Source organism: Streptomyces cyaneofuscatus, from assembly GCF_042718795.1.
In the GTDB taxonomy this organism is placed as follows: Bacteria; Actinomycetota; Actinomycetes; order Streptomycetales; family Streptomycetaceae; genus Streptomyces; species Streptomyces cyaneofuscatus_A.
Genome location: NZ_JBHXOX010000021.1, coordinates 1 through 54724 on the forward strand (window position 1 = coordinate 1; position 54724 = coordinate 54724).

The 54724-nt window shown below is 71.9% G+C and carries 59 protein-coding genes and 1 pseudogene (1 of these 60 cut by a window edge); 44 read left to right on the plus strand and 16 right to left on the minus strand.

What is annotated here, in order from left to right; genetic code table 11:
- Positions 1-211: 211 nt before the first annotated feature.
- The 8 genes from map (at position 212) to truA (ending at position 5553) form a co-directional block, all read left to right on the plus strand.
- Positions 212-1048: a type I methionyl aminopeptidase gene (gene map, locus ACFWRT_RS23485; RefSeq protein ID WP_380950095.1), complete on the plus strand. Its 837-nt coding sequence runs from the start codon at positions 212-214 to the stop codon at positions 1046-1048.
- A gap of 173 nt (positions 1049-1221) precedes the next feature.
- Positions 1222-1443, plus strand: a complete 222-nt coding sequence (gene infA, locus ACFWRT_RS23490; RefSeq protein WP_003956442.1) for a translation initiation factor IF-1 — start codon at positions 1222-1224, stop codon at positions 1441-1443.
- Positions 1444-1503: 60 nt separating this feature from the next.
- Positions 1504-1617: a 50S ribosomal protein L36 gene (rpmJ, locus tag ACFWRT_RS23495; protein WP_003956441.1), complete on the plus strand. Its 114-nt coding sequence runs from the start codon at positions 1504-1506 to the stop codon at positions 1615-1617.
- Between the two features lie 195 nt (positions 1618-1812).
- Positions 1813-2193 (plus strand): 30S ribosomal protein S13, encoded by a 381-nt coding sequence (rpsM, locus tag ACFWRT_RS23500; protein WP_018510587.1) that lies wholly within the window; start codon positions 1813-1815, stop codon positions 2191-2193.
- A 104-nt stretch (positions 2194-2297) separates the two neighbouring features.
- Entirely contained in the window at positions 2298-2702 is a 405-nt protein-coding gene (gene rpsK / locus ACFWRT_RS23505) for a 30S ribosomal protein S11 (protein WP_003956432.1), read from the plus strand.
- A 138-nt stretch (positions 2703-2840) separates the two neighbouring features.
- Positions 2841-3863, plus strand: coding sequence for a DNA-directed RNA polymerase subunit alpha (locus ACFWRT_RS23510; RefSeq protein WP_003966937.1), 1023 nt, complete (start codon positions 2841-2843; stop codon positions 3861-3863).
- A 220-nt stretch (positions 3864-4083) separates the two neighbouring features.
- Complete coding sequence (gene rplQ / locus ACFWRT_RS23515; protein WP_380950096.1) at positions 4084-4605, plus strand: 50S ribosomal protein L17; 522 nt, start codon at positions 4084-4086, stop codon at positions 4603-4605.
- Positions 4606-4695: 90 nt separating this feature from the next.
- A complete protein-coding gene (gene truA / locus ACFWRT_RS23520) occupies positions 4696-5553 on the plus strand; it encodes a tRNA pseudouridine(38-40) synthase TruA (RefSeq protein WP_380950097.1) in 858 nt (285 codons plus the stop codon).
- 12 nt (positions 5554-5565) lie between these two features.
- On the opposite strand, the gene ACFWRT_RS23525 is transcribed toward truA, so the two are convergent.
- Positions 5566-5904: a hypothetical protein gene (locus tag ACFWRT_RS23525; protein WP_380950098.1), complete on the minus strand. Its 339-nt coding sequence runs from the start codon at positions 5902-5904 to the stop codon at positions 5566-5568.
- Between the two features lie 55 nt (positions 5905-5959).
- Positions 5960-6823, minus strand: a complete 864-nt coding sequence (locus ACFWRT_RS23530) for a hypothetical protein (RefSeq protein WP_380950099.1) — start codon at positions 6821-6823, stop codon at positions 5960-5962.
- 66 nt (positions 6824-6889) lie between these two features.
- Between ACFWRT_RS23530 and ACFWRT_RS23535 the strand changes: the two genes are divergently transcribed.
- The 4 genes from ACFWRT_RS23535 (at position 6890) to glmM (ending at position 11598) form a co-directional block, all read left to right on the plus strand.
- Positions 6890-8509 (plus strand): ABC-F family ATP-binding cassette domain-containing protein, encoded by a 1620-nt coding sequence (locus ACFWRT_RS23535; RefSeq protein ID WP_380950100.1) that lies wholly within the window; start codon positions 6890-6892, stop codon positions 8507-8509.
- A gap of 465 nt (positions 8510-8974) precedes the next feature.
- Entirely contained in the window at positions 8975-9418 is a 444-nt protein-coding gene (rplM, locus tag ACFWRT_RS23540) for a 50S ribosomal protein L13 (protein ID WP_018510581.1), read from the plus strand.
- A 44-nt stretch (positions 9419-9462) separates the two neighbouring features.
- Complete coding sequence (rpsI, locus tag ACFWRT_RS23545) at positions 9463-9999, plus strand: 30S ribosomal protein S9 (RefSeq protein WP_096625078.1); 537 nt, start codon at positions 9463-9465, stop codon at positions 9997-9999.
- Between the two features lie 240 nt (positions 10000-10239).
- Entirely contained in the window at positions 10240-11598 is a 1359-nt protein-coding gene (gene glmM / locus ACFWRT_RS23550; RefSeq protein WP_380950101.1) for a phosphoglucosamine mutase, read from the plus strand.
- A gap of 198 nt (positions 11599-11796) precedes the next feature.
- Here the strand turns inward: glmM and ACFWRT_RS23555 are convergent, their stop codons facing one another.
- The 3 genes and pseudogenes from ACFWRT_RS23555 to ACFWRT_RS23565 all read right to left on the minus strand — a co-directional run.
- Positions 11797-12762 (minus strand): DUF389 domain-containing protein, encoded by a 966-nt coding sequence (locus ACFWRT_RS23555; protein WP_380950102.1) that lies wholly within the window; start codon positions 12760-12762, stop codon positions 11797-11799.
- A 23-nt stretch (positions 12763-12785) separates the two neighbouring features.
- A complete protein-coding gene (coaA, locus tag ACFWRT_RS23560) occupies positions 12786-13781 on the minus strand; it encodes a type I pantothenate kinase (protein WP_161267069.1) in 996 nt (331 codons plus the stop codon).
- A gap of 137 nt (positions 13782-13918) precedes the next feature.
- Positions 13919-14377 (minus strand): annotated as a pseudogene (locus ACFWRT_RS23565) (RNA polymerase sigma factor); the annotation flags it as partial.
- 129 nt (positions 14378-14506) lie between these two features.
- Between ACFWRT_RS23565 and ACFWRT_RS23570 the strand changes: the two are divergent.
- The 5 genes from ACFWRT_RS23570 to ACFWRT_RS23590 all read left to right on the plus strand — a co-directional run bounded on the left by ACFWRT_RS23570 (position 14507) and on the right by ACFWRT_RS23590 (position 18674).
- Positions 14507-15028 (plus strand): SigE family RNA polymerase sigma factor, encoded by a 522-nt coding sequence (locus tag ACFWRT_RS23570; protein WP_380950103.1) that lies wholly within the window; start codon positions 14507-14509, stop codon positions 15026-15028.
- On the plus strand, positions 15021-15698 hold the full coding sequence (locus ACFWRT_RS23575; protein ID WP_380950104.1) for a hypothetical protein: 678 nt from the start codon (positions 15021-15023) through the stop codon (positions 15696-15698). Before ACFWRT_RS23570 ends, ACFWRT_RS23575 begins: the two co-directional genes overlap by 8 nt.
- Positions 15699-15745: 47 nt before the next feature.
- A complete protein-coding gene (locus ACFWRT_RS23580) occupies positions 15746-15955 on the plus strand; it encodes a hypothetical protein (RefSeq protein ID WP_380950105.1) in 210 nt (69 codons plus the stop codon).
- A 1079-nt stretch (positions 15956-17034) separates the two neighbouring features.
- On the plus strand, positions 17035-17385 hold the full coding sequence (locus tag ACFWRT_RS23585; RefSeq protein WP_380950106.1) for a YciI family protein: 351 nt from the start codon (positions 17035-17037) through the stop codon (positions 17383-17385).
- 5 nt (positions 17386-17390) lie between these two features.
- Entirely contained in the window at positions 17391-18674 is a 1284-nt protein-coding gene (locus ACFWRT_RS23590; protein ID WP_380950107.1) for an RNA polymerase sigma factor, read from the plus strand.
- Positions 18675-18767: 93 nt separating this feature from the next.
- Here ACFWRT_RS23590 and ACFWRT_RS23595 read toward each other — a convergent pair whose 3' ends face one another.
- Positions 18768-20033 carry an erythromycin esterase family protein gene (locus ACFWRT_RS23595; protein WP_380950108.1) on the minus strand — a complete coding sequence of 422 codons (1266 nt, stop codon included), beginning with the start codon at positions 20031-20033 and terminating at the stop codon, positions 18768-18770.
- A gap of 93 nt (positions 20034-20126) precedes the next feature.
- A complete protein-coding gene (locus tag ACFWRT_RS23600) occupies positions 20127-20573 on the minus strand; it encodes a hypothetical protein (protein ID WP_380950109.1) in 447 nt (148 codons plus the stop codon).
- 351 nt (positions 20574-20924) lie between these two features.
- Between ACFWRT_RS23600 and ACFWRT_RS23605 the strand changes: the two genes are divergently transcribed.
- The 12 genes from ACFWRT_RS23605 (at position 20925) to ACFWRT_RS23660 (ending at position 33420) form a co-directional block, all read left to right on the plus strand.
- On the plus strand, positions 20925-21794 hold the full coding sequence (locus tag ACFWRT_RS23605; RefSeq protein ID WP_380950110.1) for a helix-turn-helix domain-containing protein: 870 nt from the start codon (positions 20925-20927) through the stop codon (positions 21792-21794).
- A complete protein-coding gene (locus tag ACFWRT_RS23610; RefSeq protein WP_380950111.1) occupies positions 21769-22575 on the plus strand; it encodes an SAM-dependent methyltransferase in 807 nt (268 codons plus the stop codon). The genes ACFWRT_RS23605 and ACFWRT_RS23610 overlap by 26 nt, the downstream gene beginning before the upstream one ends.
- A gap of 75 nt (positions 22576-22650) precedes the next feature.
- Positions 22651-24168, plus strand: a complete 1518-nt coding sequence (locus tag ACFWRT_RS23615; protein WP_380950112.1) for a helix-turn-helix domain-containing protein — start codon at positions 22651-22653, stop codon at positions 24166-24168.
- Positions 24169-24290: 122 nt separating this feature from the next.
- Positions 24291-25679 (plus strand): M14 family metallopeptidase, encoded by a 1389-nt coding sequence (locus ACFWRT_RS23620; protein WP_380950113.1) that lies wholly within the window; start codon positions 24291-24293, stop codon positions 25677-25679.
- A gap of 109 nt (positions 25680-25788) precedes the next feature.
- Positions 25789-27636 carry a glutamine--fructose-6-phosphate transaminase (isomerizing) gene (gene glmS / locus ACFWRT_RS23625; protein ID WP_380950114.1) on the plus strand — a complete coding sequence of 616 codons (1848 nt, stop codon included), beginning with the start codon at positions 25789-25791 and terminating at the stop codon, positions 27634-27636.
- A gap of 45 nt (positions 27637-27681) precedes the next feature.
- Complete coding sequence (locus tag ACFWRT_RS23630) at positions 27682-28050, plus strand: holo-ACP synthase (protein ID WP_380950115.1); 369 nt, start codon at positions 27682-27684, stop codon at positions 28048-28050.
- A 100-nt stretch (positions 28051-28150) separates the two neighbouring features.
- Positions 28151-29605 (plus strand): NAD(P)H-hydrate dehydratase, encoded by a 1455-nt coding sequence (locus ACFWRT_RS23635; RefSeq protein ID WP_380950116.1) that lies wholly within the window; start codon positions 28151-28153, stop codon positions 29603-29605.
- 52 nt (positions 29606-29657) lie between these two features.
- Entirely contained in the window at positions 29658-30038 is a 381-nt protein-coding gene (locus ACFWRT_RS23640) for a DUF488 domain-containing protein (RefSeq protein ID WP_380950117.1), read from the plus strand.
- A gap of 60 nt (positions 30039-30098) precedes the next feature.
- Positions 30099-31319: an alanine racemase gene (gene alr / locus ACFWRT_RS23645; RefSeq protein ID WP_380950118.1), complete on the plus strand. Its 1221-nt coding sequence runs from the start codon at positions 30099-30101 to the stop codon at positions 31317-31319.
- Positions 31316-32566, plus strand: a complete 1251-nt coding sequence (locus ACFWRT_RS23650) for an alpha/beta fold hydrolase (RefSeq protein WP_380950119.1) — start codon at positions 31316-31318, stop codon at positions 32564-32566. The genes alr and ACFWRT_RS23650 overlap by 4 nt, the downstream gene beginning before the upstream one ends.
- Positions 32532-33092: a tRNA (adenosine(37)-N6)-threonylcarbamoyltransferase complex ATPase subunit type 1 TsaE gene (gene tsaE, locus ACFWRT_RS23655; protein ID WP_380950120.1), complete on the plus strand. Its 561-nt coding sequence runs from the start codon at positions 32532-32534 to the stop codon at positions 33090-33092. The genes ACFWRT_RS23650 and tsaE overlap by 35 nt, the downstream gene beginning before the upstream one ends.
- Before the next feature lie 142 nt (positions 33093-33234).
- Positions 33235-33420: a hypothetical protein gene (locus tag ACFWRT_RS23660; protein WP_380950121.1), complete on the plus strand. Its 186-nt coding sequence runs from the start codon at positions 33235-33237 to the stop codon at positions 33418-33420.
- A gap of 75 nt (positions 33421-33495) precedes the next feature.
- Here ACFWRT_RS23660 and ACFWRT_RS23665 read toward each other — a convergent pair whose 3' ends face one another.
- Positions 33496-34044, minus strand: a complete 549-nt coding sequence (locus tag ACFWRT_RS23665; protein ID WP_380950122.1) for a hypothetical protein — start codon at positions 34042-34044, stop codon at positions 33496-33498.
- Positions 34045-34241: 197 nt separating this feature from the next.
- Between ACFWRT_RS23665 and tsaB the strand changes: the two genes are divergently transcribed.
- From tsaB to ACFWRT_RS23685, 4 genes are read left to right on the plus strand one after another with little or no spacing between them, the layout of a single operon-like run.
- On the plus strand, positions 34242-34892 hold the full coding sequence (tsaB, locus tag ACFWRT_RS23670) for a tRNA (adenosine(37)-N6)-threonylcarbamoyltransferase complex dimerization subunit type 1 TsaB (protein WP_380950219.1): 651 nt from the start codon (positions 34242-34244) through the stop codon (positions 34890-34892).
- Positions 34893-34921: 29 nt separating this feature from the next.
- The gene (rimI, locus tag ACFWRT_RS23675) at positions 34922-35410 is read left to right on the plus strand and encodes a ribosomal protein S18-alanine N-acetyltransferase (RefSeq protein ID WP_380950220.1); all 489 of its coding nucleotides are present in this window, start codon (positions 34922-34924) and stop codon (positions 35408-35410) included.
- Complete coding sequence (gene tsaD / locus ACFWRT_RS23680) at positions 35410-36519, plus strand: tRNA (adenosine(37)-N6)-threonylcarbamoyltransferase complex transferase subunit TsaD (RefSeq protein ID WP_380950123.1); 1110 nt, start codon at positions 35410-35412, stop codon at positions 36517-36519. The genes rimI and tsaD overlap by 1 nt, the downstream gene beginning before the upstream one ends.
- Entirely contained in the window at positions 36516-36785 is a 270-nt protein-coding gene (locus ACFWRT_RS23685) for a hypothetical protein (protein WP_380950124.1), read from the plus strand. Before tsaD ends, ACFWRT_RS23685 begins: the two co-directional genes overlap by 4 nt.
- 21 nt (positions 36786-36806) lie before the next feature.
- Here the strand turns inward: ACFWRT_RS23685 and ACFWRT_RS23690 are convergent, their stop codons facing one another.
- Complete coding sequence (locus ACFWRT_RS23690; protein WP_380950125.1) at positions 36807-37508, minus strand: TetR/AcrR family transcriptional regulator; 702 nt, start codon at positions 37506-37508, stop codon at positions 36807-36809.
- Positions 37509-37611: 103 nt separating this feature from the next.
- On the opposite strand from ACFWRT_RS23690, the gene ACFWRT_RS23695 reads away from it, so the two are divergent.
- The 3 genes from ACFWRT_RS23695 (at position 37612) to ACFWRT_RS23705 (ending at position 40380) form a co-directional block, all read left to right on the plus strand.
- Complete coding sequence (locus ACFWRT_RS23695) at positions 37612-39129, plus strand: MFS transporter (RefSeq protein ID WP_380950126.1); 1518 nt, start codon at positions 37612-37614, stop codon at positions 39127-39129.
- Between the two features lie 100 nt (positions 39130-39229).
- Positions 39230-39694 (plus strand): VOC family protein, encoded by a 465-nt coding sequence (locus tag ACFWRT_RS23700; RefSeq protein ID WP_380950127.1) that lies wholly within the window; start codon positions 39230-39232, stop codon positions 39692-39694.
- Between the two features lie 38 nt (positions 39695-39732).
- The gene (locus ACFWRT_RS23705; protein ID WP_380950128.1) at positions 39733-40380 is read left to right on the plus strand and encodes a hypothetical protein; all 648 of its coding nucleotides are present in this window, start codon (positions 39733-39735) and stop codon (positions 40378-40380) included.
- A 52-nt stretch (positions 40381-40432) separates the two neighbouring features.
- Here ACFWRT_RS23705 and ACFWRT_RS23710 read toward each other — a convergent pair whose 3' ends face one another.
- Positions 40433-41668, minus strand: a complete 1236-nt coding sequence (locus ACFWRT_RS23710) for a THUMP-like domain-containing protein (protein WP_380950129.1) — start codon at positions 41666-41668, stop codon at positions 40433-40435.
- 223 nt (positions 41669-41891) lie between these two features.
- Between ACFWRT_RS23710 and ACFWRT_RS23715 the strand changes: the two genes are divergently transcribed.
- Entirely contained in the window at positions 41892-42818 is a 927-nt protein-coding gene (locus ACFWRT_RS23715) for a polysaccharide deacetylase family protein (protein WP_380950130.1), read from the plus strand.
- Positions 42819-42858: 40 nt separating this feature from the next.
- Here ACFWRT_RS23715 and ACFWRT_RS23720 read toward each other — a convergent pair whose 3' ends face one another.
- The gene (locus tag ACFWRT_RS23720; RefSeq protein ID WP_380950131.1) at positions 42859-43344 is read right to left on the minus strand and encodes a DUF6234 family protein; all 486 of its coding nucleotides are present in this window, start codon (positions 43342-43344) and stop codon (positions 42859-42861) included.
- Between the two features lie 302 nt (positions 43345-43646).
- Between ACFWRT_RS23720 and groES the strand changes: the two genes are divergently transcribed.
- Together groES and groL are read left to right on the plus strand one after the other, a co-directional pair.
- Positions 43647-43955, plus strand: a complete 309-nt coding sequence (groES, locus tag ACFWRT_RS23725) for a co-chaperone GroES (RefSeq protein WP_003966899.1) — start codon at positions 43647-43649, stop codon at positions 43953-43955.
- Between the two features lie 99 nt (positions 43956-44054).
- Positions 44055-45680 (plus strand): chaperonin GroEL, encoded by a 1626-nt coding sequence (groL, locus tag ACFWRT_RS23730; RefSeq protein ID WP_380950132.1) that lies wholly within the window; start codon positions 44055-44057, stop codon positions 45678-45680.
- A 96-nt stretch (positions 45681-45776) separates the two neighbouring features.
- Here groL and ACFWRT_RS23735 read toward each other — a convergent pair whose 3' ends face one another.
- Positions 45777-46550, minus strand: a complete 774-nt coding sequence (locus tag ACFWRT_RS23735) for an SDR family NAD(P)-dependent oxidoreductase (RefSeq protein ID WP_380950133.1) — start codon at positions 46548-46550, stop codon at positions 45777-45779.
- Positions 46551-46560: 10 nt separating this feature from the next.
- Positions 46561-47253 (minus strand): MOSC domain-containing protein, encoded by a 693-nt coding sequence (locus ACFWRT_RS23740; protein ID WP_380950134.1) that lies wholly within the window; start codon positions 47251-47253, stop codon positions 46561-46563.
- Between the two features lie 81 nt (positions 47254-47334).
- Here ACFWRT_RS23740 and ACFWRT_RS23745 point away from each other — a divergent pair, with 81 nt between their 5' ends.
- Positions 47335-48225 carry a LysR family transcriptional regulator gene (locus ACFWRT_RS23745; RefSeq protein ID WP_380950135.1) on the plus strand — a complete coding sequence of 297 codons (891 nt, stop codon included), beginning with the start codon at positions 47335-47337 and terminating at the stop codon, positions 48223-48225.
- A 73-nt stretch (positions 48226-48298) separates the two neighbouring features.
- Here the strand turns inward: ACFWRT_RS23745 and ACFWRT_RS23750 are convergent, their stop codons facing one another.
- Positions 48299-48640, minus strand: coding sequence for a WhiB family transcriptional regulator (locus ACFWRT_RS23750; protein WP_026238029.1), 342 nt, complete (start codon positions 48638-48640; stop codon positions 48299-48301).
- 452 nt (positions 48641-49092) lie between these two features.
- Here ACFWRT_RS23750 and ACFWRT_RS23755 point away from each other — a divergent pair, with 452 nt between their 5' ends.
- From ACFWRT_RS23755 to ACFWRT_RS23770, 4 genes are all read left to right on the plus strand, one after another.
- Entirely contained in the window at positions 49093-49704 is a 612-nt protein-coding gene (locus tag ACFWRT_RS23755; protein WP_003948568.1) for a response regulator transcription factor, read from the plus strand.
- Between the two features lie 287 nt (positions 49705-49991).
- Positions 49992-50567, plus strand: a complete 576-nt coding sequence (locus tag ACFWRT_RS23760; protein WP_030561783.1) for a sigma-70 family RNA polymerase sigma factor — start codon at positions 49992-49994, stop codon at positions 50565-50567.
- A gap of 129 nt (positions 50568-50696) precedes the next feature.
- A complete protein-coding gene (gene guaB / locus ACFWRT_RS23765) occupies positions 50697-52199 on the plus strand; it encodes an IMP dehydrogenase (protein ID WP_380950136.1) in 1503 nt (500 codons plus the stop codon).
- A gap of 138 nt (positions 52200-52337) precedes the next feature.
- Complete coding sequence (locus ACFWRT_RS23770) at positions 52338-53462, plus strand: GuaB3 family IMP dehydrogenase-related protein (RefSeq protein ID WP_018490868.1); 1125 nt, start codon at positions 52338-52340, stop codon at positions 53460-53462.
- An 83-nt stretch (positions 53463-53545) separates the two neighbouring features.
- On the opposite strand, the gene ACFWRT_RS23775 is transcribed toward ACFWRT_RS23770, so the two are convergent.
- Together ACFWRT_RS23775 and ACFWRT_RS23780 are read right to left on the minus strand one after the other, a co-directional pair.
- Positions 53546-54217: an LbetaH domain-containing protein gene (locus ACFWRT_RS23775; protein WP_380950137.1), complete on the minus strand. Its 672-nt coding sequence runs from the start codon at positions 54215-54217 to the stop codon at positions 53546-53548.
- 231 nt (positions 54218-54448) lie between these two features.
- Positions 54449-54724: the 3' portion of a nucleotide sugar dehydrogenase gene (locus ACFWRT_RS23780; protein ID WP_380950138.1), read on the minus strand. The gene runs 987 nt beyond the window's last position; only the last 276 of its 1263 coding nucleotides appear in the window; the start codon falls outside the window, past its right edge; the stop codon is at positions 54449-54451.

A 54724-nucleotide genomic window follows, 5' to 3' on the forward strand; every position in this document is an offset into this window, starting at 1 on the left:
TCTAAACCATAAAGCCTCTTCTCTTTTTTTTTACTTGTTGTGGGGGTTTTTTTTTTTTTAAATACGCCACCCGCCTTCCCCGGGGGGGCCCGCGGGCCCCCCCCCCCCCGGCCCCCGCGGCCGACTGTTTGCGCCCGTATCGTTGAAGGGACCGCAGCGGGCCCGTCACCCGTCACCCGCAGATCCCGTCGATGCAGAGAGGCGCCGAGCAATGGTGCAGATCAAGACCCCCGAGCAGATCGCGAAGATGCGCGAGGCGGGGCTGGTGGTCGCTGCCATTCACGCGGCCACCCGTGAGGCGGCCGTGCCCGGCGCCACCACGCAGGACCTGGACCAGGTCGCCCGCAAGGTGATCGCCGACCACGGGGCGAAGTCGAACTTCCTCGGGTACGGCGGGTTCCCCGCGACCATCTGCACCTCGGTCAACGAGGTCGTCGTCCACGGCATCCCGGACGAGAAGACGGTCCTCAAGGACGGCGACATCATCTCGATCGACGCCGGCGCCATCGTGGACGGCTGGCACGGCGACGCCGCGTACACCGCCTTCGTCGGCACCGGTCACGCTCCGGAGCTGGTCGAGCTCTCCCGGGTGACGGAGGAGTCGATGTGGTCCGGGATCGCCGCGATGAAGGTGAACAACCGCCTCGTCGACATCTCCAAGGCGATCGAGACCTACATCCGCCGGCAGCCCCGCCCGGCCACCGGCAAGTACGGGATCATCGAGGACTTCGGCGGCCACGGCATCGGCACCGAGATGCACATGGACCCGCACCTGCTGAACTACGTCTCCCGCAAGCGCGGCAAGGGCATCAAGCTGGTCCCGGGCGTCTGCCTGGCGATCGAGCCCATGGTCTCCCTCGGCACGGCCCGTACGGAGACCCTCGGCGACGACTGGACGGTCATCACGACGGACGGCACCTGGTCCTCGCACTGGGAGCACTCCATCGCCCTGACGGAGCGGGGACCGCTGGTCCTGACCGCCCCGGACTGCGGCAGGGCGAAGCTCGCGGAGTACGGAGTCGAGGCCGCGCCCGACCCGCTGGGGTGACGTATCCGCTCCGGCAGGTCTAAGGATCACCGGCAGTGGGCAAACTTGACGGATTCGTCTTTTGGAGTCCGCTGACGTAGACTGACTCGTCGGCTCCGGTGCATCCGTATGTCTGCAGGTAGGACAGGGGATCGCAAGGAGCCGATCAAGGTAGCCGATTCGAAAGGCGAAGCGTGGCCAAGAAGCAAGGTGCCATCGAGATTGAGGGCACCGTGATCGAGTCCCTCCCGAACGCAATGTTCAAGGTGGAGCTCCAGAACGGTCACAAGGTCCTGGCGCACATCAGCGGCAAGATGCGGATGCACTACATCCGTATCCTCCCGGATGACCGGGTCGTGGTGGAGCTCTCTCCGTACGACCTGACGCGTGGCCGGATCGTCTACCGCTACAAGTAGATCTTGCCCGCACCCCGTTTCGGCGCGGTGATGGCACTGACCCGGAGAACCTGACATCCCATGAAGGTCAAGCCGAGCGTCAAGAAGATCTGCGACAAGTGCAAGGTGATCCGCCGTCACGGTCGGGTCATGGTCATCTGCGACAACCTGCGCCACAAGCAGCGCCAGGGCTGACGCACGACCCCCTGCATCTCGCAGTTCTTCGCGCGACGCACGTAAGCACGTACATACGCAGAGCCCGTCCAAGCCACGGCTGACGACACCTCCGGCGGGGGCCGGAGACCCGGACGTACCACCTCTCCCCGTGAGGGGTCGGCGGTCGGGAGTGGCACTGCGGAAGACCCCCGACATGACAACTGGAGCCATTGAATGGCACGCGTTTCAGGTGTTGACATCCCGCGCGAAAAGCGCGTGGAGGTTGCCCTCACCTACGTCTTCGGTATCGGGCGCACCCGGTCCAAGGAGATCCTCGCCTCCACCGGCGTGAACCCGAACACCCGCGTTCGTGACCTGGCCGAAGAGGACCTGGTCAAGATCCGCGAGTACGTGGACGCCAACCTCCGCACCGAGGGTGACCTCCGCCGTGAGGTCCAGGGTGACATCCGCCGCAAGATCGAGATCGGCTGCTACCAGGGCATTCGTCACCGCCGTGGTCTGCCGGTGCACGGTCAGCGCACCAGCACGAACGCGCGTACCCGCAAGGGCCCGCGTCGCGCCATCGCCGGTAAGAAGAAGCCGGGCAAGAAGTAGTCCTCAGCGGACGCACTGTGCCGACCGGATCTCCGGACCGGCGCAGCAACCAGCGGTCTTCGCTGTAGGACCGATCACCTCCCCTCTCCATCTGGAGTCAAGACATGCCCCCCAAGGGTCGTCAGGGCGCAGCCAAGAAGGTGCGTCGCAAGGAAAAGAAGAACGTCGCTCACGGCCACGCGCACATCAAGAGCACGTTCAACAACACCATCGTCTCGATCACGGACCCCTCGGGCAACGTGATCTCCTGGGCCTCCGCCGGCCACGTCGGCTTCAAGGGCTCGCGCAAGTCCACCCCCTTCGCCGCGCAGATGGCCGCCGAGTCGGCCGCCCGCCGCGCGCAGGAGCACGGCATGCGCAAGGTCGACGTCTTCGTCAAGGGTCCCGGCTCCGGCCGTGAGACCGCGATCCGTTCGCTCCAGGCCACCGGCCTGGAGGTCGGTTCGATCCAGGACGTCACCCCGACGCCGCACAACGGCTGCCGTCCGCCGAAGCGTCGCCGCGTCTGACCCGTCACGGCCGGTGACGGCCGTGCGTCAGTAGCGTTCAGGTCCGGGCGGTACGCCTCATACGGGGCGTACCGCCCGTACCCTTGTTGCATCTGTCGGGCATCAAATAGTGGGTGCCCACGACTGAAGGATCACCGCATGCTTATCGCTCAGCGTCCGTCGCTGACCGAAGAGGTCGTCGACGAATTCCGCTCCCGGTTCGTGATCGAGCCGCTGGAGCCGGGCTTCGGCTACACCCTCGGCAACTCCCTGCGCCGTACCCTCCTCTCCTCGATCCCCGGTGCCGCTGTCACCAGCATCCGGATCGACGGGGTCCTGCACGAGTTCACCACCGTGCCGGGCGTCAAGGAGGACGTCACCGACCTCATCCTCAACATCAAGCAGCTCGTCGTCTCCTCGGAGCACGACGAGCCCGTCGTGATGTACCTGCGCAAGCAGGGCCCGGGTCTGGTCACCGCCGCCGACATCGCGCCCCCGGCCGGTGTCGAGGTGCACAACCCCGACCTCGTTCTCGCCACGCTCAACGGCAAGGGCAAGCTGGAGATGGAGCTGACCGTCGAGCGCGGTCGCGGCTACGTCTCCGCCGTCCAGAACAAGCAGGTCGGCCAGGAGATCGGCCGCATCCCGGTCGACTCCATCTACTCGCCGGTGCTCAAGGTCACGTACAAGGTCGAGGCGACCCGTGTCGAGCAGCGCACCGACTTCGACAAGCTGATCGTCGACGTCGAGACCAAGCAGGCCATGCGTCCGCGTGACGCCATGGCGTCGGCCGGTAAGACCCTGGTCGAGCTGTTCGGTCTGGCGCGCGAGCTCAACATCGACGCCGAGGGCATCGACATGGGCCCGTCCCCGACGGACGCCGCTCTCGCCGCCGATCTGGCTCTGCCGATCGAGGAGCTGGAACTCACGGTCCGTTCGTACAACTGCCTCAAGCGCGAGGGCATCCACTCCGTGGGTGAGCTCGTGGCCCGTTCCGAGGCGGACCTGCTCGACATCCGCAACTTCGGTGCGAAGTCGATCGACGAGGTCAAGGCGAAGCTGGCCGGTATGGGCCTCGCGCTGAAGGACTCGCCTCCCGGCTTCGACCCGACCGCCGCCGCCGACGCCTTCGGCGCCGACGACGACGCGGACGCCGGTTTCGTGGAGACCGAGCAGTACTGAGTCACCTCCCGGCTGGGGGTGCCCGGATTCGAGGGTGCCCCGGGCCGGGGCTGAGGCTTTGTCCTCAATCGCCGGACGGGTTTGATTCTGGCTGATGTCCGGCGCGAACGCCGGACGGGCTTGATGCCGTTCGGCAGCTATGACTTCCGTGAGGCGTCCGCTTCACGGGAACTGACACCGGTACCTGATACGGCCGGTGCAGCACACAAGGAGAATCACCATGCCGCGTCCCGCAAAGGGTGCCCGTCTGGGCGGCAGCGCCGCGCACGAGCGTCTGCTCCTCGCCAACCTGGCGAAGTCGCTGTTCGAGCACGGCCGCATCACGACGACCGAGGCCAAGGCCCGCCGCCTGCGCCCCGTCGCCGAGCGCCTCGTCACCAAGGCGAAGAAGGGCGACATCCACAACCGTCGCCTGGTGCTGCAGACGATCACGGACAAGAGCATCGTCCACACGCTCTTCACCGAGATCGCCCCCCGGTACGAGAACCGCCCCGGTGGTTACACGCGTATCACCAAGATCGGCAACCGTCGTGGCGACAACGCCCCGATGGCGGTCATCGAGCTGGTCGAGGCGCTGACCGTGGCCCAGCAGGCCACCGGTGAGGCCGAGGCCGCGACGAAGCGCGCGGTCAAGGAAGACGCCGCCAAGAAGGACGAGGCCAAGGCCGAGTCCTCCGAGGAGACCGTCGAGGACGCCAAGCCGGTCGAGAAGGCCGACGACGCGGAGTCCAAGGACGCCTGAGCGTTCTGACGAGCACGGGACGGGCTCGCATCACCCTTCGGGGCGGTGCGGGCCCGTTCTGCTGAGCAGGGGCAGGGAGAGGATGACGCGGTGAGTGACGAGGCGGAGCCCGGTTTCGTACGGGTGCGGCTGGACCTGGCCTACGACGGCAAGGACTTCTCCGGCTGGGCGAAGCAGACCAGCCGGCGCACGGTGCAGGGGGAGATCGAGGACGCGCTGCGGACCGTGACCCGGTCCGCCGTGACGTACGACCTGACGGTGGCGGGCCGTACGGACGCCGGGGTGCACGCGCGGGGGCAGGTGGCGCATGTGGACCTGCCGGAGGCGGTGTGGGCGGAGCACGAGGAGAAGCTGCTGCGGCGGCTGGCGGGGCGGCTGCCGCTGGACGTACGGATCTGGCGCGCGACCCCGGCCCCGGCCGGGTTCAACGCCCGCTTCTCCGCGCTCTGGAGGCGTTACGCCTACCGGGTGGGTGACCGGCCCGGCGGGGTGGACCCGCTGACGCGCGGTCATGTGCTGTGGCATGACCGGCCGTTGGACGTTGACGCGATGAACGAGGCGGCCGCGCTGATGGTGGGGGAGCACGACTTCGCCGCGTACTGCAAGAAGCGTGAGGGCGCGACGACCATCCGGACTCTGCAGAAGCTGAGTTGGGTACGGGACGAGGAGTCCGGCGTCCTTACCGCGACCGTGCAGGCCGACGCGTTCTGCCACAACATGGTGCGGGCGCTGATCGGGGCGGCGCTGTTCGTCGGCGACGGGCGGCGCCCGGCCGCCTGGCCCGCCGAGGTGCTGGCGGCGAAGGTGCGCGACCCCGGGGTGCACGTGGTGCGGCCGCACGGGCTGACGCTGGAGGAAGTGGCCTACCCGGCGGACGAGTTGCTCGCCGCCCGGGCCGAAGAGGCCCGGAACGTCAGGACGTTGCCGGGGGCCGCGGGGTGCTGCTGAGGCCGGGGGCCTTCAGTGGCTGCGGCTCCACTCGGCCGCGAAGTGGCGTGCGAAGGTGACGACGGTCCACACCATGAGGACGTTGACCAGTGCCCCGGCCCCGTGGAAGAGGGGGTTGAGGAGGCTGAAGCCGCTCTCCTCGGTGCCCCCGGTGTCGCCGGTCAGGAGGGCCAGCGGGTAGAGCACGAAGAGCAGCAGGATGATGCCGCCCGGCCAGTCGGCCAGGATCATCGCCGTCTCCACGGACTCCGGCCGCCCGGCGATCTCGTAGGCCAGGGCTGCGGCCGTGACCAGGCCGATGTAGCCGACGGCGATGAGGCGGGGGCCGGTGCGGAGGCCGAGGAGGTTCATGGCCCTTATTGAACATGTTCAGTTCTGCGTGGTGCGCACCGCCCGGGATCGGTCCCTACTGCGCCGGTTCCGCCACCGCCTGTGACGCCTGGACCCGGCCGCGCTGGTGGATCTGGCGGAAGACGAAGTTCGTCAGGTCGTCGCCGACCGCGAAGACGTCTTTGTCCTGGAGGGTGACGCGGGTGCCGTCGGTGAAGCCGCCGACGGTGAAGTAGGCGTACCGCCCATAGGAGTTGGTCGTGCGGCGGCAGACCGTACCGCCGCGGCAGAAGGTGGGCACGCCCGCGCCGCTGAGGGAGGCGAGGCCGCCGGAGGCCTCGTCGACCGTCTTCTTCGCGCGGGCCTCGGTGGCGAAGACCGCGATGCCGACGGTGACGGCCACCCCGTCCTTGCTGTACGTCGCGCGGATGAGCTGCTCGCAGCCGTTCTTGGTGAGGACCGCGCCGAGGGCGCCCTGGGTGCCGGTCGCGCAGGCGGTGGTGCGGTTGACGGCGCCCTTGAGGTGGACGCGGTCACCCATGGCGAGCTTCTTGCCGGGGAAGAAGCCGTCGACGGTGATCGGGGCCTTGTCCTTGGCGGCGCTGGATATGTACTCCTTCGGGTCCGGCGGGGGCGGCGGTGCCACCGAGGAGAAGGACGGCTCGGGCGCCGAGGTGTCCTCGGGAAGGTCGGCCGGGGCGGGCAGTCCGCTCGCGCTGCCGGTCGGATCGCTCGTGCCGCCGGTGGTGACCACGGCGGTCGCCACGATCGCCCCGACCAGGCCGGTGGCCAGTATCCCGCCGCCGATCATCAGCCACCGCTTGCGCCGGGTCCGCGCGGCGGACTCCTCGGCGAGCGCGGCCCAGTCCGGAGTTCCGCCGTCCCCCGGAGTCCCGTTGTCCCCTGGCCCCCAGGAGGGCCCCCCTTGCCATGAACTCATGCGCGAATCCTAGGCGGTACGTAATCCGGTTGGGCCATCGGTTCGCGGTCCGTGACAATGCTCTGTATGGGACATCTGGAAGCGGGCCACCTGGAGTACTACCTACCCGACGGGCGGGTGCTGCTCGGCGATGCCTCGTTCCGGGTGGCCGACGGAGCCGTCGTCGCCCTCGTCGGGGCCAACGGGGCGGGCAAGACGACCTTGCTGCGGCTCCTGGCCGGTGAGCTCCAGCCGCACGGCGGCACGGTCTCGGTGAGCGGCGGGCTCGGGGTGATGCCGCAGTTCGTGGGGTCGGTGCGGGACGAGCGGACCGTACGGGACCTGCTGGTGTCGGTGTCGCAGCCCCGCATCCGGGAAGCGGCGAAGGCCGTCGACGTGGCCGAGGAACGCATTCTCACCGTCGACGACGAGGCCGCGCAGATGGCGTACGCGCAGGCGCTCAGCGACTGGGCCGAGGCCCGCGGGTACGAGGCCGAGACGGTCTGGGACATGTGCACGATGGCCGCGCTGGGTGTCCCGTACGAGAAGGCGCAGTGGCGTGAGGTGCGCACGCTCAGTGGCGGCGAGCAGAAACGGCTGGTCCTGGAGGCGCTGCTGCGCGGGCCGGACGAGGTGCTGCTGCTCGACGAGCCGGACAACTATCTGGACGTGCCGGGCAAGCGGTGGCTGGAGGAGAAGCTGAAGGAGACCCGTAAGACGGTCCTCTTCGTCTCCCACGACCGGGAGCTGCTGTCCCGGGCCGCCGAGAAGATCGTCAGCGTCGAGCCGAGCGCGGCGGGCAGCGATGTGTGGGTGCACGGTGGCGGCTTCGCCACGTACCACGACGCCCGCAAGGAGCGGTTCGCGCGGTTCGAGGAGCTGCTGCGGCGCTGGCAGGAGGAACACGCCCGGCTGAAGGCGCTCGTCCTGCGGATGCGGCAGCAGGCGGCGAACAGCCCCGACATGGCCAACCGCTACCACGCGATGCAGACCCGCTTCAAGAAGTTCGAGGAGGCGGGACCGCCGCCGGAGCCGCCGCGTGAGCAGGACATCCGGATGCGGCTGCGCGGCGGGCGGACCGGGGTGCGGGCGGTGACCTGCAAGGGTCTGGAGCTGACCGGGCTGATGAAGCCGTTCGACCTGGAGATCTACTACGGGGAGCGGGTGGCCGTCCTCGGCTCCAACGGGTCGGGCAAGTCGCACTTCCTGCGGCTGCTGGCGGGGGAGCCGGTGGCGCACACGGGGGAGTGGAAGCTGGGGGCGCGGGTCGTGCCCGGGCACTTCGCGCAGACGCATGCGCACCCGGAGCTGCTGGGGAAGACCCTGGTGGAGATCCTCTGGTCCGAGCACGCGAAGGACCGGGGCGGAGCGATGGGGGTGCTGCGGCGGTACGAGCTGGAGCGGCAGGGGGACCAGGCGTTCGAGCGGCTGTCCGGTGGGCAGCAGGCGCGGTTCCAGATCCTGCTGCTGGAGCTGGCGGGGACGACCGCGCTGCTGCTGGACGAGCCGACGGACAACCTGGACCTGGAGTCGGCGGAGGCGCTGCAGGACGGGCTTGAGGTGTACGACGGCACGGTGATGGCGGTGACGCACGACCGGTGGTTCGCGAAGTCGTTCGACCGGTATCTGGTGTTCGGGTCGGACGGTGTGGTGCGGGAGACGGCGGAGCCGGTGTGGGATGAGCGGAGGGTGCAGCGCGTGCGGTGACCTTGGCGGTCGGCGGCGGGGGTGGGGGCGGCGGGGTGCGGGTGCGGTGCGGGGGGTCGTGCGGCGCCGTTGCGGGGGCGCTGCCCCCGGGCCCCCGCGCCTCAAACGCCGGCGGGGCTGGAAAGGTCGCCTCAAGCGCCGGCGGGGCTGGAAAAGATCGCCTCAAGCGCCGGCGGGGCTGGAGGGGTGCGGCTGGGCTGGAAAGGTGGCCTCAAGCGCCGGCGGGGCTTGGCAGGGGGTGGCGGGGCTGGGCTTTGAGGGGCGTTTTGACCCGTCCGGGGGTGGGCCGGTAGTCTCGGCGTTTGTTATGCGTAGCGGCTCTGTCGTTGCGTAGGTTCTCTGGAGCAGTTACCAGTGGCTCGCATACGGGCGGTGTCCCGGCAGTGTGAGCCCCAGCTGCATGATCGCTTCAGGGGTGCCATGTGTTGTCTGGACCTCATCCACTGAAGAAGCGAAGGCTACGAAGTGCGTACGTACAGCCCCAAGCCCGGAGATGTGACGCGCCAGTGGCACATCATCGACGCTCAGGACATCGTCCTGGGCCGTCTGGCCACCACGGCTGCGAACCTCCTCCGAGGTAAGCACAAGGCGATCTACGCCCCCCACATGGACATGGGCGACTTCGTCATCATCATCAACGCCGACAAGGTTCACCTGTCGGGCAACAAGAAGACCCAGAAGATGGCGTACCGCCACTCGGGCTTCCCGGGCGGTCTCCGTTCGGTCCGCTACGACGAGCTTCTCGCGAAGAACCCCGAGAAGGCCGTCGAGAAGGCCATCCGCGGCATGATCCCCAAGAACACCCTGGGCCGTCAGATGATCTCGAAGCTGAAGGTCTACGCGGGCGACCAGCACCCGCACGCTGCTCAGCAGCCGGTCCCGTTCGAGATCACCCAGGTCGCGCAGTAGTTCCGGCCACCCCCTAAGACATACAGAAAGATCTGAGGAGCATCGTGGCCGAGACCACTGTTGAGACGACCACTGACGACACGGTGGGCACCGAGGGCGAGGAGACCTTCGCCGAGGTGACCACCTTCGAGTCCGAGGTCCCCGTCGAGGGTGAGTACACCTCCGAGTCGCTCGCGGGCCGCTTCGGCGACCCGCAGCCCGCGGCCGGCCTGGGCCGTCGCAAGAACGCCATCGCCCGCGTCCGGATCGTTCCGGGCACCGGCAAGTGGAAGATCAACGGTCGCACCCTTGAGGACTACTTCCCCAACAAGGTGCACCAGCAGGAAGTCAACGAGCCCTTCAAGGTGCTCGAGCTCGACGGCCGCTACGACGTCATCGCCCGCATCTCGGGTGGCGGCGTTTCCGGCCAGGCCGGCGCCCTGCGCCTCGGTGTGGCCCGCGCGCTGAACGAGGCGGACGTGGACAACAACCGCGCCACGCTGAAGAAGGCCGGCTTCCTCTCGCGTGACGACCGTGCGGTCGAGCGCAAGAAGGCCGGTCTCAAGAAGGCCCGTAAGGCCCCGCAGTACAGCAAGCGCTAAATCGCCTGCTCGTCTGCATTACACGAACGCCCCGGCGGCACACTCCGTGCTGCTGGGGCGTTCGTTTATCGAGCCCCGCAGGCGTATAACGGCATGAGACGTTCATCGGCCCGCACGCGCGTATCTCTCCCGCACGGGCCGTGTCATGCCGCCTGCCCGGCCGTTTTGCTGTTCTTGTGTGGTTGTTTAGTTTCGCTTTGCTTTGGTTTTCGCGGTTTCTGAGCACTTCGGAGGACACCAGTGGGACGACTCTTCGGTACGGACGGAGTGCGCGGTGTCGCCAACGCGGATCTGACGGCCGAGCTCGCGCTCGGGCTCTCGGTCGCGGCGGCGCACGTACTAGCCGAGGCGGGCAGCTTCGAGGGCCATCGCCCGACCGCCGTGGTCGGCCGCGACCCCCGGGCCTCCGGAGAGTTCCTGGAAGCAGCCGTCGTGGCCGGTCTGGCCAGCGCGGGCGTGGACGTCCTGCGCGTCGGCGTGCTGCCGACGCCGGCCGTCGCGTACCTCACCGGCTCGCTCGGCGCCGACATCGGCGTGATGCTCTCCGCCAGTCACAACGCCATGCCGGACAACGGCGTCAAGTTCTTCGCGCGCGGCGGCCACAAGCTCGCCGACGAGCTGGAGGACCGGATCGAGACGGTCTACGAACAGCACCGCACCGGTGAGCCGTGGACCCGCCCGACCGGCGCGGGCGTCGGCCGGGTCACCGACTACACCGAGGGCTTCGACCGGTACGTCGCCCACCTCATCGGCGTCCTCCCCAACCGGCTCGACGGGCTGAAGGTCGTCCTGGACGAGGCGCACGGCGCCGCCTCCCGGGTCTCGCCCGAGGCGTTCGCGCGGGCCGGGGCCCAGGTCGTCACCATCGGCGCCGCGCCGGACGGCCTCAACATCAACGACGGCTGCGGCTCCACCCACCTGGAGCTGCTGCGCGCCGCCGTCGTCGAGCACGGCGCCGATCTCGGCATCGCCCACGACGGCGACGCCGACCGCTGCCTCGCCGTGGACGCGGCGGGCGACGAGGTCGACGGCGACCAGATCCTCGCCGTCCTGGCCCTCGCCATGCGGGAGGCCGGGCAACTGCGCAAGGACACCGTCGTCGGCACCGTCATGTCGAACCTCGGCTTCAAGATCGCCATGGAGCGCGAGGGCATCCAGCTCGTCCAGACGGCGGTCGGCGACCGTTACGTCCTGGAGTCGATGAAGGCCGAGGGCTTCGCGCTCGGCGGCGAGCAGTCCGGCCACGTCATCGTCCTGGACCACGCCACGACCGGCGACGGCACGCTGACCGGCCTGATGCTGGCGGCCCGCATCGCCGCCACCGGCCGGAGCCTCGCCGAGCTGGCCGGGGTCATGGAGCGGATGCCGCAGGTGCTCATCAACGTCCCCGACGTTGACAAGTCCCGGGTCGCCACCTCCTCCGAGCTGGCCACGGCGGTGACCGACGCGGAGCGCGAGCTGGGCTCCACCGGCCGCGTCCTGCTGCGCCAGTCGGGTACGGAGCCGCTGGTGCGGGTCATGGTCGAGGCCGCCGACATCGAGCAGGCGCGCGCGGTCGCGGGCCGGCTGGCCGATGTGGTGAAGTCCGCGCTGGGCTGAGCCGCCGCCTCATCGACGTACGGAAGCCCCGTGGGCGTACTACGTGCTGCGGAAGCTTCAATGACGTACCGAAGCCCGTGGACGTACTACGTGCTGCGGAAGCTTCAATGACGTACCGAAGCCCGTGGACGTACTACGTGCTGCGGAAGCTTCAACGACGTACCGAAGCCCGTGGACGTACTACGTCCTGCGAAAGCTTCAATGACGTACCGAAGCCCCCGGTGTGCTCGCCGGGGGCTTCCGGGTGCGGCGGGACCGCCACAGCGCCTTCTCCAGCAGCAGCGTCAGCGTGCCCGCGAGGACGATCCCGCCGAGGTTGGCGAGCAGTTGCTGCCCCGAGCCGATGGTCTGCTGGTAGTCGGAGTAGCTGAACGCGACGGCCGCGTTGGCGGCGGCCGGGACCGTCGTCACGGAGATCGCCACGCCGATCAGCGCTCCGGACTTCGCCGAGGTGAGGGAGAGCGTCCCGGCGATGCCCGCCAGGAACGCCACGACGAACGACATCCAGTCCGGCTGCCAGATGAACCCGGTGATCGGCCGTTCCGCCTCGATCATCGACTTCTCGAACAGGCCGAGCGCGTCCAGCAGCCAGGCGAACCCCGCCGTCATGATCATCGCCAGCGCGAAGCCGCCGATCAGCGCCCACAGCGAGCGTGCCACCAGCCGCGGCGCGCGCTGCACGATCGCTGTGGAGATCCCGGCCAGTGGGCCGAACTCCGGACCGACCGCCATCGCGCCCACGATCAGCACCGCGTTGTCCAGCATCACCCCGCAGGCGGCGAGCATCGTGGCCAGCGCGAGGAAGGAGACGTAGGTGATGGAGAACGTCGACTCCTCATGCGTCGCCTCCGTCAGCTCCTCCCACAGCACCGCGTCCGCGCCGTCACCGGGGGCTTCCTCCTCGGCCCGATCCGCGTGGTCGGACAGGGTCAGCTCCATGTTCTCCATGGTGATCGACCCGGACTTCTCCAGACCGAGCCCCCGCAGATCACGGATCAGCTCGTCCCCCGCCTCCCGCGCGACGTCGCACATCACCACGTCCCCGGCCGGGGAGCGGGCCGCGCCGGGCAGGACCACGAGGTGGGCGGTGCCGACGGTGGACTCCAGGAGGGCGACGACCTCGTCGGTGGTGTCGGCGGGCACGATGAGACGCAGATGCAGCACGTGGCACGCCTTCCCCGAAAGTGTCAGAGTTTGCGCAGGGACAGCTTCTGGACCTTGTGGTCCGGGCCCTTGCGGAGGACCAGAGTGGCACGGCCGCGCGTCGGAGCCACGTTCTCCATCAGATTCGGCTTGTTGATGGTCCGCCACATGGTGCGCGCGTAGTCCAGCGCCTCCTCCTCGGAGACCTGGGTGTACTTGCGGAAGTACGAGGACGGGTCCTGGAACGCCGTGTCGCGCAGCTTCCGGAAGCGGCTCAGGTACCAGGTCTCGATGTCGTCGGCGCGCGCGTCCACGTACACGCTGAAGTCGAAGTAGTCGGCGAGCCCGACGCGCGTACGCCCGTCCCGGCCCGGCAGCGCGGGCTGGAGGACGTTGAGCCCCTCCACGATGAGGATGTCCGGGCGGCGGACGGTGAGGCGCTCGCCGGGGACGATGTCGTAGATCAGGTGCGAGTAGACGGGTGCGGTCACCTCGTCCTTGCCCGCTTTGATGTCCGCGACGAACCGGGTCAGCGCCCGCCGGTCGTAGGACTCCGGGAACCCTTTGCGCGAGGTCAGCCCGCGCGCCCGCAGCTCCTTCATCGGCAGCAGGAACCCGTCCGTGGTCACCAGCTCCACGCGCGGGTGCTCGGGCCAGCGGGCGAGCAGCGCCTGGAGGATACGGGCGCTGGTGGACTTGCCGACGGCGACACTGCCCGCGACCCCTATGACGAACGGGGTGCCGCGCTGGGCCCCGTGCCCGTTCCCGGCGTCCCCGAGGAAGGTGTTCAGTGCGCCGCGCAGCCCGGACGTGGCCTGGACGTACAGGTTGAGGAGCCGGGAGAGCGGCAGGTAGACGTCCCGCACCTCGTCCAGGTCGATGACGTCCCCGAGCCCCCGCAGCCGCTCCACCTCGTCGGCGGTCAGCGGCAGCGGGGTCTTGTCCCGCAGGGCGCTCCACTCGTCGCGCGAGAGGTCGACGTAGGGGGTCGGCGCATGCTCGGTGCGGCGCTGCGGGCTCCGTGCGGGCGAAGTGATCACCCTTCATTGTTGCGGGAGTTTTAACGGAGTGGGGGGTGGGCTCGGTCACGTGGGTGTCCGCCGGTGTGCTGTAGGCGAGTGTGCGGTAGGCCGGTGCACTGTGGGCCGGTGTGCTCTGTGCCGGGACGGCCGTACGGTCAGGGCTTGAGGATCTCGCGCCGGCTCTCGCTCCGGTCGTACTTCCGGGTCACGGCGATGACCTCGCGGCCGGCGGCGTCCCGGATCAGGTGGCCGGTCACCTTGACGCCCCCGACCGTGGCCATCGCCCGGTCGATCCGGGCCGGTGCGTCCGGCGGGATGCGCAGCGCGTCGGCCACCTCCTGGTAGCCGAGGTCGGCCCAGGCGACGAGCAGCAGGACGTGCCGGTCCCCGGGCGAGAGCGAGGCCGGCGCCCCCGCCGGCGGCGCCTGTACGGCGATCCGGTCGTCGGTCCGGTCGCTCCAGGACGCGGCGACGGGGTCGTGGCCGGTACGGGACAGGGCCTTCAGCGCCCGTACCTCGGTACGCCGGTGCTTGCCGATCAGGTTGGCGGCGATGCCGTACAGCCAGGGCCGGGCCGGCCGGCGGTCGGTGTCGTACCGGCCCCGGGTCCGGAAAAGTTCGCGGGACTTCCGGGCCTGTTTGTAACATCGCGGGCCGCCCGGGCGTGCCTATGACAGGAAGCGGCGGACGGAACGACGGCGGTTCCCGCACGACCACCGAAAACGACCACAGTCAGGATCAGGATGTCGAAGGAAGCTGAGTTCGACGCCTTCTACACGGCGACGGCGAAACGCCTGGTCGCCACCGTCTACGCGATGACCGGCGACCTGGCGGAGGCCGAGGACGCGGTCCAGGAGGCGTACGCACGGGCCTGGCAGCGCTGGGACCGGCTGACCCGCGAGGGCGACCCGCTCCCGTGGGTGCGGACCGTCGCGTCCCGGCTCGCGGTCAGCGCCTGGCGCCGCACCCGCAACCGGCTGCGCGCCCAGTTGCGCCACGGCCCCGCTTCGGACGACCCGGGCCCGTCGGGGGTCCTCGGCGACCGGGCCGCGCTGGTGGCGGCCCTGCGCGGGCTGAGCCAGGACCAGCGGCGGGCGGTGGTGCTGCACCACCTGCTCGATCTGCCGGTGGAGGAGGTGGCCCGCGAGACGGGCTCCACGAACGGAGCGGTACGGACCCGGCTCAGCCGGGCCCGCAGGCAACTGGGCGAGCGGCTCGCCCCCATGGACGCGTACGACGACGAGGGGATGGCCCGGCATGGCTGACATCGAGGAACTGCTGACCGACACCCCCGTGCGGCTCGCCCCGGCCGCGGCGGTCCGCGCCCGCGGCGACCGTCGCCGGACCCGTAGGCGGGCGGCCGTGGCCGTGGTGGCGGTCGTGGCCGCCGGCGCGATGGGCTTCGGCGCGTGGGCGGGCCTGGTGCTGCCGGAGGGGTCGGGCGGCGGCGGTACGGAGGTGGCCTCGGCGGGCTCGAACCCGTTCATGTCCGACGGGGTGGTGCGGACCCCGGACCCGGCGGAGCTGCTGGCGAACGAGGTCCTGCACTGGAGAGCCGTCCACCCGGAGTCGGACGACGAGGCCGAGGCCGACCCCTTGCCGGAGGTGGGTCCGGGCAACACGTGCGGGGCGTGGTCCGGCGACGCGGACAAGCCCGAGCAGCAGTTCACCAGCGTCTACACGGGCAAGGACGGCGCCCGCGCCCGGTACCGCGTCTCCCAGTACGCGACCCGGGCCGCGGCCGCCGTCGCCATGAAGGAACTGGACACGACACTCGTCAACTGCGGGGTGGAAAAGGCCGTGGGGGAGCCGGACGGCGAGTACACCGGGGTGGCCGAGGACACGGGGGACCGGCTCGACGTCACCGTGAGGTCCTGGGGGGCGTGGGTCGCGGTGCAGGAGATCCAGCTACCGCCGGTGGAGTCGAACGACTGACCTGTCGGGCCCGGGCATGGGGCGGCGGCCACCCGACGGGGAGTCGGGTGGCCGCCGTTCTCATGGGGCTCGCCGCGTGGTGCGGTTGGGGCTCGCCGCGTGGTGCGGTCGTCGCTCAGGAGGCGGTGTTCAGCGTCAGGCCGGAGCTCGCCGGCCTGGCCGAGCTGGAATTCTCCCCTATCGCCCCGGAGGAAGCCGCTGACCTGGATGACTGTGTGTACCTGCTGGGTGTCCGCCCGGAGTTCGTGACTCGGTGAATTCCGCTCGCCGATCGGCCCCCGCCCTGCGGGGGCCCGTCGTCACCAGAGGTCCACCACCGGAAAAGGTGCCGGGCCTGGCCCTTGGGGGATGGGGATTCAGCACGTGGTCATGGAGCGTCCGGCGGTCGGGTTCCCCGCTGATTCGGTGCAGTGGCTGCCGGTCGACGCCGCTGACGACACCGTTCATGAGGCGGTCGTCGCGCTCGGTCCCGACTGTCGCCTCGGGAGCGCGAAGCGTCCCGTCTTCCTGACAGCATGGCTTCCCTGCCTGAAGGGAAGCTTTCTGTCGTTTCTCGGTCTGAGCCCTGCCGGCCACCAGTGGCCGGCAGGGCTCGCCGGTGACGGCTTCGCCGCGGCGCGCCGGGCCGATCTGGCCGCCGCGCCGGTCGCCGGGCCACCGCACGGTCAGAACCCGGCTCTTCCGCCGGCTGCCCCACCTGTGCGCCGAGCTGGCGGGGCATCTGGACAACGTGAGCGGACAACTTCGCCGGCCTGGCGACGGGAAGCCGCACCTGGACCGACCCCCTGACCGGAGCCACCGGAGAGGGCGGTTTCTACGACGGCACGTTCTTCCACCGCCGTGTGCCGGACTTCCCCGACGCGGACACCTTCGTCCAGCCGTTGGTGGGCACCGGGAACGTCCTCGCCAACGGCGACAACCGGCCGAGGCCGACCACGTCATCAGGGACACCCTGCGGTTCACCGGTCGCGGCGGGCCATTAAGCGGTTCCGGGCGATCCAGGACACCGTCGCGAGGGACGCCCCGTTGATCCCGGTCCGGCACCGGCAGCGCCAGGTGGTCACGCGCTCAGCGGTCCTGGGCGGCCACCGCCTGGCCGAGGGCGCCGTCTGGCGCCTGTGGGAACTCTCCGCCTGCTCCGAGGTGCGCGGACGGGTCCGAGGTTCCACCGGATCGCGACCGCGGGCGGCTCCTCCGCTCCTCCTCCGAGGTCCGGGAGAAAGTTCCGGAAGAAAGTTTCGGGCGGCGTGTCGATCGGGTGCCGTCCCGTTCGTCGTCATCGTGTAAGGCGACCCGCACCCGGCGGGCGCGCCGCACAGGTGACAGGAGTCGGACCATGAAGTACATGCTGCTGATCCACAGCGGGGCCGTCGACGAGCAGGGCGGGGCGCCGCAGTGCACCGTCGAGGACTGGATGGCCTACGACAAGGACGTGCGCGACGCGGGGATCCACGTCTCCGGGGAGTCGCTGGCCGATCTGGTGACCGCGACCGCCGTGCGGGTCTCGCCGGCGGGGGAGCGGACCGTGACGGACGGGCCGTTCGCGGAGACGCGGGAGCTGCTGGGCGGGTTCCTCGTCATCGACGTGCCGGACCTCGACGCCGCCCTCGACTGGGCCGCGCGCTGTCCCGGCGCGCGGGACGGCGGCTCGGTCGTCGTCCGGCCGGTCGCGGACTTCGGGGGCTGAGAGCGGTGGCGGGTGAGGGCGCGTCGCCCGGGGAGCCGGAGGAGGCCGGGGAGCCGGAGGAGGCCCGGGTCGCCGTCGAGGCGGTGTTCCGGGAGGAGCGGGGGCTGCTGCTCGCCTCCCTCGTACGGCGGTTCGGGGATCTCGACCTGGCCGAGGAGGTGACGTCCGAGGCGATCGAGGCGGCCCTGCGCCACTGGCCGGCCGAGGGCGTTCCCGCCCGGCCCGGGGCGTGGCTGCTGACGACCGCGCGGCGCAAGGCGGTGGACCGGTTGCGGCGGGACCAGGCGTACGCGGCGCGGCTCGCCGTCCTCCAGGCCGACGCGGAACGGGACGAGGCCGTCGCCGCGCCGACGGGGACCGGTGAACTGCCCGACGAGCGGCTCCAGTTGTTCTTCACCTGTACCCACCCCGCCCTCGCCGCCGAGGACCGTACCGCCCTCACCCTGCGCTGCCTCGCCGGGCTCACCACCCCCGAGGTGGCGCGGGCCTTCCTCGTGCCGACGGCGACCATGGGCCAGCGGATCGTGCGGGCGAAGAAGAAGATCCGCGAGGCCCGGATCCCGTTCCGGGTGCCTGGCCCCGACGAACTGCCCGAGCGGCTGCCCGGGGTGCTCCAGGTCGTCTACTCGGTCTTCACGGAGGGGTACGCGGCCAGCTCCGGCCCCCGTCTCCAGCGGCTCGACCTGGCCGAGGAGGCGGTCCGGCTGGCCCGGATACTGCACCGTCTGCTCCCCGGTGAGCGGGAGGCGGCCGGGCTCCTCGCGCTGCTGCTCCTCGTCCACGCCCGGCGCGCGGCCCGGACCGGCCCGGAGGGCGAGCCGGTGCTCCTGGAGGACCAGGACCGGCGGCTCTGGGACCGGGCGATGGTCGAGGAGGGCCGGGCGCTGGTGGTGCGGGCGCTGACCGGGGGGCCGGCCGGGCCGTACGGGGTGCAGGCCGCCATCGCCGCCCTGCACGACGAGGCGGCGGACGTGGAGTCCACGGACTGGGCGCAGATCGTGGCCCTGTACGACGTGCTGCTCACCCTGAACCCGTCCCCCGTGGTCGCGGTGAACCGCGCCGTGGCGGTCGCGATGCGCGACGGGCCGGGGGCGGGGCTGGCGCTGCTCGACACGTTGGGCGGTGAGCCCCGGCTGCGGGCGTACGGGCCGTACGCGGTGGCGCGGGGTGATCTGCTGAGCCGCCTGGGGCGGGGTGGGGAGGCGGCCGTGGCGTACCGGGAGGCGCTGGAGCTGGCGGGCACCGAGCCGGAGAGGGCGGCGCTGCGGCGGAAGCTGGGGGAGGGGTGATCCTTCGCCCGCCCCCGGGAGGGCTCCCCGGAGCCCTCGGAGCCCCCGGAGCCCCGGCGCCCCGGAGTCCCGGAGCCCTCCCTCAGGGTTGCTTCACCCGCGGAGCGGGTGGGCCGGTGTCACCTGCCGCCGGTGGACGAGGATGTCGAACCACTCGGCCAGGGAACCGCCCTTCATGTGGTGAGCGGTGTCGTTGTCCGGGTCGTGGCGTGGTCCGATGGCCCGGGACGTGGCGCTCTGCGCGAGCCAGTCGGCGACGGGCCGCGGAGCGTCGGTCCGGAGGTTCAGCAGGTAGTCACCGGCCGCCCGGTCCTCCAGGACCGACTCCACCAGGGGCGGTGCGGGGCTGGGCACCTGGTGGGGCGGGGCTCCGGTGTACGTGGCCAGTTCACCGCGGCCGAAGGTGAGTCCCATCGACAGGTACCGGTCCCCGAGCCGGTCCTGGAGGTGGCTGCCGGCGTTCGGCGGGGCGCTCGCCGGCCTCGGCGGGAAGCTGATGACCCGGCCGGGTGCCCTGGCGGAGTGGGAGCTGGAGGTCCAGAACAGCACCTTGTGGCCGGTGTGCCCGTGCCACCACACGACGTTCTCGGCGAAGAGCCGCTCGTAGCAGGCCATGTTGTGCGGGTCGTTCGGATCGTCGTCGTGGTCGTGGAGTTCGTAGTACTGGACGATCACGCGGGCGTTGTGGAGCGCCCAGGCGTGGCCGTCGGAGGCCGGCAGCCCCGCCACCAGGGCGTGCGCCGCTCGCGCCCGGTCGCGCCAGGACCGCCTGTCCGGCTGGGCGCGGAAACGCCGCGTGTGCTCGGCCACCTCGCCTTGCGGCCGGAGGCCGGCGTAACGGGACTCCAGCTCGTCCAGCAGGTGGGGCGCGGCCCGGCGCACGTGGTCGGCCACCGCGTCGTACGCCGATGGTCCTGTCTTGTGGGGGCTGACCCCGACGAGACGGACGGGGTCGCGTTGGTGCTCCTCGTTGAAGGCGCGCATCCACCGGACGAGGGCCAGCACCTCGGCGGTGCGGTAGAAGGGCTCCGCGGTCTCCAGCAGCGCCACGGGATCTCCGGCCCCGGTGCGTACGTATGTGTCGAGCCGGACGCCGAGCGTCCAGTCCTGGTCGAAGGCGACCGCGCGGAATCCGGCCTCACCGACCAGCAGCCTGGCGATGCGCATCTGGAGGGTGAAGAGTTCATGCGCTCCCCGTGTTCCGGCCCCGTATCCCACCACGGCCGTCCGCTCACCGAGCATGTCCAGGAGCGGCCTCAGGTCTTCCAGCGGGGCCGAGGCGTCCATGGTGGTCAGAGGGTGCGCCGTGCTCCTGATCCATTCCTGGACCGCCGTGTGGTGTTCCGGTGAGATCGTCATGGGGTCACTCTCCGGCCTCAAGCCCGGTTGAGGTCAAGCCTTTCCGCCCTGCTCGTCCCCCGGCCTCGTCGCCTCTCCCCGTGGACCGGCAGGTCACGCGCCGGGAGCGCCGGGAGCCCCGGGAACGCCGGAATCGTCGGGACCGTAGGACAGCTCCAGGGAGACCGGCTCGGTCTGCTGGTCGGAGGCGGTGACGTGGGTGGTGTGGCGGGTCAGGCGCAGGCCCATCGCGGCGAGTTCGCCGGGTTCGTGGAGGGCGCAGAGCAGGGCCGCCGCCGCCGGGAGGGTGAGGGGGGTGGTGGGGCTCAGGCCGAGGACGGCGGCGGTGTCGGGGGCGGTGAGCGCGGCCTCCTGGGCGTGGTCGAGGACTTTGCCGGGGTCGTCGACGACGAGTTCCTCGACCTGGATGAGGCGGGTGCGGACGCGGAGGTCCAGGGGGCGCCGGGGGAGCTGCCGCGGAGGGGCGAGGGCGGGAGCGGGTGCGGGGGCGGGGGTGACGGAGGGGCGAGCGTCCGGATGGGTCAGGTTCGGGCGGTTCATGAGGCGGGCTCCAGGGTGCGGGCGTACGGGACCGTCGAGTTCGGGCCGAGGACGGAGGCGAACGGGCGGGGAGGGCGCCGGTCGTTCACGTGCGGTCCCGTGGAAAGGTGGTGATGGTGCGACGGAAGAGGAGGTGGCTGATCCGGACGCGCGGGCGATCGAGGATCGAAGTGGCCAAAAGGGCTCCGCGAGGGGTGCGAGAGGCGGTGACAACGCTCCGCCGCGTCGTGGTCGGTGGGGGCAGACATACTCACCATGGGAGCGGCGCGCGATCGTCGCAAGGTGCGCTGTGTGCACTGTGCGCAGGCTGCGTGAACTGTCGGATGTCGGGCCGGAGCGGAAGGATGAGCCGTGGCACGTGAAAGGTCGGGCCGGACAGCGCAGCACCTGGTCCTGGTGGCGCGGCTGCGGCACCTGCGGGAAGGGGCGGGCCTGTCCGTACCCCAGGCCGCCAAGCTGCTCGGCTGGCACCCGTCGACGCTGCGGAGGCTGGAGCAGGCGCAGACCTCCCTGGACGTGGGGCAGGTGTCCGCCCTGCTCGACCGGTACGGGGCGGGCGCGTCCGAGACCGACGACATCATGGGCCGGCTGAACGCGGCCAACATGCCCGGCTGGTGGCACCCGTTGCGCGATGCGATGGACCCCTGGCTCATGGACCTGATGAGCGTGGAGTCGGCCGCGAGTGTCGTACGTACCTGGGACCCGGCGCTCGTACCGTTGCTGCTGCGGACCCCGGCGTACGCCATGGCCGTGGACGCCGCCCTGCGGCCCGGGCTGGACCCCGCGGCCCGGCGGCGGCGCGCGGATCTGCTGGTGATGCGTCAGCGGCGGCTGCGGGAGCAGCAGACGCGGGTGTGGGCGGTCCTGCCGGTCACCGCGCTGCGCTGCCGGGTCGGCGAGGGCGAGGTGATGCGCGAACAGCTCGCCGCGCTCCAGGAGGCCGCGGAGCGGCGGGATGTGATGGTGCAGCTCCACGCCGGGGACGCACCGCCCCACCCGCTGACCGGGGTTCCGGCACTGAGTCTGTACCGCGTGGAGATCCGGGAGATCGCGGACCACGTGGTGCGTGAGGGCGGGCTGCCGGGAACGGCGGAGGTGTGGGACAGCGGCCCGCCCGTACAGGAGTATCAAGCGATGCTGGACGTGTCGTGCGTGATGGCGATGCGTCCGGACCGAACGAGGGAGGTTCTGCAGGATGAGTACGACCGGGAACGGGGCTGAACTGCCCGCGCAGATCGACACGAGCGTCGCGCACTCCGCGCGCGTGTGGAACTACTGGCTCGGCGGGAAGGACAACTTCCCGGCGGACCGGGCCGCGGGCGACGCCTACCGGGAGAAGTACCCGCTGATCGAGACGTTCGCGAAGGAGTCGCGTGACTTCCTGCGCCGTACGGTGACCTACCTCGCCCGGGACGCCGGGATCAGGCAGTTCCTGGACGTCGGCGCCGGGCTGCCGACGGCGAACAACACGCACGAGGTCGCCCAGCGGATAGCCCCGGACGCGAAGATCGTCTACGTCGACCACGACCCGCTGGTGCTGCTGCACGTCCACGCGCTGCTGACCAGCAGCGCCGAGGGCGCGACCGCGTACGTGGAGGCGGACATGCGCGACACGGAGGCGGTCCTGGAGGGCGCGGCGAAGACCCTGGACCTGAGCGAGCCCGTCGCGCTCGTGATCTCCGACGTGCTGGGGCACATCGTGGACTGGGACGACGCCCTGTCGCTGGTACGGCGGCTGGTGGCGCGGCTGCCCTCGGGCAGCTACCTGTCCCTGTCCCACTCCACCGCCTCGGACGAGGCCCACCGGGCGGTCCAGGACGAGTACAACAGCAGCGGGGCGATCCCGTACATCTTCCGCGAGCCGGAGACCACCGTCGCGTTCTTCGACGGGCTGGAGATGGTGGAGCCGGGGATGGTGTCCTGGCCGAACTGGCGGCCCGACGCGAACACCGGCACCACCACCGCCCGGGCCGGCTGGGGAGCCGTCGCCCGCATTCCCTGACCGGGCCCGTCATCGCCGCGCCGCGCACCCGTACCGCGGGTGCGCGGCGCGCTCCGTCCGCCGAGGGGGCGCGGTATGAGCACCACGACGCACACGACCGGACCCGACGCCGCGGGCCCGGGGGATCCGCGCGCGGTGCGGGAGGCGATGGCGGACCGGCTGCTGCGGGCCGCGACGCGCTCCGGTGCGCAGTTGGTCAGCGAGGCCGCCGTGCTGGTCCAGGGGGCGGCGGTGCTGGCCGACCCGATAGCCGGGGCCGTCTACAGCACGCCCGCCACCGCGGCGGCCGACGGCGTCCACGCGGTTGCCCATCCGCAGGACCACCCGCACCATGTGCAGCGCCCGGCGGCCGGAGCCGTGCTCGTCCTGCATCCGGCACCCACCATGCCCGCCGAACACGTCGGGCTCGTCGCCACCACCACGGCGGCCCTCCTGGAGGTGCGCGGGCAGCGCGCCGCCGAGCTGCGCGCCGAGCAGATGCGGCTGCACACCACCCTGCTCCGGCTGCTGCTGGCCGGTCACACCACCTCCGTCACGAACACCGTGCGCGCGGGCGGGCTCACGCACGTCACGCTGTACCGGCTCACCGGCCCCGACATCCCCACCGCCCACCAGGTCCTGTGGCGGGCCGTCCGCCCGTCCCTGGCCGGGCACGGCGGCGCCTGCGTCCTGATCGGTGAGGTGGACGGCGAGCTCCTGGTCGCCGAGCTCCACCACGGCAGCGACGACGGGCGCATCCTGCGCCTGGTCTCCCGGGTGAGCGAACGTCACCACCTCCTCGCGGGCCTGGCAGGACCGCTGCCCCTGGCCGAGACGCCCACCGCCCACGCCGACGCGGCGGCGGCCCGGCACAGCGCCACCCCCGCCCACCGCATCGTCCCCGCCGACGCCGTCGGCACCCCTCAGCTCGCCCGTCTGCTCCCCCCTGGCCCGTACACGGCGTGGGCGCGATCCGTGCTGAGCCCGCTGACCCCGGAACACCGGCACCTGCTCCTGGTCCGGCTCCGCACCGGCACCGCCCCCCGGGCCGCCACCGCGCTCGGTCTCTCGCCCGGCACCGTCCGCACCCGGCTGCGCGCCCTGGCCGCCCTCCTGGACGCGGACCTGGACGACATCACCGTGCAGGCCCACCTGCTGCTCGCGCTCCGCGCGCCCACGCGGGGCGAGGGCCAGGGGGAGGACGAGGGTCGGGCGGAGAGCAACGGCCAGGCAGAGAACGGCGGCCGGCCGGAGAGCACCCGCCGAGATGACGGCCCGCCCCGCCTGGCGACGCTGCCCACCGGCATCCTGGACACCGACGCGGCCCGCACCTGGGCCGTCGGCCTGGTCGGGGCGCTCGAACCCCACCTGCGGATCGCACTCGCCTGCTGGCTCCGCCACCACGCCCGAACCGCCCCCGCGGCGACCGAACTGCACGTCCACCGCACCACCCTGACGGCCTGGCTCACCCGGTGCGCCGAGCGCCTCGGGCAGAACCTCGCCGATGCCGCCGTCCGAGCCGAACTGCACCTCGCCCTGGAGGCCACTGCGGAGGACGGGGACGACCCGCGCGCTCTGCCCCGCAGAGGCGGCCGCACCTACCGCCGCCTCTGAGCACACCGGCGCCGTGCGGGAGTGGCCAAAAACTACACCTTGACCCGCTCATGACATGGCTCCATCCTGTGCCCGTCGCACAGCTCCACCCCCCACCCCGACGGACTCAGGAGACTGCCAGCATGCGACTCGCCAACACACGGAAATCCCGCCCGGCGAAAGCCAGAACGAAGACCGGCACGGCCAGGACGAAGGCCCGGCGGAACGCCACCCTCGCCGTCCTGCTCGCCCTCGGTCTCGCCGCCCCGGCGACCGCCGTGGCCACCGCCGAGCCCGCGCCCCGTAACAAAGCCGTCGCGGCCGAGGAGCGGCCGGTCCAGTACGAGATCACCGGGCGCACCACTCCGGCCGCCCGCACCGACATCCTCCGCACGGGCGTCACGATCGACGAGGTCCACGACCACGGCATCGTGATCAGCGCGAAGGCCGACCAGGTCAGGAAGCTCCGGGCCAAGGGCCACGTCCTGGAGGCGCTGCCCGCACCGGACGCCCACGCCCACGGCGGGGAAGGCGTCGGCGCGCTCGACTTCCCGCCGGCCGACTCCCGCTACCACAACTACGCCGAGATGACGGCGGCGATCGACGCCCGTATCGCCGCCAACCCCTCGATCATGAGCAAGCGGGTCATCGGCAAGACCTACCAGGGCCGCGACATCGTCGCGATCAAGATCAGCGACAACGTGGCCACCGACGAGGCCGAGCCCGAGGTCCTGTTCACCGCCCACCAGCACGCCCGCGAGCACCTGACGGTCGAGATGTCGCTGTACCTGCTCCGCGAGTTCGCGGCGGGGTACGGGAGCGACTCCCGGATCACCCAGGCGGTCAACGGCCGCGAGCTGTGGATCATCCCGGACATGAACCCGGACGGCGGCGAGTACGACATCGCCTCCGGCTCGTACCGGAGCTGGCGCAAGAACCGGCAGCCCAACTCCGGCTCCACCGCCGTGGGCACCGACCTCAACCGCAACTGGGCCTTCAAGTGGGGCTGCTGCGGCGGCTCCTCCTCCAGCCCGTCCTCGGACACGTACCGCGGTACGGGCCCCGAGTCCGCGCCCGAGACGAAGGTCGTGGCGGACTTCGTCCGCAGCCGGGTGGTCGGCGGGAAGCAGCAGATCACGGCGGCCATCGACTTCCACACGTACAGCGAGCTGGTGCTCTGGCCGTTCGGCTACACGTACAACGACACGGCCCCCGGTATGACGGCCGACGACCGCAACGCGTTCGCGGCGGTGGGCCAGAAGATGGCGGCCAGCAACGGGTACACCGCCGAGCAGTCCAGTGACCTCTACATCACGGACGGCTCGATCGACGACTGGCTGTGGGGCTCGCAGAAGATCTTCGGCTACACCTTCGAGATGTTCCCGCGCTCGTCCTCGGGCGGCGGCTTCTACCCGCCGGACGAGGTCATCGAGCGCGAGACCTCCCGTAACCGGGACGCGGTCCTGCAACTGATCGAGAACGCGGACTGCATGTACCGGTCGATCGGCAAGGCGGCGCAGTACTGCTCCTAGGACCCGTGAGAGCCGAGGACCGGAACAGTGGGCCGCGCCGGGCGGTGTGACATGCCGTCGGGCGCGGCTCGCCCCGCCGTGGAGCCGCATCCGGCCTTAGGCTGCCGTTATGTGCGGAATCGTGGGTTATGTCGGTGGTCAGTCGGCGCAGGACGTCGTCGTCGCGGGACTCAAGCGCCTCGAATACCGGGGCTACGACTCGGCGGGTGTCGCCGTGCTCGCGGACGGCGGGCTCGCCGCCGCGAAGAAGGCGGGCAAGCTCGTCAATCTGGAGAAGGAGCTGGGGGACCGGCCGCTGCCGGCCGGGCGGACCGGGATCGGGCACACGCGGTGGGCCACGCACGGGGCACCCAACGATGTGAACGCCCACCCCCACCTGGACAACGCGGGCCGGGTCGCCGTCGTCCACAACGGGATCATCGAGAACTTCGCGGCCCTGCGGCGCGAGCTGACCGGGCGCGGGCACGCGCTCGGGTCGGAGACGGACACCGAGGTCGTCGCGCACCTGCTGGCCGAGGCGTTCTCGGCGGGCGGGGACCTGGCGGACGCCATGCGGCAGGTGTGCCGACGGCTGGAGGGGGCCTTCACCCTCGTCGCCGTCCACGCGGACCAGCCGGACGTCGTCGTCGGCGCCCGGCGCAACTCACCGCTCGTGGTGGGCGTCGGGGACGACGAGTGGTTCCTCGCCTCCGACGTCGCCGCCTTCATCGCGCACACCCGGTCCGCCATCGAACTCGGCCAGGACCAGGTCGTCGAGCTGAGCCGCGAGGGCGTCACCGTCACCGGGTTCGACGGGGACCGGGCGCAGGTGCGCGAGTACCACGTCGACTGGGACGCCTCCGCCGCCGAGAAGGGCGGCTACGCCTCCTTCATGCTCAAGGAGATCGCCGACCAGCCCCAGGCCGTCGCCGACACCCTCCTCGGCCGGATCGACGGCGAGGGCTCGCTGACCCTGGACGAGGTGCGCATCCCCGACGCCGAACTCCGCGAGGTCGACAAGGTCGTCATCGTGGCCTGCGGGACCGCCTTCCACGCCGGGATGATCGCCAAGTACGCCATCGAGCACTGGACCCGGCTGCCCTGCGAGACCGAGCTCGCCAGCGAGTTCCGCTACCGCGACCCGATCCTCGACCAGCGCACCCTCGTCATCGCCATCTCCCAGTCCGGCGAGACCATGGACACCCTGATGGCGCTCCGGCACGCCCGCGAACAGGGCGCCAAGGTCCTCGCCATCTGCAACACCAACGGGTCCACGATCCCGCGCGAATCCGACGCCGTCCTCTACACGCACGCCGGGCCCGAGGTCGCCGTCGCCTCCACCAAGGCCTTCCTCACCCAGCTCGTCGCCTGCTACCTCGTCGCCCTGTACCTGGGCCAGTTGCGGGGCACCAAGTGGGGCGACGAGATCCGTACGGTGGTGCGCCAGCTCTCCGCGATCTCCGGCGAGGTCGACCGCGTACTGGAGACGATGGAGCCCGTCCGCGCGCTGGCCCGCTCCCTCGCCCACCACGACACCGTCCTCTTCCTCGGACGCCACGTCGGCTACCCGGTCGCCCTCGAAGGCGCGCTCAAGCTCAAGGAGCTCGCCTACATGCACGCCGAGGGGTTCGCGGCCGGAGAGCTGAAGCACGGGCCGATCGCGCTCATCGAGGAGGGCCTTCCGGTCGTCGTCATCGTGCCTTCCCCGCGCGGGCGTTCCGTCCTCCACGACAAGATCGTCTCCAACATCCAGGAGATCCGGGCCCGGGGCGCGCGCACCATCGTCGTCGCCGAGGAGGGCGACGAGGCCGTCGTCCCGTACGCCGACCACCTCATCACCGTCCCCGCAACGCCTACGCTGCTTCAGCCGCTGGTCGCCACCGTGCCGCTCCAGGTCTTCGCCTGCGAGCTGGCGACGGCCCGTGGCAACGAGGTGGACCAGCCGCGCAATCTGGCGAAGTCCGTGACCGTGGAGTGAGCCGGGGCGCGCGCCCCGCGTGATGGGGATGGCGAGGGTGGGTTCGTGATCATCGGAGTCGGGATCGACGTGGCCGAGATCGAGCGGTTCGGCGCCGCGCTGGAGCGTACGCCCCAGTTGGCCGACCGGCTCTTCGTCGGGAGTGAGCTGACCCTGCCCAGCGGCGAGCGGCGCGGCATCGCCTCGCTCGCCGCCCGGTTCGCCGCGAAGGAAGCCCTGGCCAAGGCCCTCGGCGCACCGGGCGGGCTGCTGTGGAGCGACGCGGAGGTCTGGGTGGAGGCCAGCGGGCAGCCCCGGCTGCGGGTGAGCGGCACGGTGGCCGCCCGCGCGGCCGAACTGGGCGTGCGCGGCTGGCACGTCTCGCTCAGCCATGACGCGGGGGTGGCGTCGGCGGTGGTGATCGCGGAGGGGTGAGGGCCCACCCGCGGACCTGCGCCCCGCGGACCCGCACCCCGGCCCGCGCGCGGGTCTGCGGGGGTGGCGTCAGCCGTCCTGATCGCCCAGGGTTGGCGGTATGCGACGTGCCTACAGTGTGGAGACCGTACGGGCCGCCGAGGCCGCCCTCATGAAGCGGGTGCCCGAAGGCGCCCTGATGCAGCGCGCCGCCGCCGGCCTCGCCGCCGCCTGCGGCGATCTGCTGCGGCGCGGCGGCCGGGTGTACGGATCCCGGGTCCTGCTCCTGGTCGGCAGCGGCGACAACGGGGGCGACGCCCTGTACGCGGGCGCACGCCTCGCCCGGCGGGGCGCCGGAGTGCGCGCCCTCCTCGTCTCGCCCGACCGGGCGCACGCGGGCGGCCTCGCCGCGTTCCTGGCCGCCGGGGGGCGCGTGGCCGACGGACCCGACGGGCTGGGGGACCTGGACCTCGTCGTGGACGGCATCACCGGCATCGGCGGGCGCGGCGGCCTCCGCGAGGACGCGCTCGCCCTGCTGCGGGCGGTGACCCGGGCCCACGGCCGTACCCCCGTCATCGCCGTCGACCTGCCCAGCGGCGTCGAGGCCGACAGCGGGGAGGTGCACGGCGAGGCCGTCCGCGCCGACGCGACCGTCACCTTCGGCACGTACAAGCCGGGCCACCTCATCGACCCGGCCGCCGAACACGCCGGCGCCCTGCGGCTGGTGGACATCGGGCTCGGGCCGGAGCTGCCGGAGCCGCCGGACCTGGAGGCGCTCCAGTACGCGGACGTGGCGGCGCTGCTGCCGGTCCCGGGCGGCGAGAGCGACAAGTACAGCCGGGGCGTCGTCGGCGTCGTGGCCGGTTCCGAGCGCTACCCGGGCGCGGCCGTCCTCGCGGTCGCGGGCGCCCTGCACGGCGGCGCCGGGGCCGTCCGGTACGTCGGGCCCGGCGCGGACGCCGTGATCGCCCGTTTCCCGGAGACCCTGGTGCACGCCGGGCCGCCGTCGAAGGCCGGACGCGTCCAGGCCTGGGTGATCGGGCCCGGCCTCGGGGACGGCCGGTGGGCGGAGGAGGCCGTCGCCGACGTGCTGGGCGCGCCCGTCCCCGTACTGGTCGACGCGGACGGACTGCGGCTGCTGGACCCCGAGACCGTACGGACCCGGACCGCCGCCACCGTCCTGACCCCGCACGCCGGGGAGGCCGCCGCGCTGCTCGGCGTGGCGCGCGAGGAGGTGGAGGCCGGGCGGCTCGCCGCCGTACGGGAGCTGGCCGCCCGCTACCGCGCCACCGTCCTCCTCAAGGGGTCCACGACCCTGGTCGCGGAGGCCCGCGACACCCCCGTACGGGTCAACCCGACCGGGACCGCGTGGCTCGCCACGGCGGGCAGCGGCGATGTGCTCTCCGGGCTGACCGGGTCGCTTCTCGCGGCCGGACTCGCCCCGCGTGACGCCGCGTCCGTCGGCGCCTACCTGCACGGACTCGCCGCCCGGCACGGCTCCGACGGCGCCCCGGTCTCCGCGCAGGACGTCGCGCACGGCATCCCGGCGGCCTGGCGCGACGTGCGGGCGGGGTGAGCGGGGGCGAAGGTGGAAGCCCCGAGGCCCCGGCAGAAGGGCGGTTCAGGCCATGGCCGACCCCGTACGCGTACGCAGGGTCTACGACCCGCCCGAGGGCGGCGACGGCACCCGCGTCCTCGTCGACCGGCTCTGGCCGCGCGGCGTCTCCAAGGAGCGCGCCGCGATCGACGTGTGGCTGAAAGACGTCACCCCCTCGGACGAGCTGCGGTCCTGGTACCACCAGGACCGCTCCGGCGCCCGCCACGACACCTTCGTCGACCGCTACCGCACCGAACTGGACGACCCGGCCCACACCGAGGCCGTCGACCGGCTGGCGGGGATCGTGCGCGCGGGCGGGCCGGTCACGCTGATCACCGCCGTGAAGGACGTCGCCGACAGCCATGTTCCCGTCCTGGTCGACCACCTCCAGCATGTGATGAAACGTACATAGGTGTGGATACCGGCGTGCACTGCCGGGGAGGTGGCGGGCGCCTCTGAGAGACTGGGCGCGATGAACGAGACAGCGTCCCTGAGAGCCCGTGCCGAGATCGACCTCGCCGCGCTGCGCGCCAATGTGCGCGCCCTGCGCGCGCGGGCGGCCGGTGCACAGCTCATGGCCGTGGTGAAGTCCGACGGGTACGGGCACGGGGCCGTGCCCTGCGCCCGGGCCGCCCGCGAGGCCGGGGCCACCTGGCTCGGCACCGCCACCCCGCACGAGGCGCTCGCCCTGCGCGCCGCCGGGCTCGACGGCCGGATCATGTGCTGGCTCTGGACGCCGGGCGGGCCCTGGCGCGAGGCCATCGAGGCCGACATCGACGTGTCGGTCGGCGCGCTGTGGGCGCTCCGCGAGGCCGTCGCGGCCGCCACCGCTGCCGCCCGCCCGGCCCGCGTCCAGCTCAAGGCCGACACCGGCCTCGGCCGGGGCGGCTGCCAGCCCGCCGACTGGCCCGAACTCGTCGCCGAGGCCCGCGCCGCCGAGCGGACCGGCGCCATCCGGATCACCGGCCTCTGGTCCCACTTCGCCTGCGCCGACGAGCCCGGCCACCCGGCCAACGCCGCCCAGCTCTCCGCGTTCCGGGACATGGTCGCGTACGCCGAGAAGGAGGGCGTCGAGCCCGAGGTGCGCCACCTGGCCAACTCCCCGGCCACCCTGACGATCCCCGAGGCCCACTTCGACCTCGTACGGACCGGCATCGCGATGTACGGCGTCTCGCCCGCCCCCGAGCTGGGCACCCCCGCCGAGCTGGGGCTCCGCCCGGTGATGACGCTCGCCGCCGCCGTCGCCCTGGTCAAGGACGTCCCGGCCGGACACGGCGTCAGCTACGGCCACCACTACGCCACCCCCGCCGAGACCACGCTCGGCCTCATCCCGGTCGGCTACGCGGACGGCATCCCGCGCCACGCCTCGGGGCGCGCGCCCGTCCTGGTCGGCGGCAGGATCCGTACGGCGGCGGGCCGCGTCGCCATGGACCAGTTCGTCGTCGACCTCGAAGGCGACCGGCCCGAACCGGGCGCGGAGGCGGTGCTGTTCGGACCGGGCGACCGGGGCGAGCCGACCGTCGAGGACTGGGCGGTGGCGGCCGACACGATCGGGTACGAGATCGTCACCCGGATCGGCAGCCGGGTACCGAGGGTGTACGTGAACGAGAGCGCCGATCCGGCAGGTTCGGCCCATCCGACCGGGGACGTACCCCAGGTTCGGCCCATCCGACCGGGGGGCGCACCACAGTGAGCGAGAGCAGTGCGGGAGCGGTGGCGGGGGACGTCATGGCGGTGGCCGCCGCGACAGCGCCCGGCTGGCGCCGGGCGGGCGTCGCCGGGGCCGCGATAGGAGTGCTGGCCGCCGGTGCGGCGGCCGGGGTCGCCGTCGAGCGGCTCACCGTCGGGCGCGGGATGCGCAAGAAGGCCCGCCTCGCGCTGGACGCGACCGGACCGTACGGCTCCCTGCGCGGGGCGCCGGGCCGGGCCGTCGCCGACGACGGCACCGAGCTGTACTACGAGGTCGACGAGGTGGAGCCGCCGGAGCCCGCCGACGGAGCGGGGTCCGACGGCAACCGCCGCCGCCGGCTCTTCGGGCGCAAGGCCCCCGCCCCCGTCACCGTCGTCTTCAGCCACGGCTACTGCCTCGGCCAGGACTCCTGGCACTTCCAGCGCGCCGCCCTGCGCGGCCTCGTCCGCGCCGTCTACTGGGACCAGCGCAGCCACGGCCGCTCCGGGCGCGGGCGCGCCCAGGCGGACGGGGTGCCGGTCGGCATCGACCAGCTCGGCCGCGACCTCAAGGCCGTCATCGACGCGGCGGCCCCCGAGGGGCGCATCGTGCTCGTCGGCCACTCCATGGGCGGCATGACGATGATGGCGCTGGCCGACCAGTACCCGGCCCTGATCCGCGACCGGGTCGCCGCCGTCGCCTTCGTCGGCACCTCCAGCGGCAAGCTCGGCGAGGTCAACTTCGGGCTGCCGGTGGCGGGCGTACGGGCGGTGCGCCGGGTGCTGCCGGGCGTGCTGCGGGCGCTGGGGACGCAGGCGGAGCTGGTGGAGAAGGGGCGCCGGGCCACCGCCGACCTCTTCGCCGGGCTGATCAAGCGGTACTCGTTCAGCTCGCGGGACGTGGACCCGGCCGTCGCCCGGTTCGCGGAGCGGCTCATCGAGTCGACCCCGATCGACGTGGTCGCCGAGTTCTACCCGGCCTTCACCGAGCACGACAAGAGCGGCGCGCTGCCCGCCTTCCGGGACGTCCCCGTGCTGATCCTGGCCGGGGAGAAGGACCTGGTCACCCCCAGCTCGCACAGCGAGGCCATCGCGGACGTCCTGCCGGATGCCGAGCTGATCCTGGTGCCGGACGCCGGGCACCTGGTGATGCTGGAGCACCCGGAGACGGTCACCGACCGGCTGGCCGACCTGCTGGTACGCGGCGGAGCTGTGGCTGCCGCTAACGTTGGCGAGCATGGAAGCACCGCACAGCAGCCCGGCCGCCGATAGCCGGGAGACGGCCGTTCCCGAAGTCGTCACCGAGGCTGTTCCCGAGGCCGTCACCGTCACGCTCACCGTCGAGTCGCCCGAGCAGATGCAGGACCTCGGCCGCCGCCTCGCCCGGGTCCTGGCCCCCGGCGACCTGGTCATGCTCACGGGCGAGCTGGGCGCCGGGAAGACGACGCTGACCCGGGGGCTCGGCGAGGGCCTCGGTGTGCGCGGCGCGGTCACCTCGCCCACCTTCGTCATCGCCCGCGTCCACCCTTCCCTGGTGGAAGGGCCCGCCCTGGTCCACGTGGACGCGTACCGGCTGGGCGGCGGGCTCGACGAGATGGAGGACCTGGACCTCGACGTGTCGCTGCCGGAGTCGGTGGTCGTCGTGGAGTGGGGCGACGGCAAGGTGGAGGAGCTCTCCGAGGACCGGCTGCGCGTGCTCATCGACCGCGCGACCGGCGACACCGACGACGAGCGGCGCGAGGTGACCCTGGTGGGCATCGGCCCGCGCTGGGCGGGGCTGCCGGAGGACCTGGCGTAGCCCGCGGCGGTACGCGGAGATCACCTTCCCGACGGGCTGTCGGTAAATTGTTGCGCGAGGGGCCGTGGTCGTGGTCACATGGGTACGAGACCTGGTTAGGTCTACCTAACCACGACCTCCACCGGAGCCCCAGGAGGCATCCATGCCGACGCCCGAGCGTGCGGAGCAGCCGCGGCAGCAGCCGACGCCGTCCACTCTGTCGATGAAGGACCTGCTGGCCGCGGGCGCGGCGGCCACCGCGGTCTCCACCCCGCCGGGCGATCCGGACGCGGCCGACGGGGACGAGGAGACCGGGCGCGAGGGCGCTGACCGGCGCCGGGCGGCGTAAGAAGGCGTCAGCGGGCGGCGTGGAGCAAGGGCTTTGCGGCGTGGAGCAGGGGCTTCGCGGCGCAGAGCCGGAGCCCTACGGGACGACGACCACCTTGGCGCCGACCGTCGCGAAGGTCCACATCGCGTTGCCGTCCGCCCGCTTCATCCGTACGCCGCCGGTCTTCGACGTCGGGTCCGGGGCCTCCATCGAGCCGTCCTGCGCCGCGCTGAAGCCGACCGCGACCTCGCCGACGTTGGCGAAGCGCACCACGTGCTCGATCGGGACGCCGTCCGAGCCCTGGACCGTGCCCGAGCGTGAGGAGACCTGGTGGACGCCGGGCGGCGGGCTCACGGGGCTCGGCATCACCGTGAACGTGCGGAGCGCCTTCCCGTTGCCGTCCACCAGCCACACCCGCCGGTCCTTCAGCGCGTAGACGACGCGCTCACCGGTGCCCGAGTCCGCCGGGACGGCCAGCGCGTCCTTCGTGGGCTTCGGCTTCGCCGTCGGCTGCGCGGAGGCGGAGGCCGAGGCCTTCGGGGTGGCCGAGGAGGAGGACGCCACCGATTCCGGTGCGTTCGCCGATGCCTGGTAGGCGAGGACGGCGACCGCGACGACCGCCGCCGCAGTGAGCCCGGCCACCATTCCCGAGCTTCCCCTTGACACCGTGAACTCCCCTTTCGGCTGCCGCATGTCCACATCGGCGTTGTCGTACAAGCGTTTACGTCGTACCCGTGGATACCCGGTGACGGTAGCAGCAGCGGACGGGCAGGCCGGGACGCCGTACGGACGCCGTACCGCCGTCGGCGGAGCCGTAGGCTGTTTGCGTGCTCTTGCTCGCCATGGATACCGCCACGCCCGCCGTCACCGTCGCCCTGCACGACGGTGCGTCCGTCATCGCCTCCTGTGGCCAGGTCGACGCCCGCAGGCACGGTGAACTGCTGCTGCCCGCCGTCGACCGGGTCCTCGCCGAGGCCGGGGTGAAGCTCGACGCCGTCACGGGCGTGGTCGTGGGCGTCGGCCCCGGCCCCTACACCGGGCTGCGCGTCGGCCTGGTCACCGCGGCCACCTTCGCCTCCGCCCTCGCCATCCCCGTACACGGGATCTGCACCCTGGACGGTCTCGCGTACGCCGCCGGGCAGGACGGCGGCCTGGAAGGGCCCTTCGCCGTGGCGACGGACGCCCGCCGCAAGGAGGTCTACTGGGCGCGGTACGAGGACGCCCGCACCCGTACGGGTGACCCCGCCGTCGACCGCCCCGCCGACATCGCCGAGGCGCTCGCCGGGCTCCCCGTGGTCGGCCAGGGCGCGGTGCTCTACCCGGACGCCTTCCCGGACGCGCGCGGCCCCGAGCACGTGGCCGCCGGGGCGCTCGCCGCGCTCGCCGCCGAGCGGCTCGCGGCGGGCCAGGAGCTGCTGGAGCCCCAGCCGCTCTATCTGCGCCGGCCCGACGCGCAGGTGCCGAAGAACTACAAGGTGGTCACCCCCAAGTGAACACCGCCGTCACTACCGTGCTGCGCGAGATGCGCTGGTGGGACATCGAGCCGGTGCTGGAGCTGGAGCAGGAGCTGTTCCCGGAGGACGCCTGGTCGCCCGGCATGTTCTGGTCCGAGCTGGCCCACGCCCGCGGCCCCGGCGCCACCCGCCACTACGTCGTCGCCGAGGACCCGGCCACCGGCCGGATCACCGGGTACGCCGGGCTCGCCGCCCTCGGCGACCTCTCCGACGTCCAGACCATCGCGGTCAGCCGCGCGGCCTGGGGCACCGGCCTCGGCTCCGAACTCCTCACCGACCTGCTGAAGGCCGCGACCGCCTTCGAGTGCGCCACCGTGCTCCTCGAAGTCCGGGTCGACAACACGCGGGCGCAGAAGCTGTACGAGCGGTTCGGCTTCGAGCCGATCGGCTTCCGGCGCGGCTACTACCAGCCGGGGAACATCGACGCGCTGGTCATGCGCCTCACCGTGCAAGAGCAAGCCACGCAAGAGCAAGCACCAGAGACCGGGACTGAATGATGGCTGCCGACGAACCCCTCGTACTCGGCATCGAGACCTCCTGCGACGAGACCGGCGTCGGCATCGTGCGCGGGACGACCCTGCTCGCGGACGCCGTCGCCTCCAGCGTCGACAGCCACGCCCGCTTCGGCGGCGTCGTCCCGGAGATCGCCTCCCGCGCCCACCTGGAGGCGATGGTCCCCACCATCGAGCGCGCCCTCAAGGAGGCCGGCGTCAGCGCCCGCGACCTCGACGGGATCGCCGTCACCTCGGGCCCCGGGCTCGCGGGCGCGCTGCTGGTCGGCGTGTCGGCCGCGAAGGCGTACGCGTACGCCCTGAACAAGCCGCTCTACGGGGTCAACCACCTCGCCTCGCACATCTGCGTCGACCAGTTGGAGCACGGCCCGCTGCCCGAGCCGACCATGGCGCTCCTGGTCAGCGGCGGCCACTCCTCGCTCCTGCTGGCCCCCGACATCACCAGCGACGTCCGCCCCCTCGGCGCGACCATCGACGACGCGGCGGGCGAGGCGTTCGACAAGATCGCCCGGGTGCTGCACCTCGGCTTCCCCGGCGGCCCGGTCATCGACCGCCTCGCGAAGGAGGGCGACCCGAAGGCCATCGCCTTCCCGCGCGGTCTGACCGGCCCGCGCGACGCCCCGTACGACTTCTCCTTCTCCGGCCTGAAGACCTCGGTCGCCCGCTGGATCGAGGCGAAGCGCGCGGCGGGCGAGGAGGTGCCGGTACGGGATGTGGCGGCGTCCTTCCAGGAGGCCGTGGTGGACGTGCTCACGCGAAAGGCGGTGCGCGCCTGCAAGGACGAGGGCGTCGACCACCTGATGATCGGCGGCGGGGTGGCGGCCAACTCCCGGCTGCGCGCGCTGGCGCAGGAGCGGTGCGAGCGGGCCGGCATCCGGCTGCGGGTGCCGCGCCCGAAGCTCTGCACGGACAACGGCGCGATGGTCGCGGCGCTCGGCGCGGAGATGGTCGCCCGCAACCGGCGCCCCTCCGACCTGGAGCTCTCGGCGGACTCGTCGCTTCCGGTGACGGAGCCGCACGTGCCGGGGAAGCACCGGCACACGCATGATCACGACCACGTGCACGAGATCAGCAAGGACAACCTCTACTCATGAGCGCCGCGACCATCGTCCTGATGTGGGAGGCCCGCGCCGTGGAGGGCCGGGGCGGCGAGCTCCTGGAGTGGGCCCGCGCCCGGGCCGCCGAGCTGTCCCGCGAGCCGGCCCGCCGCGAACTCCTGCGCGCCCCGCAGGACCGGGTGCTGGTCATGACCTGGTGGGAGGACGCGTCGTACGCCGACGACCTCCCCGAACTCCCCGAGCCCGACGCCGCCCTGATCACCCGGGCGGTGCACCGGTGGCGGTTCGAGGCGGTGGGGTGAGGGGCGCCTCCAGCGGCGTCTTCACGAGGCCCCTCGGCTGATCAGCCCCTCCACGATCGCGTCCAGCTCGGCGGCGGTCTCGTAGTCGGCGGCGTACTCCTGCCAGTGCTCCTTCACCTCGGTGAGCCGGGGCAGCTCCGCCGTGTCCTTCTCCGTGATCATCTCCGGGAAGAACTCCCGGCGCGAGGGCTGCTCCGCCCGGCGGGCCGCCGCCCTGCGGAAGACCAGGTCGCCGTAGACGTAACTCCAGATCGTCCGGTACGCGCGCACCGAGCGGGCGGGGGAGAGGCCGCAGGCCAGGGCGCAGTCGACGATCTCCTCCACCATCCACAGCGCGTTGCGGTCGGTCAGCTCGCCGAGCGCCAGGATGTCCAGCACCCAGGGGATGCGGCCGATGATGTCGTGCATGTGCACGGCCACCGCCACCAGCCGCTCGCGCGGGTCCTCGGGCAGCTCCGGGCGGGGAAAGGCGGCCGCGGTGCCGGAGAGGGTGAGCATCAGCAGCTCGTCCTTGTCCTGCACGTAGTGGTACAGCGCCATCGGCGTGGAGCCCAGCTCCTTCGCCACCCGCCGCATGGACAGGGCCGCCACGCCCTCCTCCTCGACGATGCGGCGCGCGGTGGCGACCATCACGTCGGGGTCGAGCCTGCGGGGGCGGCCCACGGGTTTCTTCTTCTGCCCGGTCTTCCGGGTCTGCTTCTCGGTCTTCTCGCTGCCTGACACCTCGGCATTCTCCCCTTTCGGGTCCTGTTCCGTACCGGCGGGTTTATTTTCTATACGTGTATGGTAATTCTCCGGTCGGGGGCGGCGAAGGGGAGGGCGCGTCATGGGCGGCGGGACGGTGGCAGGCGGGTCGGAGAAGAAGCGGGAGACGGACGGGGAGGCCGCGCGGCAGGCGCGGTGGCTGCTGGTGGTGGCGCTCACCGTGCAGTTCCTGGTGTCGCTGGACATGTCCGTGGTGAACGTCGCCCTGCCCGACATCCGCGGCGACCTCGGCTTCGGCCGGGACGGGCTGCTCTGGGTCGTCAACGCGTACGCCCTCGCCTTCGGCGGGCTCCTCCTGCTCGGCGGCCGGCTCGCCGACCTGGCGGGGCCCCGCCGCGTCCTGACGGCCGGGCTCGTCCTCTTCGGTCTCGCCAGCCTGGCCGGCGGCCTCGCCTGGTCGCCCGGGTCGCTGGTCGCCGCGCGGGCCGTCCAGGGCGTCGGCGCCGCCGCTCTCGCCCCCGTGGCGTTCGCCCTGATCACCCTGGCTTTCCCGGCCGGGCCCGCCCGCTCCCGGGCGCTCGGGTTCTGGGGCATGGCGGGCGCGGCGGGCGGCGCGGTCGGGGTGCTGGCGGGCGGCGTGCTCACCGACGCGGCGGGGTGGCGGGCCGTGATGCTCGTCAACGTGCCGATCGTCGCCTTCGCCCTGGCCGCCGCCGCGCGCACCGGACCGGTCGGCGGGCAGCGGCGGACCGGCGCCCGGCTGGACCTCGCCGGGGCGCTCCTGGCCACCGCCGGGACGACGCTGCTCGTCCTCGGCCTCGTACGCGCCTCGGACGACGGCTGGGTCTCCGCCGTCACGCTCTCCACGCTCGGCACGGCGGTGGTCCTGCTGGCCGCCTTCGTCGCCGTCGAACTCCGTACGGCGTCGCCTCTCCTCCGCCCCGGACTGCTGCGGGGCCGGCCGGTGCTCACGGCCAACCTGTTCTGCCTGCTGCTGGCGTCGGCCCAGTTCGGCGCGTTCTACTTCGTCTCGCTCTACATGCAACTGGTCCTGGGGTACGGGCCGACCGCCGCCGGCTTCGCGTTCCTGCCGTTCTGCGTGGGCGTCGTCGCGGGCGCGATCCTGGCCACCCGCGCGGTCGCGGTGCTCGGCATCCGGCGGCTGATGGCGGTGGGGGGCACGCTGGCGGCGCTCGGGATGGGCTGGTTCGCGGCGACCGCCACGGTCGACGGCTCCTTCCTCGTCTCGATCCTCGGGCCCTCGCTGCTCTGCTCGCTCGGCATCGGCCTCTGCTTCGTCCCGCTCGGCACGGCCGCCACCACCGACGTGGTGCCCGGCGAGACCGGCATGGCCTCCGGGCTGCTCAACAGCTCCCGCCAGGTCGGCGGTTCGCTCGGCCTCGCGGTCCTGGTCACCGTCGCCGCCCAGGTCACGGGCGGCTCCACCGGGGTGGGGGACCTCTCCGCCGGGTACGCGGCCGCGTTCTGGGTCGCGGCCGGGCTCCTGGCGGCCGCGGCACTGGCGGCGTACGTGCTGCTGCCGGGGGAGAGCCGGGCGGCGGGCAGTCCGGTGGCCGCCGCGCCGGTCGCGGCGGAGCATGAGGGGGACCGGACGGGTGAGGCCGACGCCGGCCGATGAGTGAGGACGACACCGGCCGATGAGTCCGGGCGACCGGGCCGGTCTACCTTCCACGAGGTCCACCCCGACCACGGGGCGGCCGGACGAGGAGACGACCATCATGCAGAAGATCACCCCCTGTCTCTGGTACGACGGCCAGGCGAAGGAGGCGGCCGAGCACTACATCGCGATCTTCGGCGGTGACTCCCGCATCCTGGACATCAGCTACTACGGCGAAGAGGCCCCCGGCGAGACGGGCTCCGTCCTCACGGTCAGCTTCCGGCTCGCCGGCCAGGAGTACATGGGCCTCAACGGCGGACCGCAGTTCCCCTTCACCGAGGCGATCTCGCTCTCCGTGGACTGCGCCGACCAGGCTGAGGTCGACCGGTTCTGGGCCGCGCTCTCCGAGGGCGGCGAGGAGAGCCGGTGCGGCTGGCTCAAGGACCGGTACGGCGTCTCCTGGCAGATCGTCCCGAACGAGCTGCCGAAGCTGCTGGCCGACCCGGAACCGGCGAAGGCGGAGCGCACGATGAAGGCGATGCTCTCCATGGGCAAGCTGGACATCCAGGCGCTGCGGGACGCCTGAGCAACGGGGCGCCGGCCCGCCCCGATAGCGTCTGGTCCATGTCATCACGCCCCACCCTGCCCCCGCCCCCGCCACCCGTGGAGATCCGCTCCTGGCGGGACCGCGAGGCGATGCTCGCCGACCGGGCGTTCATCCTGGGCGCCCTGGTGCGGATGCACGTGGGGCCGGCGCGGCTCGGCGTGCTGATGATGTGGGCCGGGCTCACCGCCTTCGGCTGGCTGCTGGTGGGGACCGCGCTCGCCATGTTCGAGCAGGCCGAGGAAGTCACCAACGGGCTCGCCGGGGTGGTGTCCCTGTTCCTCGGGGTGGCGGCGCTGGTGCCGGGCATTGCCTTCGTCTGCCTCTACCTCGCCCGCGACCGGAAGGTCCGGGCGCTGCTCTTGGCGTGGGGCGCGCTGGACCGGGACCCCGAGCGCGACCGCGCACTGCGGCTGCCCGGCGTGAGCCTGGTGTGGCTGCTGCTGTCGTTCGTCCTGGCGGCGGGCGGGCCGGCGCTCTGCGTGATCGGCCCGGCGAGCGCCCGGCCCGGCGACGACACGTACGGCGTGGTCGCCCTGATCATGGGCCTCGGCATGGTCGCCTGGATCACCGGACTCATCGGGGCCGTAAAGGCGTTGACGCACCGCCGCTGGGTGCTGCGCGTCCTGGCGGGGCCCGCCCCGCTCGACGCTCCGGCCCCCCGCTGAAGCCGTACGCTCCGCCCACCCCCGCTGACGCCGTACGCCGCACCGCCCCGGCTCACCCCAGCGGGTGGCCGATCAGCATCGTCGGAGCCCCGGAGACCCGGGTCAGGAACACCGTCGCCGTATGCGGGCCGCTGAGCTTCATCCGGCGGCGCAGCTCCTCCGGTTCGACCGCCGAACCGCGCTTCTTGACGGTCAGCACGCCCACCTGACGCTCCCGCAGCAGCGCCTTCAGCTTCTTCATGTTGAACGGCAGCCGGTCGGTGATCTCGTACCCGGAGACGTACGGCGAGGAGTACGGCACATCGCTCGTGACGTACGCGATCGTCTCGTCCACCAGCCGCCCCCCGCACCGCTCCACGATGTCGGCGACCAGGTGGGCCCGGATCACCGCGCCGTCCGGCTCGTACAGATAGCGCCCGACCGGGCCGACCGGCGGGGCGGGCAGCGGGGCCGGGGCGGTGAGGGTGGCCCCGGACGGCAGCAGGGTGGCCCGGAACGCACCCGGCGCGAACCCCTCCCCGTACCAGAGCACCGCCTCCTTCACGTCCCCGCCGTCCGAGATCCACTCGGCCTCCGCCTCCGGGCCGATCGCCTCGTGCGGGACGCCGGGCGCGATCTTCAGCGCCGCGCGGGGGGCCTTCAGTGCGGCGGCCGTCGCCCAGGACAGCGGGGGTGAGTACGCCTCCGGGTCGAAGATCCTGCCCCGGCCGCCGCGCCGGGCCGGGTCCACGAAGACGGCGTCGTACGGAGAGGTATCGATCTCCGTGACGTCGGCGCACCGCACCTCGATCAGCGCGCCCAGCCCGAGCGCCTCCGCGTTGGCGCGGGCCACCTCGGCGGTGAGCGGGTCGCGGTCCACGGCGAGCACGGAGATCCCGGCGCGGGCCAGCGCGATGGCGTCGCCGCCGATGCCGCAGCACATGTCCGCCACGCTGCGGACGCCGAGCGCGGCGAACCGGGCGGCGCGGTGTTCCGCCACCGAGGTGCGGGTGGCCTGCTCGACACCGTTGGGCGTGAAGTACATCCGGTACGCGTCCTGCGCCCCGAACTTCGCCACCGCCCGCTGCCGCAGCCGGGCCTGGCCGAGCGCCGCCGACACCAGCTCCGCCGGGTGCGTGCGGCGCAGCCGGGTCGCGGTGGCCAGCTCCTCGGCGGGGTCGTGGTCGCGCAGCTCGGCCAGCAGGTGCTCGCCCTCGGGGGTGCGCAGGGCGGCGAAGGCGGCGCGGGCGGGGTCGCCGGCCGAGGAGGCGGAGGGGTCGGAGGGGGTCGATGCGTTCACCCGGTCCATTGTGGCCGGTGCGCGGAGGCGGCCGGTGCGCGGAGGCGGGGACCCATGGGCCGACGCGGGCTCCTACAGGGCGGCGCGTCACCCCTGTAGGTCGACGCGCCGCCCCCATGTCCGCCGGTCGGGCGACGGGCCGGGGCCCCTCGCGGTGTCGGGGCGGGAGGCGGCCGGGCGGCTGGCAGGATGCGGCGCCATGCAGCTAGTACGACAAAAAGGAAAATCACCCATGAAGCGGCACCGGCCGGTCTCCGTCGTGCTGGCGGCCCTCCTGGCCGCCACGGTCACCTCCGCCTGCGCGTCGGAGACGGCCGGCGGCGGCGCGGGAGCCCCGGACGGCCCGGCCAAGCCCGCCGCCGGACAGCAGGGCGAGGCAGCCGCCCCGCAGGCCGGGCCCGCCCGCGCCCTGGACACGTACGCCGAGCAGCTCAAGCGGAAACAGGCCGCACGAGCCGTCGCCGCGAAGAAGTGGGGGCTGGCCAGGACCCCGCTCGCCGCCCCCGAACCGCCGAAGGTGAAGCCGCGCATCACCACCCGTAAGGGGTTCGAGGTCCGGGACGACGAGGGGCTGCCGCCCGTCTTCACCACCGTCCCCACCAAGGAGAAGATCGTCTTCCTCACCATGGACGACGGGGCGGAGAAGGACCCGGCGCTGCTGCGGATGATGACCGAACTGGACATCCCGTACAGCGCGTTCCTCAGTGACTACGTCACCAACGACGACTACGGCTACTTCAAGAAGATGCAGAAGCGCGGCGTGGTCATCAGCAACCACACGCTCAACCACCGCTATCTGCCCGGCCTCTCCTACGCCGAGCAGAAGCGGGAGATCTGCGGTCAGCAGGAGAAGATCCTCAAGCACTACGGGAAGCGGCCCACCCTCTTCCGCCCGCCCTACGGCAACTACAACCGCGACACCCTCGTCGTCGCCAGGACCTGCGGCATCACCGCCGTACCGCTCTGGTCCGCCGAGGCCTTCGCCGACCACATGGAGTGGCGCGAGTGGGACCGGGACCTGCACCCCGGCGACATCGTCCTCACCCACTTCCGGGGCAAGGGCGACTGGAAGGGCACGATGCCCGACATGATCCGTACGGTCATGAAGACCATCACGGACAAGGGGTACGCGGTGGCGAAGTTGGAGGACTACGTCTGACCCCTGCCTGACTGCCCCGCGTACGGCCCCGAATGCGCGCTCAGCCCCCGCTGCGCGCGCATTCGTCGCTGTCGCCCCCGCTGAGGCAGGGCGGGGAGTTCCAGGTGGGGGAGGGGGCGGGGGCCGGCGGTGCGGACGCGTGACCGTCGGGCCAGGGCGCGGAGGTGAAGGTCAGCGTGCACAGCGCCACCGCCACGAGCACCTGGATGCCGCCCGCCCAGTACCACCGGCCACGCAGCAGCACCGCGGCGAGGACGACGACCGCCAGGGCGAGGACGCCGAACGCGATGGTGGGAGTCCAGTCGGCCTGCGGCCCGGGGTTCGGGGACGGGGATGCGTCGCGCTCGATCGGTGCGTGGGACCGCCCCAGACCGCGCAGCGCCAGCCACATCAGCAGCATGGCCATGACCGCCGCTTCGGCGACCGTGAGCAGCAGGCCCATGGCGGGATCGGCGCAGCCGCCGGGCCGCTCGTCCAAGGCCCGCTCCGCCGGTCGTCCGGGCAGGTCGCTCTCGGGATGCGTCATCTCCGTACCGTCGTACGGAACACCCGGCTCCGCCCCCGCGTTGTCCGGACGGTGATCCGACGGAGCCCCGATCGAGACGGTGGCCGAGGCGGTGGTCGAGACGGCGCGAGGGTGGTGAATTGGCACTCCGCTTGACCGAGTGCTAATCGCGGTCATAGTCTCAGGTCTGGCACTCCCCCCTGGAGAGTGCCAGCACCACACTGTGCGACAGGGCAGGTCCGGCACCCGCGACGACGGATCGGTCTGGTCGCCACCCACTGACTGCTAAACCCCGTGAGATCTCCGAAGGGGGAGACCGGATCGTGTCGACCACCAGCTCCAAGGTTGCGATCAAGCCGCTCGAGGACCGCATTGTGGTCCAGCCGCTCGACGCCGAGCAGACCACGGCTTCCGGCCTGGTCATTCCGGACACCGCGAAGGAGAAGCCCCAGGAGGGCGTCGTCCTCGCCGTGGGCCCGGGCCGCTTCGAGAACGGCGAGCGTCTTCCGCTCGACGTCAAGACCGGCGACGTCGTCCTGTACAGCAAGTACGGCGGCACCGAGGTGAAGTACAACGGCGAGGAGTACCTCGTCCTCTCGGCCCGCGACGTCCTCGCGATCGTCGAGAAGTAACTCACCCACGTTTGCCTGTGTTCTGCGCCCCTGGCCCCCTGCGTAACAACTAGCCGGGCGGCGAGGGGCGCAGTTCATTTTGAGAGGGAAGTACAGCCCATGGCGAAGATCCTGAAGTTCGACGAGGACGCCCGTCGCGCCCTTGAGCGCGGCGTCAACAAGCTTGCCGACACGGTCAAGGTGACGATCGGCCCCAAGGGCCGCAACGTCGTCATCGACAAGAAGTTCGGCGCACCCACCATCACCAACGACGGTGTCACCATCGCGCGCGAGGTCGAGCTCGACGACCCGTACGAGAACCTCGGTGCCCAGCTCGTCAAGGAGGTGGCGACCAAGACCAACGACGTAGCGGGTGACGGCACCACCACCGCGACCGTCCTGGCCCAGGCGCTCGTCCGCGAGGGTCTGCGCAACGTCGCCGCCGGCGCCTCCCCGGCCGCCCTGAAGAAGGGCATCGACGCCGCCGTCAAGGCCGTGTCCGAGGAGCTCCTCGCCACCGCGCGCCCGATCGACGACAAGTCCGACATCGCCGCCGTGGCCGCGCTCTCCGCGCAGGACACCCAGGTCGGCGAGCTCATCGCGGACGCGATGGACAAGGTCGGCAAGGACGGTGTCATCACCGTCGAGGAGTCCAACACCTTCGGTCTGGACCTGGAGTTCACCGAGGGCATGGCCTTCGACAAGGGCTACCTGTCCCCGTACATGGTGACCGACCAGGAGCGTATGGAGGCCGTCCTCGACGACCCGTACATCCTGATCCACCAGGGCAAGATCGGCTCCATCCAGGAACTGCTCCCGCTGCTGGAGAAGGTCATCCAGTCCGGCGCCTCCAAGCCGCTCCTGATCATCGCCGAGGACGTCGAGGGCGAGGCGCTCTCCACCCTCGTCGTCAACAAGATCCGCGGCACCTTCAACGCCGTCGCGGTGAAGGCCCCGGGCTTCGGCGACCGCCGCAAGGCCATGCTCGGCGACATCGCCACCCTCACCGGTGCGACCGTCATCGCCGAGGAGGTCGGCCTCAAGCTCGACCAGGCCGGTCTGGACGTGCTGGGCACCGCCCGCCGCGTCACCGTCTCCAAGGACGACACGACCATCGTCGACGGCGGCGGCAACGCCGACGACGTCAAGGGCCGCGTCAACCAGATCAAGGCCGAGATCGAGTCCACGGACTCCGACTGGGACCGCGAGAAGCTCCAGGAGCGCCTCGCGAAGCTGGCCGGCGGCGTGTGCGTCATCCGCGTCGGTGCCGCCACCGAGGTGGAGCTCAAGGAGAAGAAGCACCGCCTTGAGGACGCCATCTCCGCCACCCGCGCCGCGGTCGAGGAGGGCATCGTCTCCGGCGGTGGCTCCTCCCTCGTCCACGCCGTGAAGGTCCTGGAGGGCAACCTCGGCAAGACCGGCGACGAGGCCACCGGTGTCGCGGTCGTCCGCCGCGCCGCCGTCGAGCCGCTGCGCTGGATCGCCGAGAACGCCGGCCTGGAGGGTTACGTCATCACCTCCAAGGTCTCCGAGCTCGACAAGGGCCAGGGCTTCAACGCCGCCACCGGCGAGTACGGCGACCTGGTCAAGGCCGGCGTCATCGACCCGGTCAAGGTCACCCGCTCCGCCCTGGAGAACGCCGCGTCCATCGCGTCGCTGCTGCTCACGACCGAGACCCTGGTCGTCGAGAAGCCGGCCGAGGAAGAGGCCGACGCCGGTCACGGCGGCCACGGCCACTCCCACTAGTACGCAGCTCTCCGTACGGCCAGTACGCAGCCTTCCGTACGGCTGAGGCCCGGTACCCCCGTCGCGGGGGCACCGGGCCTCGGTGCGTCCTGCGGGCTACTGGGGCCCGTACCTGCGTCCCGTACGCGAGGTGACGCCGCCCAGCAGACTGCGCGGTGTCACCTTCACCAGCCCCATCAGCGCCTTGTAGCGCGGGTCCGGGATCGACACGGACCTGCCCCGGGCCAGGTCGGCCAGGGCCGAGGCCACCAGCTTGTCCGCGTCCAGCCACATCCACCCGGGGATGTTGCCGGTGCCCATCCCGGCCCGCTCGTGGAACTCCGTACGGACGAAGCCCGGGCACAGCGCCATCAGCCGCACCCCCGACCCGGCCAGGTCCTTCGCCGCACCCTGGGTGAACTGCACGACCCACGCCTTGGACGCCCCGTACGTGCCGCGCGGCACGAACGCCGCGACGGACGCCACGTTGATCACCGCGCCCCGGCCGCGCTCCTTCATCCCCGTGGTGGCGGCCGAGGTCAGCCGCAGCACCGCCTCGCAGTGCACCTTCAGCATCGTCAGCTCGTCGGCCATGGGCACTTCCAGGTAGCGCCCCTTGTTGCCGAACCCGGCGTTGTTGACCAGCAGATCGACCGGGTGCGTGCGGTCGGCGAGCCGCTTCTCGACCGCCTCGATCCCGGCGTCCGTGGACAGGTCCGCCCGCAGCACCTCGGCCTCGATGCCGTGCCGGTCGTGCAGTTCGGTGGCCTGTTCGCGCAGCCGGGCGGTGTCCCGGGCCACCAGCACCAGGTTGTGCCCCTGGCCCGCGAGCCGCCGCGCGAAGGCCGCCCCGATACCCGCCGTCGCGCCCGTGATCAGTGCAGTCGTCATAGGCGGCACGTTAGTGCCCCGCGCCCGCGCCGGAACCACCGCCCGCCGCCACGTACTCCCGCGCCTTGCGCAGTGCCTCGGGGTGCAGAGCCGACGCGGCGGCCAGCAGCGACGGCAGCAGGGTGCGCTCGGTCGTCACGGCCCGGAACTGCAGGGTCGCGGTGATCCCGTGGTCCGGGCGGTGCACGATCTCGACGGGGTCCCCGGCCCGGATCGTGCCCGGCTCGATCACCCGCAGATACGCGCCGGTCACCGCCTCCTGGGTGAACCGCCGCGCCCACTTCTCCTCCTTGATGTGGTCGGCGAACGTCCGGCACGGGATACGTCCGGAGGTCACCTCCAGCAGCAGCTCCGCCCCCACCCGCCAGCGCTCACCGATCAGCGCGCCGCTCACATCGACCCCGACGGTGGTCAGGTTCTCGCCGAACGAGCCGTTCGCCAGCTCCCGGCCGCCCAGTTGCCGCTCCCACGCGTCCAGTTCCTCCCGCGCGAACGCGTACACGGCCTGGTCGCTGCCGCCGTGGTTGCGCAGGTCGCAGACCGCGTCCCCGGCGAGCCCGCTGCCGCCCGTCCCCTTCGGTCCGGGGTCCGAGACCCGCACGCTCCCCTCGAACGGCCGCTTGTCGATCCCGCTCAGACCGCCGGGACCTCCGGCGGAGGGGAAAGGGGTGGGGCGGCCGACGTTCACGCTCAGCAATCTCATGAGGGTCACGCTAATGGCTCAATACCCAAAGAGGTACGCCATTAATTCGCCTCTCACCCAAGAAGCTCTTATGGTTGAGGGGTGATCGAAGCACGCCACCTCCGCGTCCTCCGCGCCGTCGCCACCACCGGCTCGTTCTCCGCCGCCGCCCGCGAACTCGGCTGCACCCAGCCCGCGGTGAGCCAGCAGATGAAGGCCCTGGAGTCGTCCGCCGGCACCCCCCTGCTGATCCGCACCGGCCGCGAGATGCGCCTCACCCAGGCGGGCGAGGCGCTGGTACGGCACGCCTCCGGCATCCTCGCCGGGCTGACCGCGGCCGAGGAGGAGGTCGCCGCCATCGCCGGGCTGCGGGCCGGCCGGGTCCGGCTCGTCTCCTTCCCCAGCGGCAGCTCCACCCTGGTCCCCGGCGCGCTGGCGGCCCTGCGCGCCGAACACCCCGGGACCAGGGTCTCGCTCGTCGAGGCCGAACCGCCGCGCTCGGTCGACCTGTTGCGCGACGGCGACTGCGACATCGCGCTGGCCTTCCGGTACGGCGCCTCCGGCGGCGAATGGGACGACCTGGTGGTCCGGCCGCTGCTCACCGACCGGCTGATCGGCCTGGTCCCGGACGGGCACCGGCTGGCGGACGCGGAGAGTGTCTCCATCGGCGAGCTGGCGGAGGAGTCGTGGATCGCGGGCTGCCCGCGCTGTCGCCGCCAGCTCGTGGAGGTCTGCGAGGCGTCCGGGTTCACCCCCCGGATCGACTTCGCCACCGACGACTACCCGGCGGTGATGGGCCTGGTCGGCGCCGGGCTCGGGGTCGCGGTCCTGCCGGAGCTGGCCGTCGAGTCCGTACGGCCCAAGGGTGCGCGGACCGTCGCCGTGGAGCCCGCGATCGAGCGGGAGATCGTGGCGCTCACCCTGCCGGACCTGGCCCGGGTCCCGGCGGTCGCGGCCACCCTGGACCAGTTGTCCCTGGCGGCCGCGCGCTGAGGGGCGTGCTGCCGGGGGACCCGCAGGGGGCTGTCGAGGAAACGTTTCTGCGTTCGACCCGACCTGTCGGCTGTCAGGTCGGGCGGGAACCTGTCGTGGCCGTGGTGGCGCCCGAGGGCGCCGCGGTGATCAGTCTGGTTCTGGCCCGGCCCATGAGCTCTTCGCGCTCGTCCTCGGTCAGGCCGCCCCACACCCCGTAGGGCTCCCGTACGGCCAGGGCGTGGGCCGCGCACTCGGCGCGTACCGGGCACCGCATGCACACCTCCTTCGCGGAGGTCTCACGAGCGCTGCGGGCGGCGCCGCGCTCACCTTCGGGATGGAAGAACAGGGAGCTGTCCACGCCTCGGCAGGCGGCGAGCAGCTGCCAGTCCCACAGGTCTGCGTTGGGTCCGGGAAGGCGGGAGAAATCTGCCATTGCGCTTGTCCCCTCGAAGCCGTGCTGCGTCGGAAGCGGCATTCCTGGACCGCCGGTGAACCGGCGATCAGTGATCGGCGATCGTCTCTTCGGTGACCTGAGTCTCGACCGTACATCTGCGGTGCTAGTAGATGTAAATATGACTGTTTGCGAATCTAGCCACAGACACCCTCAAAAGGGAAGAAATCTCGCCAAATAGGGCAAGCGGGAGAGTGAAGATTCGGTTGACGGGTGAATCACCCGCGTCGCTCTCCTCCGTACACGGGCCCTCACGTAGAGTGCCGAACCCAAAGGTCCGACCCGTAACTCTTTCGAGTGACCATCGTTAAGAGGGCGGATGCGGTTGACGGAGAACGAGCTCGGGCACATGTCCGAAGGGGTCAACCGCACAGGTGACGACTTGTATCAGCCTGGAGGCTCAAGGTGACGCGCATCAGCTGCGGAGGCCGGTCATGACATCCGTGCTCGTCTGCGACGATTCCCCGCTTGCCCGCGAAGCGCTCCGTCGCGCGGTGGCCACCGTGCCCGGTGTCGAGCGCGTGACCACGGCGGCCAACGGCGAGGAAGTCCTCCGCCGCTGGGGGGCCGACCGTTCGGATCTGATTCTGATGGACGTACGCATGCCCGGTCTGGGGGGTGTGGAGACGGTCCGGCGGCTGCTCTCCGCCGACCCCGGGGCCAGGATCATCATGCTGACCGTCGCCGAGGACCTGGACGGGGTCGCGCTCGCGGTCGCCGCCGGTGCCCGCGGCTATCTGCACAAGGACGCCTCGCGTGCCGAGCTGCGGGCCACCGTCACCCAGGCGCTGGCCGACCCGACGTGGCGGCTCGCCCCGCGCCGGCTGCGGTCCGCCGAGATGGGGGCGGCCCCCACGCTCACCGCGCGCGAGATCCAGGTGCTCGAAGGCATGAGCCACGGCCGCTCCAACGCGGAGATCGGCCGTGAGCTGTTCCTCTCCGAGGACACCGTCAAGACCCACGCCAGGCGGCTGTTCAAGAAGCTCGGGGCCTCGGACCGTGCCCATGCGGTGGCCCTGGGATTCCGCTGGGGGCTGGTCCGCTGACGCCCGGCCCGGACCGCCCCCGTCCGCAGGCCGGCGGACGGGGTGACGGGACGGGTCACCAGCGGTACGAACCCGGATCCGGGCGCCCGTCGGCGGCGTCGTGTGACGCTTCCCGGCCGATGACGCATCCTTGAGTCGTGGAGTTCCTCAGGAACGGTAGGAACGATTCGGTCGAGCGGAAGGGGAGGGCGCAGGACATGACATCCGGCGCACCCGCTCATAACGCTTCGGTGCACAACTCGGGACGCGATGGAGCGGGCCGTACGGCACCAGGGCACCATGGTTCGATGCGCGACGACGAAACCACGGCGATCGGTGCCCTCGTGCACCGGGCCGTCGACGGCGACGCGCAGGCCACACACGATCTGCTGGCCCATGTCCACCCCCTCGCGCTGCGCTACTGCCGCTCCCGGCTGAACCGGCTGCCCGGTGATGCCCGTCACTTCGTGGAGGACCTCGCGCAGGAGGTCTGCGTCGCCGTCCTGATGGCGCTGCCGCGTTACAAGGACACCGGCAGGCCCTTCGAGGCCTTCGTCTTCGCCATCGCCGGCCACAAGGTCGCCGACCTCCAGCGCGCCGCGATGCGCCACCCCGGCTCCACCGCCGTCCCCTCCGACGAGATGCCCGAGCGGCCCGACGACTCCCTCGGCCCGGAGGAGCGCGCCCTGCTCAGCAGCGACGCCGCCTGGGCCAAGAAGCTCCTCGCCAACCTCCCCGAGAGCCAGCGCGAGCTGCTGGTCCTGCGGGTCGCGGTCGGGCTGACCGCCGAGGAGACCGGGCGGATGCTCGGGATGTCCCCGGGCGCGGTCCGGGTCGCCCAGCACCGCGCGCTCAGCAGGCTGCGGGCACTCGCCGAGCAGTAGGACACATCCCGTACGGCCTCCCGTAGGAAGCTACAGAACGCCCAACTGATCTTGATCGTGGAATGAGACACCCGTAGAGCCCGTTAGCATGGACATCCGCACCGATCAAGACCATTTGGGGAAGGTGTCATGACTGCAAACGTCGACGGAGTGCCTGAGAAGTTCGCGACGCTCGGGCTGACATACGACGACGTGCTGCTGCTGCCGGGCGCGTCAGAGGTCCTGCCCAACGCGGTCGACACCTCGTCCCTCATCTCGCGGAACGTCCGCGTCAACATCCCGCTGCTGTCGGCCGCCATGGACAAGGTGACCGAGTCCCGGATGGCCATCGCGATGGCCCGTCAGGGCGGCGTCGGCGTGCTGCACCGCAACCTCTCGATCGAGGACCAGGTCAACCAGGTCGACCTGGTCAAACGGTCCGAGTCCGGGATGGTCACCGACCCGATCACCGTGCACCCCGACGCCACGCTCGGCGAGGCGGACGCGCTCTGCGCCAAGTTCCGTATCAGCGGCGTGCCGGTCACCGACGCCGCGGGCAAGCTCCTCGGCATCGTGACCAACCGCGACATGGCCTTCGAGTCGGACCGCTCGCGCCAGGTGCGCGAGGTCATGACCCCGATGCCGCTCGTCACCGGCAAGGTCGGCATCTCCGGCGTGGAGGCCATGGAGCTGCTCCGCCGCCACAAGATCGAGAAGCTGCCGCTGGTCGACGACGCGGGCATCCTCAAGGGCCTCATCACGGTCAAGGACTTCAAGAAGGCCGAGCAGTACCCGAACGCCGCCAAGGACGCCGAAGGCCGTCTGCTGGTCGGCGCGGCCGTCGGCGCCAGCCCCGAGGCGCTGGACCGCGCCCAGGCGCTCGCCTCCGCCGGGGTCGACTTCCTCATCGTCGACACCTCGCACGGCCACAACAGCAACGCCCTCGCCTGGATGGCGAAGATCAAGTCGAGCGTCGGCATCGACGTCATCGGCGGCAACGTCGCCACCCGCGACGGCGCCCAGGCGCTGATCGACGCCGGTGTCGACGGCGTGAAGGTCGGCGTCGGACCGGGCTCCATCTGTACGACCCGCGTGGTCGCCGGTATCGGCGTCCCGCAGGTCACCGCGATCTACGAGGCCGCGCTCGCCGCCCGTGCCGCGGGCGTCCCGGTCATCGGCGACGGCGGCCTGCAGTACAGCGGCGACATCGGCAAGGCGCTCGCCGCCGGCGCCGACAGCGTCATGCTGGGCAGCCTGCTCGCCGGGTGCGAGGAGTCCCCGGGCGAGCTGATGTTCATCAACGGCAAGCAGTTCAAGTCGTACCGCGGCATGGGCTCGCTGGGCGCCATGCAGTCGCGCGGCCAGGGCCGGTCCTACTCCAAGGACCGCTACTTCCAGGCCGAGGTCTCCTCGGACGACAAGCTCGTCCCCGAGGGCATCGAGGGCCAGGTGCCCTACCGGGGCCCGCTGGCCAACGTCCTCCACCAGCTCGTCGGCGGCCTCCGCCAGACCATGGGCTACGTCGGCGCCGCGTCCGTCGACCAGATGGAGAGCAAGGGCCGCTTCGTCCGGATCACCTCGGCGGGTCTCAAGGAGAGCCACCCGCACGACATCCAGATGACGGTGGAAGCACCGAACTACAGCAGGAAGTAACGCGGGAAGCACGCGGGAAGTACGCAGGAAGTAACGCGTCACCGCAGGTGAGGGGCGGACCGGAGTTCCCGGTACCGCCCCTCACGTGTGCGTCGGGGATACTGGTCAGCGCAGACGTAGAGGGAAAGGCCACACATCGTGACTGAGATCGAGATCGGGCGCGGCAAGCGCGGCCGCCGGGCTTACGCATTCGACGACATCGCCGTCGTGCCGAGCCGCCGCACCCGGGACCCGAAGGAGGTCTCGATCGCCTGGCAGATCGACGCCTACCGCTTCGAGCTGCCGTTCCTGGCCGCTCCCATGGACTCCGTGGTCTCCCCGCAGCACGCCATCCGCATCGGTGAGCTCGGCGGCCTGGGCGTCCTCAACCTGGAAGGGCTGTGGACCCGGCACGCCGACCCGCAGCCGCTGCTGGACGAGATCGCCGAGATGCCGGTCGAGACGGCGACCCGCCGGCTCCAGGAGATCTACTCCGCACCCATCCAGGAGGAGCTGATCGGGCAGCGCATCAAGGAGGTGCGCGACTCCGGTGTCGTCACCGCCGCCGCGCTCTCCCCGCAGCGCACCGCCCAGTTCTCCAAGGCCGTCGTCGACGCCGGGGTGGACATCTTCGTCATCCGCGGTACGACGGTCTCCGCCGAGCACGTCTCGGGCGCGGCCGAGCCGCTCAACCTGAAGCAGTTCATCTACGAGCTGGACGTCCCGGTCATCGTCGGCGGCTGCGCCACGTACACCGCCGCCCTGCACCTGATGCGCACCGGCGCGGCCGGTGTCCTCGTCGGCTTCGGCGGCGGCGCCGCGCACACCACGCGCAACGTCTTCGGCATCCAGGTCCCGATGGCCACCGCCGTCGCGGACGTGGCCGGGGCCCGCCGCGACTACATGGACGAGTCCGGCGGCCGGTACGTGCACGTCATCGCGGACGGCGGCGTCGGCTGGTCGGGCGACCTGCCGAAGGCCATCGCCTGCGGCGCCGACGCCGTGATGATGGGCTCCCCGCTGGCCCGCGCGACGGACGCGCCGGGCCGCGGCCGCCACTGGGGCATGGAGGCCGTCCACGAGGACGTGCCGCGCGGCAAGCTGGTCGACCTCGGCTCGGTCGGGACGACGGAGGAGGTCCTCACCGGCCCCTCGCACACCCCGGACGGCTCGATGAACATCTTCGGCGCCCTGCGCCGCGCGATGGCCACCACCGGCTACAGCGACCTCAAGGAGTTCCAGCGCGTCGAGGTGACGGTGGCGGACTCGCAGCACCGCCGCTGACCCGCCTGTACGCCCGTACGTGCAACGCGGAAGGGCCCGGACCGTCGAACGGTCCGGGCCCTTCCGCGTGGTCGTACGAAGCGTCAGCTCGCCTTCTTGGCGCCGCCGATCGCGGCGACCGCGCCGAGGGCGATGAAGAGGTACCGCATGAAGTCGGCGTCTTCCTTCCAGACCCGGGTCACGGTGTCGAAGTGGTCGAGGAACACCTCGGAGAACGAGACCTGTGCAGCGTCCGCCATCACCATCGCGTAGCCGATGAGCTGGCCGAAGTAGACGGCGCCGACCGAGAAGACGGCGGCCGCGGCGATGGTCACCGGGTTGGCGCCGCCGAGCTTGGCCGCCGCGAAGCCGACCAGGAAGCCGACGCCGATCGCCGCGTAACCGAACTCGCGCTCGATCGATCCCAGGAGCACGCCGTACAGGATGGACGCGACGATCGCCGCGCCGAGGGCGACCAGCACGCCGAGGAAGAGGCCGTTGCGGACCGGGGAAGCCGGGGGAGCCGGGGCGAACGGGGCGCCGCCGCCGAACGGGGCGGGCGGGCCCTGCGGGTTCCCGAAGGGGTTGCCGGTGGAGGCGGGGGGCTGGTCGCCGTAGGGGTTGCCGGTGGGTGCCGGGGGCTGGTCGCCGTACGGGTTGCCCGTCGGGGCGGCCGGGGCGGAGGCGCCCGGTCCGGCCGCGTACGGGTTGCCGTCTGCGGGCTGGCCGCCGTACGGCTGCTGGGGCTGGTTCGGCGGCTGCACGGGCTGGCTCACGGTGGCTCTCCCCCTGGGGCGAAATGCGCGACTGCGGTTCTTGACGCGAACACGTGTGCGCTCTGTGACGCCGCACGGTAGCAGTACGCATCCAAATTGGTCACTAGTTATCCGGTGGCCGATATGCACCCGTGTTGATGGCCGGTTACGCGCCGTCAGAGCCGGTACGCGCGCTCGGAGCTGAGACGCGCGCTCGGAGCTGAGACGCGCGCTCGGAGCCGGCGCTTTCGCTCAGAGCCGGTGTGCCGCTCCCGCCGGTGTCGCGCCTCGCGTGTCCAGGAGGAGCTGCGCCTTCACCGCGAGGCCCTGGAGGTCGTAGGTGCGGTGCTGCTGGAGCAGTACGGTCAGGTCGGCCGCCGCTGCCGCCTCGTACAGCGAGTCGGCGCGCGGGACGGGGAGTTCGCGCACCCGCCAGTCCAGGACGTGCGGGTCGTGGAAGCCGATCTGGGCGCCCATGTCCATCAGCCGGCCGGCGATCTCGCGGGCGGGCGCGGCCTCCTGGTCGGC

Coding starts and splice junctions, on each gene's coding strand:
- map (WP_380950095.1), top strand. CDS start 212: ATGGTGCAGATCAAGACCCCCGAGCAGATCGCGAAGATGCGCGAGGCG.
- rpmJ (WP_003956441.1), top strand. CDS start 1,504: ATGAAGGTCAAGCCGAGCGTCAAGAAGATCTGCGACAAGTGCAAGGTG.
- rpsM (WP_018510587.1), top strand. CDS start 1,813: ATGGCACGCGTTTCAGGTGTTGACATCCCGCGCGAAAAGCGCGTGGAG.
- rpsK (WP_003956432.1), top strand. CDS start 2,298: ATGCCCCCCAAGGGTCGTCAGGGCGCAGCCAAGAAGGTGCGTCGCAAG.
- ACFWRT_RS23510 (WP_003966937.1), top strand. CDS start 2,841: ATGCTTATCGCTCAGCGTCCGTCGCTGACCGAAGAGGTCGTCGACGAA.
- rplQ (WP_380950096.1), top strand. CDS start 4,084: ATGCCGCGTCCCGCAAAGGGTGCCCGTCTGGGCGGCAGCGCCGCGCAC.
- ACFWRT_RS23525 (WP_380950098.1), bottom strand. CDS start 5,904: ATGAACCTCCTCGGCCTCCGCACCGGCCCCCGCCTCATCGCCGTCGGC.
- ACFWRT_RS23530 (WP_380950099.1), bottom strand. CDS start 6,823: ATGAGTTCATGGCAAGGGGGGCCCTCCTGGGGGCCAGGGGACAACGGG.
- ACFWRT_RS23535 (WP_380950100.1), top strand. CDS start 6,890: ATGGGACATCTGGAAGCGGGCCACCTGGAGTACTACCTACCCGACGGG.
- ACFWRT_RS23570 (WP_380950103.1), top strand. CDS start 14,507: ATGTCGAAGGAAGCTGAGTTCGACGCCTTCTACACGGCGACGGCGAAA.
- ACFWRT_RS23575 (WP_380950104.1), top strand. CDS start 15,021: ATGGCTGACATCGAGGAACTGCTGACCGACACCCCCGTGCGGCTCGCC.
- ACFWRT_RS23585 (WP_380950106.1), top strand. CDS start 17,035: ATGAAGTACATGCTGCTGATCCACAGCGGGGCCGTCGACGAGCAGGGC.
- ACFWRT_RS23595 (WP_380950108.1), bottom strand. CDS start 20,033: ATGACGATCTCACCGGAACACCACACGGCGGTCCAGGAATGGATCAGG.
- ACFWRT_RS23600 (WP_380950109.1), bottom strand. CDS start 20,573: ATGAACCGCCCGAACCTGACCCATCCGGACGCTCGCCCCTCCGTCACC.
- ACFWRT_RS23610 (WP_380950111.1), top strand. CDS start 21,769: ATGAGTACGACCGGGAACGGGGCTGAACTGCCCGCGCAGATCGACACG.
- ACFWRT_RS23615 (WP_380950112.1), top strand. CDS start 22,651: ATGAGCACCACGACGCACACGACCGGACCCGACGCCGCGGGCCCGGGG.
- ACFWRT_RS23620 (WP_380950113.1), top strand. CDS start 24,291: ATGCGACTCGCCAACACACGGAAATCCCGCCCGGCGAAAGCCAGAACG.
- glmS (WP_380950114.1), top strand. CDS start 25,789: ATGTGCGGAATCGTGGGTTATGTCGGTGGTCAGTCGGCGCAGGACGTC.
- ACFWRT_RS23635 (WP_380950116.1), top strand. CDS start 28,151: ATGCGACGTGCCTACAGTGTGGAGACCGTACGGGCCGCCGAGGCCGCC.
- ACFWRT_RS23640 (WP_380950117.1), top strand. CDS start 29,658: ATGGCCGACCCCGTACGCGTACGCAGGGTCTACGACCCGCCCGAGGGC.
- alr (WP_380950118.1), top strand. CDS start 30,099: ATGAACGAGACAGCGTCCCTGAGAGCCCGTGCCGAGATCGACCTCGCC.
- tsaE (WP_380950120.1), top strand. CDS start 32,532: ATGGAAGCACCGCACAGCAGCCCGGCCGCCGATAGCCGGGAGACGGCC.
- ACFWRT_RS23660 (WP_380950121.1), top strand. CDS start 33,235: ATGCCGACGCCCGAGCGTGCGGAGCAGCCGCGGCAGCAGCCGACGCCG.
- ACFWRT_RS23665 (WP_380950122.1), bottom strand. CDS start 34,044: ATGGTGGCCGGGCTCACTGCGGCGGCGGTCGTCGCGGTCGCCGTCCTC.
- tsaB (WP_380950219.1), top strand. CDS start 34,242: ATGGATACCGCCACGCCCGCCGTCACCGTCGCCCTGCACGACGGTGCG.
- rimI (WP_380950220.1), top strand. CDS start 34,922: ATGCGCTGGTGGGACATCGAGCCGGTGCTGGAGCTGGAGCAGGAGCTG.
- tsaD (WP_380950123.1), top strand. CDS start 35,410: ATGGCTGCCGACGAACCCCTCGTACTCGGCATCGAGACCTCCTGCGAC.
- ACFWRT_RS23685 (WP_380950124.1), top strand. CDS start 36,516: ATGAGCGCCGCGACCATCGTCCTGATGTGGGAGGCCCGCGCCGTGGAG.
- ACFWRT_RS23695 (WP_380950126.1), top strand. CDS start 37,612: ATGGGCGGCGGGACGGTGGCAGGCGGGTCGGAGAAGAAGCGGGAGACG.
- ACFWRT_RS23700 (WP_380950127.1), top strand. CDS start 39,230: ATGCAGAAGATCACCCCCTGTCTCTGGTACGACGGCCAGGCGAAGGAG.
- ACFWRT_RS23705 (WP_380950128.1), top strand. CDS start 39,733: ATGTCATCACGCCCCACCCTGCCCCCGCCCCCGCCACCCGTGGAGATC.
- ACFWRT_RS23710 (WP_380950129.1), bottom strand. CDS start 41,668: ATGGACCGGGTGAACGCATCGACCCCCTCCGACCCCTCCGCCTCCTCG.
- ACFWRT_RS23715 (WP_380950130.1), top strand. CDS start 41,892: ATGAAGCGGCACCGGCCGGTCTCCGTCGTGCTGGCGGCCCTCCTGGCC.
- ACFWRT_RS23720 (WP_380950131.1), bottom strand. CDS start 43,344: ATGACGCATCCCGAGAGCGACCTGCCCGGACGACCGGCGGAGCGGGCC.
- groL (WP_380950132.1), top strand. CDS start 44,055: ATGGCGAAGATCCTGAAGTTCGACGAGGACGCCCGTCGCGCCCTTGAG.
- ACFWRT_RS23735 (WP_380950133.1), bottom strand. CDS start 46,550: ATGACGACTGCACTGATCACGGGCGCGACGGCGGGTATCGGGGCGGCC.
- ACFWRT_RS23740 (WP_380950134.1), bottom strand. CDS start 47,253: ATGAGATTGCTGAGCGTGAACGTCGGCCGCCCCACCCCTTTCCCCTCC.
- ACFWRT_RS23750 (WP_026238029.1), bottom strand. CDS start 48,640: ATGGCAGATTTCTCCCGCCTTCCCGGACCCAACGCAGACCTGTGGGAC.
- ACFWRT_RS23755 (WP_003948568.1), top strand. CDS start 49,093: ATGACATCCGTGCTCGTCTGCGACGATTCCCCGCTTGCCCGCGAAGCG.
- ACFWRT_RS23760 (WP_030561783.1), top strand. CDS start 49,992: ATGCGCGACGACGAAACCACGGCGATCGGTGCCCTCGTGCACCGGGCC.
- guaB (WP_380950136.1), top strand. CDS start 50,697: ATGACTGCAAACGTCGACGGAGTGCCTGAGAAGTTCGCGACGCTCGGG.